Genomic DNA, 41,150 nt, shown 5'->3' on the forward strand with positions numbered 1-41,150 from the left:
TCCGACAGCAAATGGGCGCCTTCGGGCGGCACGAATTACGACAATTGGGCGCTCTCTGTCGCCGGCAAGCGCGTGCCCAATGTGCCTGATTGGCGCGCCACAATGGAGGCGACCTATCGGCCCGACGATCATTGGGCCTTCACCGTCGCCGCCCGCTATCAGGGCCAGATGTGGTCGACGCTCGCCAATAACGACATCGCCCATGGCGTCTATCAGAGCTTCGACCGCTTCTTCGTCGTCGACACGAAGATCCATTACAAATGGAACAAGCACATCAGCTTCGACTTCGGCGTCGACAACATCGGCAACTACAAATATTTCCTGTTCCACCCCTTCCCACAGCGCACCTACACGATGTCGGCGAAGTATGAGTTCGGGCGCGAAAAGGGCGAGCGCGGCATATTCTTCGAGGGCGACGAGCCGCCGCTGTTCGACGTGTCCTTCGTGAAGTAGGGGATGAAAAGCGAGGCGATCCGAAACGCTCGGATCGCCTCGTCACGCGGATCGAGCGCCTCTGCTCGAGACGATTCCCCATGCGGTGTCGTGACGCGTCACGAGAGATTCGGGTCGATGACAGTTCGCCCACAGGTCGCGGACATCAAATCACGACGCCTTGCGGAGCGGTGAAGGTCTCATCGACGACATTGCCCGTATTGCGCGTCTCCGCGGGCTCGAAGATGATGATTTCGGCCTCCTCGTCTGCGGCTGTGCGATGTTCGACGCCGCGCGGGACGACGATATATTCCCCCGGCCCCAACTCGACGATCTTATCCCTGAACTCGACCCGGAAGCGTCCCTTCCAGACGACGAACATCTCCTCGCAGTCTTCGTGAAGATGCCAAGGAAAGACGCCCTGAACCTTCGCGAGCTTGACCTCTTGTCCATTCGTGGACGCGATGACCTTCGGCCTCCAATGCTCCGAAAACGCCGAAAATTTAGCGGCGATGTCGCCTTGCTGCATGATGAGGGAACTCCTCGGGAAATCGGCGTTCGTTCTCGTATCGGCTCGTTTCGAACGCGGTCGCGGCGCCGTGCCGGCGTCCGCTTCGACAGGAAACGCTATTCCACGATGCGGCTCGGCGTGCGCATCGTCACCAGCTCTTCGGCGAGCGTCGGATGCAGCGCCATTGTGGCGTCGAAATCGGCCTTGCGCGCGCCGAGCCGCAGCGCGATGGCGAGAAGCTGCGCCATCTCTCCCGCCTCCGGCCCCAGAATATGCACGCCGACGACGAGATCGCTGGCCGCCTCGACCAAAATCTTCATGAAGACTTTTTCCGCGCGCTTCGACAAAGTCGCGCGCATCGGCCGGAAGCTCGTCTCGAAGATCTCGAGCCGGCCGTATTTCTCATGCGCCTCGGCCTCGCCGAGGCCCACGGTTCCGATCTCCGGCGTGGTGAACACGGCCGTCGGCACCAGCTCGTGACTGACGCGGACATCCTTGCCGCCGAACACCGTATCGGCGAAGGCATGGCCCTCGCGAATGGCGACGGGCGTCAGATTGATGCGATCCGTCACATCGCCGACGGCGTAGATGGACGGAACATTGGTGCGCGAATAATCGTCGACGATGATCGCGCCGCTCTCCTTCATCGCGACGCCCGCCGCCTCGAGCCCCAAGCCCTGCGTCAGTGGCGCGCGGCCGGTCGCCAGCAGCGCGGCGTCTATGTCGAGCCGCGCGCCATTCTGCAGCGTCGCGACGAGTCCGCTCGCGGTCTTCTCGAGCTCGGTCGGCAGAGCGCCGCGGTGAATCTCTATGCCCGCATTGACGAGGCCCTCGTCGAGCAGGCGGCGCAGATTCTCGTCGAAGCCGCGCAAGGGCAGATCGGCGCGCAGCGACAAATGGACCTTGGAGCCGAGCCGCGCGAAGACGCTGGCGAATTCCACGGCGATATAGCCGCCGCCGACGACGAGCAGGCTCTTCGGCAGTTCCGGCAGATCGAAAATCTCATTGGAGGAAATGGCGTGCTCGAGGCCCGGAATGTCCGGCCGCAACGTCGGCGCGCCGCCGGTGGCGACCAGAATATAACGCGTCGAGACGCGCTTGCCGCCGGCGAATGACACTTCATTCGGCCCGGCGATCACCCCGCGCTCGCGAATGACCTCCACGCCGGCCTTCTCGAGATTTTGCGCATAGAGGCCGGAAAGGCGGGTGATCTCCGCCTCCTTGGCGGCGACCAGCGCCTTCCAGTCGAACGCCACTTCGCCGACGCGCCAGCCGAAGCCGGCGGCGTCCTCGAAATCATCGTGGAAGCGGCTCGCCATCACATAGAGCTTTTTCGGCACGCAGCCGCGGATCACGCAGGTTCCGCCGATGCGGAACTCCTCGCATATGGCGACTTTCGCGCCATAGCCGGCGGCGATGCGCGCCGCGCGAACGCCGCCCGAGCCTGCGCCGATGACGACGAGATCATAATCATGCTCTGCCATTTCGAACCCCGGAATCTGCGACCCGAGGGCGAAAGGCCCGCACGGGTCCCGCCAGAGCTCGCCCGCTCCAGATTTCTCCGTTCATGGGGCGGCTAGAGCTCGTGGCCCTTCTTGCGCATCTCTTCGCGCACGCGCGTCATCATGTCGACGGAAATCTTCTGCGACCACGCCTGCATGGCGACGAACATGTCGCTCATCAGCACCGGCTGCATCCCGACATATTTGCGGCCCGAGGCGCTCTTGAAGAAAGCCGCGACATCCTCGAGCTCCTTGGGCGAGAAGCGCTGCGTGTAGAGCTGCGCGGCGCTGTCGATCATCTCCTCGACCTTTTTGTCGAATTCCGGCCGCACGGCGGCGAGCACGAGATTGAGGTCCGGCACCATTTCGGGCCGCGTGCGCGTCACCGAAAGGGCGATCTGCTCGAGATATTGCGGAATGATGAGCCGGAAAGACGAGGCTATGCCGGAATCGACGACGATGGTGCGCGCCAACGCCAGTTGCGCCGGCGTGGCCGCGACCGTCGGAGCGGAGGCGATGGGCGGCGAGACGGCCGCCGCAGGGACGGCGCCGGGCCGCTGCTCGGCGGCGATGGCGGCTGTCGCCAGAATGAGCGCGGCGAAACCGATCGTCAGGCGAAAAATCACTCGGGACGTCTCCTCGTGAAACCAATTCGGCGGCTGTGCGTCGCTCGGTTACACCGCGCCCAGCGTCGTGATGCCGTCGCGGCCGGCGACGACCACCGCCGTGGCGAGGCCGATGAACAAACCGTGCTCGACGACGCCGGGGATGGCGGAGAGGCGATCCGCCAGCGCGTCGGGATCGGAAATCGCGCCGAATGCGCAATCGAGGATCAAATGGCCGCCGTCGGTGACGAAAACATGGCCGTCCGGCTTCAGCCGCGGGCCGACGGTCCCGATCAGGCCGAGATCGCGCGCGACGCGCTCCACATGCAGCCGCGTCGCCTTCGCGCCGAAAGGATCGATCTCCACCGGCAGCGGAAAGGCGCCGAGCGTCTCGACCTTCTTCGATTCGTCGGCGATGACGATGAAGCGTTTCGACGCCGCAGCGACGATTTTTTCCCGCAGCAGCGCGCCGCCGCCGCCCTTTATGAGGCGCATTTTCGCGTCGAGCTCATCGGCGCCGTCGACGGTGAGGTCCAGCTCCGGCGCCTCATCCAGCGTCGCCAGCGGCACGCCCAGCGCGGCGGCCTGCGCGCGCGTGCGCTCGGAAGTGGGAACGCAGAGCACGTCGAGCCCCGCTTTCACCTTTGCTCCGAGCAGATCGACGAAATGCGCCGCCGTGGAGCCCGTGCCGAGCCCGAGCCGCATTCCCGGCGCGACGGCCTCGAGGGCCACGGCGGCCGCCTGTCGTTTCAGCTCATCGGCGGAAGGGGCGGGCATGGGCGGCGTCCTCTGTCGGTCGATTAGGAGAAAAGGCGGATAGTCGTTTCGCAGGCCGAAAGCAACGGCGGGGAAGGAGCGCGTCCCTCCGCCTGAAGGCTATCGCATTCGCGGCCGTCCTGGCCGGGCTTGTCCCGGCCATCCACGCCAATCGGCGGAGATATCTTTGGAAGCGCCCGCCATCTGCAAATACCGGCTTCTTGCGTCGGGCGTCTTCGCCGCTCCGTCAGAATGCGCTGGAGCGTCGACGCTGCGCAAAATTAGGCAGTAGACGCAATGCCTTGGCGTGGATGGCCGGGACAAGCCCGGCCAGGACGTGGTGGGTGAGCTGGTAGATATGCGAATCTGCAAGCCCCTTAAAGGGGAGGGGCGAGGCGCCTCACCCGCCGATTTCCTCCCGCTTGATCTCCAATTCCAGCCAGTTCTCCTCGGCGGCGGCGAGATCTTCCTCCACTTTCGCGAGGAGCTTGCCGGCTTCGGCGAATTTCGCCGGATCGCGCGCATAGAGGCCGGGATCGTCGAGAAACTTCTGCAGCTTCTCCCTCTTGCCGCGCAATTCCTCCATTTTCGCCGGCAGCGTCGTCAGCGCATGCTGCTCGGCGAAGGAGAGGCGCGGCTTGGCGGCGGATTTCGGCCGCGGCGCGCTCGCCGCTTTCGCCTTCTCCTCGCGCGGGGCGGCGGCGGCGCTTCGCGCCTGCACGCCCTCGCCGCGCTGCGTCACCATGTCGGAATAGCCGCCGGCATATTCGAGCCAGCGGCCATTGCCCTCCGACATCAGCACGGAAGTGGCGACGCGATCGAGAAAATCGCGATCATGGCTGACGACGATCAGCGTGCCGGGATAATCGGCCAGCATCTCCTCCAAGAGATCCAGCGTCTCGAGATCGAGGTCATTGGTCGGCTCGTCCAGCACCAGAAGATTGGAGGGCAGCGCCAGCGCGCGGGCCAGCAGCAGTCGCCCGCGCTCGCCGCCGGAGAGCCGGCCGATGGGCGTGCGCGCCTGCTCGGTTCCGAACAGGAAGTCCTTCATATAGCCGATGACATGCTTGCGCTGGCCGTTGATCTCGACGAAATCGGAGCCGCCGCCGGTCAGCGCGTCCTTCAATGTCGTCTGCGGATCGAGGCTGGCGCGGCTCTGATCCAGCGTCGCCATCTCGACCGCGGCGCCGAGGCGCACATGGCCGCCGTCCGGCGCCAGCGTCCCGGTCAGCAGCTTGATGAGAGTGGTCTTGCCGGCTCCATTGGCGCCGACGACGCCGAGCCGATCCCCGCGCAGCACGCGCGTCGAGAAATTATCGACGATCACGCGCTCGCCGAAGGATTTGGAAATTCCGCGCGCCTCGACGACCAGCGTGCCGGAGGCCTGCGCCTCGGCGACCTCGAGCTTGATATCGCCCGTCGGCCCGACATGCCGCCGCCGCCGTGCGCGCATCTCGTGAAGATCGGAGAGACGCTTCTGGTTGCGCTTGCGGCGGCCGGTGACGCCATGCTGCAGCCAATGCTCCTCCGCGACGATCTTGCGGTCGATCTTGTGCTGCTGCTTTTCCTCTTCCTCCAGCTCGCGGTCGCGCCAGGCCTCGAACTCCTTGAAGCCGCGCGACAAATATCGCGTCCGCCCGCGATCGAGCCAGAGTGTGGAGCGCGTCAGATCCTGCAAGAAGCTGCGATCATGGCTGATGATGACGATCGCCGAGCGCAGCCCGGCGAGCCGCTCCTCGAGCCAGAGAATCGCCGGCAGATCGAGATGGTTGGTCGGCTCGTCCAGCAGCAGCACGTCCGGCTCCGGCGCGAGGATGCGGGCGAGCGCGGCGCGGCGGCCCTCGCCGCCGGAGAGGCTGCGCGTATTTTCCTCGCCCGTGAGGCCGAGCTCGAGCAGCAGCGCCTTGGCGATATAGGGATCGTCGGTCGGGCCGAGGCCGGCGACCACATAATCCAGCGTGGTCTCGAATTTCGAGAGATCGGGCTCCTGCGGCAGATAGCGCAGGCTCGCGCCCGGCTGCAGGAAGCGGGCGCCGGAATCCGCCTCCACCTCGCCGGCGGCGATGCGCAGCAGGGTCGATTTGCCCGAGCCATTGCGGCCGACGAGACATAGCCGCTCGCCGGGCGAGACGGAAAGATCGGCCGATTCGAAAAGCGGCTTGCCGCCGAGCGTCAGCCCGACATTCTGGAGCGTCAAAAGGGGTGGCGGGGCCATGGGGTCCGATGTGTCCGCGCCGGCGGGACGAGGCCGGCCCCGCGTCTTTTATCGCACTCGCCCCATAACGCCAGCCCGGCTCAATGGCTCTCCGCCAATGTCGAGGCCGCGCGCAGGAAGCGCGAGGGGTCGACCGGCTCGCCGTCCACCCGCACTTCATAGTGCAGATGCGGCCCGGTGGAGCGGCCCGTCGAGCCCAGCCGCCCGACCGTCTCGCCCGGAGCGACCTCCTGGCCGACGGAAACGGTGATGGCCGAGAGATGCGCATAGCGCGTTGTGAGGCCGGAGCCATGGTCGATCTCGACCATCTGCCCATAGCCGCCGCTCGGCCCGGCGTTGACGACCACGCCGCCCGCCGTGGCGCGCACGGGCGAGCCGTAATCATCGCGCAGATCGACGCCCGTATGCAGCGCCGCCCGCCCGAAGAAAGGGTCGGTGCGATAGCCGAAGCCGGAGGTGGTCTCCGGCGCTCCGGCGAGCGGCTTGCGCAGCGGCACGCAGGGCAGCGCGCTGCGCAGCCCCTCGAGCGTGGTGGCGGCGGTCTCGGCGGCGCCGAGCTCGCGCTCGAAGAGATCGCTGCGCTCGGCCGGCACGAAGGGACCGCCGGCGAAGCTCTGGCCATCGGCCTTGGCGCGGCCCTTGGGAAGAAAGCGCTCGACCGGCAGGCCGGCGACATCGAAAGCGCGTCGCAGCTTCGCGGTCGCCGCCCGAATCGGCTCGACCAGCCGGCCGAGCCGCTGGGTCTGCTCGCGCTCGGCGCGATTGAGAGCGGCCTCCAAATGCGCGAGACGCGACTGCATCGGCAGGCCGGCGTCGGCGGCGAGGCCGGTCTGCGGCGCGAGCGCTGCCGAGGCGCCGCCGCGTTCGGCCGAAGAGTTGGTCGTAGACTTGGCCGGCGCGTCCTCCTCGCGTCGCAGCCGCAGCTCCAGACCCTCCGGCTGCGGCTTGTCGAAGCTGGCGAAAGGCTCCGGCCGCTCCTCGGGCGCCGGCGCATAGGCGCTGGCGCCGGACGGCAATCCCGCAGGCGCTACGACGCTCGCGCGGCGCGGCGCGGCGACGGGGACCCCGCCCTCCTTGGACGCGACGCCGTCGACGAGCCGCGCCACGAGAGCCGCCCGCGTCTCCAGCTTGGCCTGGCGGGCGACCAGGGTCTGCACCTTGCTCTCGACATCGCCCTGGGCGAGAAACTGCCGGCTCGTCGCCTGATCGAGCCGCAGCCGCATGGCGGCCAAGCGATCCTCATAGGCGTAGCGCATCTGAGTCTGGCGATCGACCAGCTCGGCGAGCATGTCGTCGCGAAAGGCGAGATAGGCGGCCGCGCAAGGCGCCAGCAACCCCGCGGCGACCGCCGCCGCGCCGGCGACGACCAGAATCGGGGCGGAGAGCTCCACCCGCCGCGAATGCGCGCCGAGCGAGAATTCGATGACGAAGGGACGCCGCTCTCGTCGCGGTCTCGGTTCATTGGCTTTGGGCGTCATGCGCATGTTCCAGAGGCCCGCCCTCACGCGAGAGCCGCGAGCGCGCGAGGGAGGCAGGCCGATCCGTTAGACCTCATTAAGGTTAACGATCGGCAAATCTGCGCCGCCGGCCTGGAGCGAGGCCGAACGAAGAGAAGCGTCCAATCGCTTCTACAGGGCTCCGAATTCAGGTTTCCAATTGGTTAACAGCCGCGTCATGCCCGCGCTTGTCGCGGGCATCCACGCCGCGACATCGCGGAGAACTGCGAACACAGGCAGAACAAATCCGCTTCGATGAAGCATTGCGGAACGTCTCGGCGTGGATGGCCGGGACGAGCCCGGCCATGACGGTGGAACGTCAACGGGTTGTTAACCCGGATTCGTTGCCTGCAATCGCTTCGCCGAGCCTTGATCGCCGAGGCGAACGCGTGCTATTGGGCGCTTCGCCGCGAGCGGGGCAAGTCCTCGCTTTCGCCTCCGGAGAGGTGGCTGAGTGGTTGAAAGCACCGCACTCGAAATGCGGCATACGGGCAACCGTATCGGGGGTTCAAATCCCTCCCTCTCCGCCAATCTCTGGCTTTAACTGCACTTTAACAGAGAGTTGCTTAGAATTCAGGGCATTGCCACCGTCCGCTTCTATACAGCGGTACTATATAATGGCGCCCAGAATGACCTCTCTTTGGCAAACCGAGTCGGGAACATTCTATTTCCGCAAGCGCGTGCCGAATCGGCTCCGCCCCTTCGTCAAATGCACCATCCTCTATCGCAGCCTTCGAACGAAGGATCCGACCGAGGCCAAGCGGCTCTTCGTCGCCAAGGCCGCGGAGATCGCCGAGGAGTGGGACGTCTATGAGCGTTACGTCGAGCGCAAGGCCGCGGTCGACGCCCAGCGAGTGGAGCTGACGCAGAAGCAGATCCAAGGATTGGCGGGCGAATTCTATCGCTGGTACGTCGCGCAGCACGATGGCGATCCCGGGACGCCCGACAAATGGGAACGGAAGATCAAACGCGACGAGTTCCTGAAAATTCCCAAAAGGCGTCCAGGCGCGCTGCTGGCGGACTATCTCAATGAGGTCCGCCGCTTCCTGGAAGCCCGCGACATCGTCATTCCCGACACCGGTCTGATCCCGCTCGCGCGGGCCGCGATCCGGGCGGGCGGGGTCGCCAACGAGATTCTTCTCGCCAACGCCAACAAGAAATACCCGCGCAAGCGCATCCTCGAGATCGAGGACGAATTCCCGAAATGGGAGGAGGTCGAGCCGACCCTGCCGCTCGCCAAGGAGCCGCTCACCGTCGAAAACGACTTCGACGCCTGCGCCGCGGCTTCCGGCTGGGGCGCAGGCACCGTTCCCAGCTATCGTCGCATGCTCGTCAAGCTCGGCGAGCACATGGGGGCGGCCGACCTTTCGGGCGTGACGGAGGCCGATCTCCAGTCGTGGAAGAAGGCACTGCTCGCCGAGGGAATCGGCGCCGGCACGATCAAGAACGGCTATCTGGCCGCCGTTCGGAGCTTCTACGGCTGGGCGGTCACCGAGGGCCGGCTGAAGAAGAACCCGGCGGAAAAGATCACGATCAGGGTTCCGAAGAAGAGCAGGACGCGCTCGCCGGCGTTCAGCGACGACGAGGCCGCGCTGATCCTCAGCGAGACGCTGCGCGAGCCCGATCCCCGCGTCGGGCGGGAGTTCGCGGACGCCCTGCGCTGGGTTCCGTGGCTCATGGCCTACAGCGGCGCCCGCGTGAACGAGATCACCCAGCTCCACCGGGAGGATTTCTACTGGCGGACGATCGGGGATGAGCGCGTGTTCGTCATGCGCCTGACGCCGAAAGGAGGGCGGCGGATCAAGACCGGCGAGGCCCGCGACGTCCCCATCCATCCTCATCTCGTCGAGCAGGGCTTCCACCGCTTCGTCGAAGGCAAGCGAGCCGGGCCGCTGTTCGTCGATCCGATGAAGCGCCGCAAGGGCGACGAGGCCCGCCCGCAGAACCACAAGGTCGCCGACAAGATGGCCGAGTGGGTTCGCGTGATCGGCGTCGATGACGAGGAAATCCAGCCGAACCACGCCTGGCGTCACACGTTCAACCGGCTCGCCCGGATCGTCGGAATGAATCCCGAGGTCCGCGACGCGATCGAGGGTCACGCGCCGCGCACGGAGGGCGAGAAATACGGCGGCGACATGCCGCTCGACCCGATGTGGGCGGCCATCAAGATGCTGCCGCGTTTCGCGGTCGCCCCGCCCGTCGGACCGAGACCCGTGACCGAAGCAGCCAAGCGCGCCAGCCAGAAGCGCATGGAAACCGCGAAGCGCGCGAAGACGACGAAGGCCCTCACGCGCCTCGCGCCGCGGCCGGCCGAGCGCGCGCCGGCGGAGGCGCAGACGGAAGATTCGTGACCTTGATCCTGGTCCTCTCGGACCTGCACCTCGAGAACCGGCCCTATTGGCGGCTGCCCGACAAGCTGCCGCCTTTCGATGTCGCGGTGTTCGCCGGCGACATCGCCGAGACGCCGCGCGTCGCCGTCGAAACCCTCGCGGCGGCGCCGGCACTTTCCGGGCGGCCCGTCGTCTACGTGCCAGGCAACCATGAGCTCTTCAGCGGCGACATCGACGCCGCGATTGCGGACGGGCGCGCCGCCGCCGAGGGGACGAATGTGCGGCTGCTCGATCGCGAGGTCGCTGTCGTCGCCGGCGCAAGATTCGTGGGCGCGATTCTTTGGACCGACTACGCGCTCGGCGGCGACCCGAAGCGCGCCATGGAGGTTGCCGCCGGCGGCATGTACGACCACCGGCTGATCCGCTCGGGCAACGGGGCCTTCTCTCCGGGCAACGCCCTCGCACGCCACCAGGGCGACCTCGCCTTCATCGAGGCGTCGCTCGCGGCACCCTTCGCGGGGCCGACCGTCGTCGTGACGCACCACGCCCCGCACCCGCGCTCCGTCCATGCGAAATACGCCCAGAGCGTCCTGAGCGCGGCGTTCGCCTCGGACCTCTCGGAAACGATCGAGCGGGGACGCCCAGCCTGCTGGGTCCACGGCCATTGCCATGCGTCGTCGGACTATCGCGTCGGCGCCACCCGCGTGGTCTGCAACCCCAAGGGCAACGGGCCGAGGACGCGGGGCGGCGCGGTCGACAATGGGGAGTTTCGCGAAGGATTTGTCGTCGAGGTGTGAGCGCCGCTCCAAGACGGTCAAAAATCGGTGATCACCAAGATCTGTACAATCATATGGGATGCCCACCGTCCCCGTGCTTCACGCTTCGCATCTTCGATACGCTGCGGCGACAGTCGATAGGCAACGCGACGCCGGTCGACCGTCGCCTGCTCTAATCCACTGCTTTCCGCCACGTAGAACCACATCCATGCAGACGCATCGTCGCGGTCGACGCCCTGTCCTCTTTCATATGCGATCCCCAAACGGTGCATCGCAAAGAGATGCTGCCTCTCCGCCGCTGCCATAAGATAGGCGACGGCTTTTTGGGGGTCACGCGTGATTTTGAACGTCGTGTCGCCCATCAGGATCAACGCCATGTCGAATTGCGCGTCGGGATCACCGTCTTCAGCAGAGGGCAGGAGCCAGCGGTCGTAGTGACTCCACCGAAATGTCTGGTAGCCCTGCTTCTCGGCTTGGCTCCACCACGTCGATGCCTCGATTACGTTTCTTTGGATGCCGACGCCTTTCGCGGACATGTCGCCGATTGCGGACTGTGACTGCACATCGCCTTGCTGCGCGGCTTTGAGAAACCATTCAGCGGATTTGGAATGGTCCTGCTCAACTCCTCGTCCGTAAAGATATCGGACGGCAAGCTCGCATTGATGATGAGCGCTTCCACGGACGGCGGCGGCGCGGATTTGTTCCACACTCAGATATCCGTCGCTGGATTGCAAATTTTCGAATTGCCGAATCATCAGTCACTCTCGATCTGAATTTCGTCGTATTCGGTCCCTTTTGCCCAATTCACAGCGGTCTTGACCAATGCATCCTCTTTCGCTTGGTCAAATCCGTAATCGGTCGGATGAAGAGGCATGTCCTCTGCGACGATTGCGAGGATATTTCGAACTTCACCGTTCGGCTTTTTCACGCGACGAAATCCGATCGTTGCCGAATAGGGGTGTGAAATATTGTAGTAATGCTTCATTCCCGCGCCCATCGTCGATGCCTCCTTTGCGAGTCGCGTTCCGCTTCCCTGAAAGGCCAAGGTGGGGATTGTCGTTTGAGTCGCAAGTGGCGAAGTTGACTTACATGCGATTCCTTGACCGTTGTCGCTTTCGGTAAGAACCTTATAGAGACTGTCGCGCGACAGACGCTCAGCATAGGAAATTTCCTTGGCTCGTTTGTTCTTCTCCTACTGTCACGCCGACGAGGCGCTCCGTGATCGCTTGGGAGTTCATCTGTCATTGTTGACGCGGCAGGGTGCGATCGAGACGTGGCACGACCGTCGCGTCACTGCGGGCGAGGAGTTCGCTGGCAGCATCGACGCGGAACTCAATCGGGCCGATATCATATTGCTTTTGGTTTCGCCCGACTTCCTTGCCTCCAACTATTGCTACGATGTCGAGATGAGTCGAGCGATGGAGCGCAATGAGGCTGGAGAGGCTCGTGTCATCCCGGTCATCCTGCGCCATTGTGACTGGCTTCACGCCCCCTTCGGCAGGCTCCTTGCCGCCCCGAGAGACGGTAAACCGATACAGTCGTGGCCGGACCTCGACGAGGCGTTTTTGGATGTCGTTCAGAAGATCCGGGACGCCCTGCCACGCACATCCGCTGTGAAGCCGACAATTACAGCTTCCGACAATGGCATGCCTGATCTGATTACCGCAATCTCCGCTGATATCACGATGTATAGAAAAGAAGACTACTTCAAGCGATCACGGGAACTTTGTTTGCCATTCAGATGTCCAATTCTGGATCGTTGCGGGAGGAGGAAACGCACATTTGAAATCGTTTCGAATTGTGATGGTTTGGGTTTCCCAATTCAGGACGATCACGGCCCCATGCTGCCGATGCAAGGAGAGGAAGCTTACTTGGTTGGTGGCGCCAACAATTTCTTTGTTAGCGGAACATGCCCAGAAGTTGCGTTGTTTGATGAGTCACGCTTTTTTTCTGGACTTAGTGGCTACCCAACGAGCCGCGGCTCATATGACAAATACGAGAAACCGAAATACAAGGTTATTCAAACCTCTCATTTTTCAGAGTGTGTCGAATTCAATAGTTATGCAAACCAAAAAGCCACACTAAAAAATGGCAATATATAAATATATTCAATAACTTACACCAGAATGCAGGGTTGGCTGAGTCAAGACTTGATGCTACTGGGTCTCGGCGGTTAACCGTGAGCGGACGTGAGGAGATTCTTGACGTTAATCGCTTTTGGCAAGATCGTGTTCAACGACACCCATATAGCCAACCCTTCACCCTAGGAAAATCGTTTGGCCCGCCTTTTCTTCTCCTACTCCCATGCCGACGAAACGCTTCGGAACCGCTTAGAAGCGCACCTGTCGATGCTCAAACGCGAAGGCGCCATCGAGCCATGGCACGACCGCTGCATCAAGGCCGGGGACGACTTCTCAGGCAGTATCGATGCCGAACTCGAACGGGCCGACGTAATCCTGCTCCTAGTCTCCGTCGATTTCCTCAACTCTGGCTACTGCTTCGACATCGAAATGAAGCGTGCGATGGAGCGTCATGAAGCCGAGGAGGCGCGCGTCATCCCCGTCATTCTGAGCCCATGCGATTGGCATCACGCTCCGTTCGGTAGCCTACTGGCGGCACCGACAGATGGAAAACCGATACGGTCGTGGGCGGATCTCGACGAGGGATTCCTCGATGTCGTGCGGATGATCCGCGCCGCGCTCCCGAAGACGCCGACCCTTCAGGCGTCGGCATCGGCGATCCGACCGTTGCCCGCGCAGCCCGTGCCCAGGTCGAGCAACCTTAGGGTCAAGCAGTCTTTCACTGAAGTCGACAAGGACGGCTTCCTCGATGAGGCTTTCGCCTTTATGTCGCGCTTCTTCGAGAATTCCCTGAAGGAGCTGCAAGATCGTAACCTCTCCATTCGAACGACCTTCAAGCGAATTGACGCCAACCGCTTCACGGGTGTGATCTACCGGGAGGGGAAGGCGGAGGCGCGCTGCAAGATCGTACTCGGCGGCATGTTCGGGCACGGGATCTCGTTCTCCTACAACGATCAAGCCTTGGACAACTCGTCGAACGAGAACTTGACTATTGAGGCTGACGACCAAGGTCTCTACCTCAAAGCGCTCGGCATGGCCCGCATGGCCGGCGGCGGGGACTGCGATCGCCACCTCACCTTCGAGGGCGCCGCAGAATACTACTGGGCCCTGTTAATTGAGCCTCTGCAAAGGCGGCGGTGAAGGCTGGAGGGCGCCGAGGCGATGCGACCGCAGAGGAGTCTGTTCAAACCCCTGAAGCCTGAAAAGCTGCTTCATCCCTCTTTCAGACACGTCGCGTCGTCATCTGCCGACAAGTCCGCTCGACGTCTCTTGAACGACGCTTATTCGCGCTTCCCCGACCGCGACGGAAATTTTATCGAACAATTTCAAACGACCGGGTTCGACAGCCGCACGTTCGAACTGTATGTGAGCGAGCTTCTCCATTCGGAGAAATTCAAGATTATCGGGGATGAGCCGCATCCGGATTTCACTGTCGAGAAAAACGGTGTTCGGCTTTCCATCGAATGCACCACGGCGAATCGGACTTCCACCGGGGACGGGGTTATTCGTCCATATAAACCCTTCAGCGAAGTCGAACTCGACGAAGAAGGAGTCAAATCAAAACACAAGAGCGAGATTCCCATCCGCATTGGCGGTGCCCTGCGAAACAAGATGCAGCATCGGATCGGACGAAGAAGCAAGGATCCAAAAGCCTATTGGGACCTGCCTCACGTAAGGGAAACCCCCTTTGTCCTCGCCATACAAACTTTCCATGAATCGGGTTCGCTTATGTTCTCCAGTTCGGCAACTGCCGAATATCTCTACCGAACACACCACAAGCCGTCTTGGGATGCCGCCGGAAACCTCGTAGTGACGTCGGAGACAATTGCACGCCATGGGATTGGGGAAAAAGTCATCCCATCAGGCTTCTTCGACCTTCCCGATTCAGAGAATGTTTCCGCTGTGCTCTGGACGAATGCCGGCACCATTCCAAAATTCTTGCGAATGGCAATCACGGGACTCTATCCCGATCCAGACATAAGTATCGTGCGCTACGGTACTTTCTACGATTTCGATCCTAACGCTCACGTCCCTCGGCCATTTTCATACATCGTCGGCGGCCCCCATACTCCTGAGGAGACTTGGGCGCAGCAGACAGTGCTGTTCCACAATCCGCGAGCGAATCATCCTTTGCCCCGGAAACTTTTCGAAACGGTGACAGAGGGTAACCTCGAAGATGGAAAGTGTGTAGACACATTCAAGGCCGACTTCTGCCCCTATATGTCTGTGAATGAAATTTTGACTGGCCCGGGACATCGCCAAGCGGCCCTGTCTTTGGCAGAGCAAATATTCCTTCACTTGGAAGCGACTTACGGACCCTTGCGCGATAGCAAACCAGCCGATTTGTATTAGGTGGCATCAAGGTCGTTGCTCAAGGCCCGTGGACCAGTGTGCTTAGGGCAGCGGCCTCCGAACACTACTGGTCTTCCTCACCCAGACAGAAGCCACGACCTCCTCGGCGGAATCGCGCGGGCCTTGGGCGGCAGGCCGTCCGAGATCGAGGCGGAGATCGAAGCCAATATCGAGGTCGTCTCAACGCTGCTCGATGTCGCCCAGCGCGGCGAGGAACGCGCCTTCGCGACAGCCGTCGTCCTGCCGGTCGACGCCTACGGCGACGAATACCGCTGGTTCGACGATCTGGGGTGGCGAGCGATCACTCTCGAGACCAATGCCTTCCTATCGGTCGCGGACGACGCCGGCTTCAAGGAGACCGCCATCGCCGGCTACGACCGCTTCCATACGATCGCCGCGGCGGCGGTTGCCTATCACCTCTGACCTCCCGCCCCGCGCAAGCCCCCTGCCGCATCCTCGCGCCCATCAACCGTGACATTTCCTCACGGAATGGGCCTCACATGGACGCCATTACGACCAGACACCGTGATCAAGACGTCACGGTCCAAAAATCCGATCCCTTCGTCCGCGCCGGCCTCGTCCTGTACGGGGCGCGCTGGAAGGCGCCGATGGCGCGCGCCCTCGGGGTGACTAGGGAAACGGTGTCGCGTTGGGTCTCAGCCGACGACGTTCCGACCTGGGCGACGAAGATCGCTCGGCTCATGATCGCCGACCGAGGCGCCGTCCTCAGCCTCTGCGACCGCACCGGCAACATGGTGCGCCCATGGGCCGACGCCGGTGCCGAATGCTTCTGCGTCGACCTCCAGCATCCCGAGGGCGAGCACGCGCGCGACGGGATCACATGGATCGGGGCAGACGGTCCGGGCGTGGATGCCGCCGCCGCGCCGCTATGCGATCGTGTTCGCCGCGCCGCCCTGCACGCATCTCGCGGTCAGCGGGGCGCGGTGGTTCAAGGAGAAGGGCATGGGCGGCCTCACCGAGGCGATCGAGATCGTCGAGGCCTGCCGGCGCATCTGCGAATGGAGCGGCGCGCCGTGGATGATCGAGAACCCCGTCAGCACCCTCGGCAGCTATTGGCGGCGCCCGGACTTCTCGTTCCATCCGAACGAATTCGGCGGCTACGACGGCGGCGAGGCCGACGATTATCCGAAAAGGACGTGCATATGGACGGGCGGCGGCTTCCGCTTCCCGCAAAAGAGGCCGATCCCCGTCGGACGTCCGAAGTTCATCAACCACATGCCCGAGACCCCAGACCGGGGAAATCTTCGCAGCGTCACGCCGCCCGGATTCGCACGGGCGGTTTTCGAGGCGAATGTGGGGAAGCTGCATCTGTGCCGGCGGTGACGCTATAGCCGGATTTGCATTGTTTCACGGTCGATTATGCCCAGATCATTCCGATGCGCACATTGACGTCGTTCAGGGCGGTATCCGCATGAACGTCGGTTGCTTTGGGGCCGGTCCTGCCGCAGTGCCCCCTTCTTGCTTTAGGCTAACGAATGTTGCATAGTATGCAACATGAGCCAACCGTTGCAAACATTATCGCAGGCCAAACTGATGTCGGATCTCCGAAGCCATATGAAGGATTCGAGCATTTCCCTTCGAGCGGCGGCCAAGGATTTGGGCTGGAATGCCTCAACGCTAAATAGACAATTGAGTGGGAGAATAGGTCTCAGGCCCGCGAAAGAGGAAAGAATCCGTGCTTACGTCTACGGAGCCTCGTCGAGACGAAGGCGGGATGAGGTCGTGGCGGCGGTCAAGAAAATGAGCGATCAGAAGCTTGAGTTAGTGATGCAGTTTATGCAACTTATGCAACGTGTGGATGGGTCGGATGTTGACAAGATGGTCAATACCGACAACGGTCCCGGTAAGAGCTAAGGACAAGCCGATGGCAACGGTTCAGCAGATCATCGCACTGGTTCGTAGCTACGCCCGTGGAGACGATGAACGGTTCATGGACTTGGCGGATAAAGCTGCCGACGAGGCGGTGCGGCGCGGACAAGCGAAGGCCGCATCTGAGTTGAAAGCTCTGCTTGTGGAGGCGCGCGGACGACAAGGAGTAATTCAGAAATCCAGAGATCCGATACCCCTGCATCGCCCGCGAGGAGATCTTATCGGGATCATGTCCTTGGCGATGCCGGATACGCGTCTGTCTCGCATGGTTCTCAGTGAGGTTCTGCTCAATCGATTGACGAAAGTCGTGAAGGAGCAGCGCCAGAGAGGCAAATTGATCGAGCGATCGCTAGAGCCGCGTCGAAAATTCCTACTGACGGGTCCGCCCGGAACAGGCAAGACCATGAGCGCAGCAGCGATCGCGGGTGAGCTCGGGCTGCCTCTTTTCACGGTGTTGCTGGACGGTTTAATCACCAAGTTCATGGGAGAGACTGCGGCAAAGCTGAGATTGGTGTTCGAGGCCATGACCGAACGCCGAGGCGTTTATTTCTTCGACGAGGTTGACGCTTTGGCTACCAGTCGAGGCGCCGACAACGACGTCGGTGAAGCGCGAAGAATATTGAACTCATTCCTTCAGTTTCTGGACGAGGACAAGAGCACGAGTTTGATCTTCGCTGCGACCAACCATCCAGAGCTTCTGGACAAGGCCTTTTTTAGGAGATTTCAGGCAACGATCGAATATGCCCTCCCAGAAGACGAGCTTGTTCGTCCCATCATCGAGAACGCGATCTACGCGTTCGATCTCGTCGAGATCGACTGGGAATTGGTTTTGGAACACTCCCGAGGTCTGAGTCATGCCGACCTTGTCGCCGCGAGCAACGATGCCGCCAGAGATGCTGTGCTCGACCACGACGGCAAGATCAATACGCAGATATTGATCGGCTCGCTCAAGGAAAATCGTCGACACCCCCGTTGACAAAAATCGGCGATATGCGAATTCAGATTCATGGCAAAGACGATCTATCCTCACCTTCTTCTTGATCTCAAGGCTTACAGCATCCCCTTCACGCCAATTGGTGGAGGACCAAAGCCACCCAAGCCGCCAACAGTGCCCATGCGCGCCCGTCATGCGGCACGTCTGCGTGACTCGATCGAACGAGCCCTCGATGCCCAAGGTGAAAATCTGAAGAATCTCGGGGTGAAATCCCCTGAACGTCATGGGCTTCAGTTGACGGCAAAGTCGCGCAGTAAGATTGGATTGAGAATCGATCCAATCCAGAAATCTGGCGGCCCCATCGAGCTTTTGTCGCTGCGAGACGAAGGGCAACGCCAGCGTGGTATTGTTTATTTGCCAGAAGAAAAGCTGGACACCGTTTTTAAAAGACTCGAACGTTACGGCTCTTATGCGAAGGGCAAGCCCAACAATGGTAGTCGGCCACCCGATGGATTCTGGTTCTTTGAAAGTGCGGCCGATCTGACGGCTACGTCTGTCGAGGATCTTTGGTTCGGGGATCCCGAGACGCGCCCTCGAGCGGGCGAGGAAGCCGAATGGGAAATCTGGATCCGCCCAGATTCCACACAGATCATAAGGAGCTTCGCACGAAATCTTCAGTTACGATGTAGTTTCGGTCAGATCGATTTTCCCGGCGTGTCGATCATGAGGATTCATTCGACTTCAGACAGCATTGAAAGGCTGGCGCTCGTTACGGGCGCTATTTTGGAGCTTCGACCTTGTTCAAGCCTCGTCTTGGAAGTGCTGAATCTTAATAATTCCACCGCATTCAAGCTTTCGAATAAGGTAAAAGAAGGAATCGAACCTCCAGCCGACGATGCACCGCGCATCTGCATTCTCGATTCTGGAGTTCACGACGCCCATCCCTTGTTGGCTCCAGCTCTGCCTCCCGAACGATGCCGCACTCTGAACGACGCTTGGGGCGCCGATGGATGGTGTAGTCACGGCACAAACGTCGCGGGAATAGCTCTCTATCCGAACTTGAAGGCAGTGTTGGCTGGAGGAACTGTCGGACGGTTGCCTGTCGCCTTGGAGTCGGTGACAGTCTTGAGACCGAGGAGCGGGCCCAAGTATTCAACCGAGGCCGCTGGAGTGGTCGCGTCCGCCGTGGCGATGGTGGAGGCCGCTGAGGAAGCGAAGAGAAGGGTGTTCTGTTTAGCGGCTGCCGATTACGATTGCAGCGCCGACGGCGCCCCAACGAGTTTTTCAGCATCCGTTGACCAACTCGCTTGGGGACAGAATGCAAGTCCACGCCTGTTTTGCGTGGCCGCAGGGAACGTGCTGGACGACCCGCTCAAGGCCTCTGGGTACCCAACGCGTAACGAACAATCAGGAATTCCGTCTCCAGGACAAGCTCTGAACGCGCTTACGATAGGAGGTTGCACTTTCGTTTCGGAGCATCCCCACGGTGGCGGATTGCTTGTCAAGCACGGTGACCTTGCTCCCACCGCGCGCACTAGTCTCTCCTGGTCCCAAAAGCGTTCTTCCATCAAGCCAGATGTCGTCTACGAAGCAGGAAACTGTGGAATCACTCCGGGTAGCGATGATGTTGAGTCGCTGCCAGAGCTTGGTGTCCTGACGACACATAAGGGGAGTGGTCTTTTTGGAACTCTCATGGAGACTAGCGCGGCAACGGCCGCCGTTTCGGGAATGGCAGGGCGCTTGATGGCGGCCAATCCGAACCTTTGGCCCGAGACGATACGCGGACTCATAGTCCATTCCACGGATTGGACGGATTCCATGCTTGCGCGAGTCGCGCATCTGGAAAACCAAGAACGGATCGAAACCCTATTAGCGATGTTCGGATGGGGTGTTCCCGACGAAAAGAACGCCAATCGGAGTGCTTCCGATCATCTGACAATGATCATACAAGACGAAATGGTGCCCCTTACGGTGCGCAGCGGAGAAATTCGTACAAATAATCTTTCATACTATGAGCTTCCTTGGCCTGTCGCCGCCTTGGCTGATCTCGGGAAAGTCGACGTAGAGCTGAGGGTAACTCTTTCATATTTCATCGAACCTGACGTGAGGGCTGGATCGATGCAAAACCTTCGAAAATATCCATCGCATCGGTTCGGCTTCGATCTGAAAGGTCCAGATGATACCCATATCGACGCGGTAAGGCGGTCAAATCGTGCTTTTTCGTCCGCCGGCCAGCCGCCCGTCCCGACCCGGACCGAGCGCGGCTGGCAGCTAGGATCGAAGCTTCGACAGCGCGGCTCAATACATCATGACCGATGGTGCGGGCAGGCTCGAGAACTCGCAAGACAGGGTGGAATTCGCGTATTTCCTAAAGGGGGCTGGTGGGCAGACCAGCAAAACTTAAATTACGCAGATGTGTCGGCGCGCTTCAGTCTCATTATTAGTATTCAGACGCCGGAAAACACGGTTGACATCTATAGTCAAACTCGCTCCGCCGCCATAAAGTTGGCGCGAACCCGCAATGAATCCTTGACGGCGTTGGAGAGGATCGAGACGACCTCGCCGGTGGTCAGCAAATCGCGGCGCTAAACCATTTTCAGCCGTCGCCTCATCACTCAAGCGGAGCAGTTACGAGACCTTGACCAAAATCGTTCACGTCAAATGCGCTCCCGAACATATCTCGACGAACATTACTCAGAAGGTGAGATCGAACGACATCGGCTGTAGGATTCAAACCTTGTTTACGCAGTTTCTCCCACCATAGGGCAGCAACTCCAGCAACGTGGGGACAAGCCATGCTCGTTCCGCTGTGGGTCTCGTATCCACCGCCGGAAAGTGCCGATGTAATTCGTACTCCAGGTGCGCATAGCGTTGCGTCAGAGTTCGAGAAATCCGCGACAGAGTAGGAGGATCCGTCCTGCCCAATTGCCGCAACCGAAACGACACCGTCTGCCGCCGCCGGCAGACTCGCGCCGACTTTGTATTCTGCATTTATGGCGCGCCGACTCTCGTTTCCTGCCGCAGCCACTATCAAAGGAGAAGTCCCGAATGCACCCCTCGATCGAAACATGTTCAAGATCGAATCGAACATCCGAAGGTTGTTGCGATATATGTTGAGGACTTTCGAAACCGCAATGTCGTCGGGCCATCCGTCACTACGGTATCCATCAACCATCCCAGGAAAATCGAAACCCAGCGACATGGAGATGATATGAGCTTTTGATTCCATAGCCCATGTAAGCGCATTGAATAGCTGCTCGGAACTGTCGCCACCGTTGTTTCCGATTACCTTTCCGACAAAAGCTTTGCTGACGCCTCGCGCGACTCCGATCCTATCGGGGCAATCGCGTCCGAAAATTACACCGGCACAATGAGTTCCGTGACCATCATTGTCACCGTTCCCCTCGCCGGTGAAGTCTCTCTCGTTGATGTCGACGCCCGCGAAGGCTTTATGCTTCGAGTCGATGCCCGTATCTAGCACCGCCATGATGACGCCATCGCCTGTGAACGGACTTGTATCTGCCTTGACTGCGGCGACCCCCCAATTCCCCTGTCCGTTCTTCTCGCCCTGGGTAGAAGTGGGCCCAATAAGACGAATAGGCATGCTACGCGCCATAGCCATGGTCTTCTGGTCTCTTGAGACCTCCACCGCAGATTTATCGTCCAAATCCAAAACACGCGTTTCAATCGTTTCGTTGTCAGCCGACGCAGGGCGAAGCGAATTCCGATTCGTTTCCTTTTTCCGCTCCAAGATAAAATACTTTGCCATGCGAACGGCCCTTTTCGATAGAGAATTTCGTGCGCCAACTTTGAACTTCCTGCCGAATCAGGAAGCCTAATGTGAGTGGAATCGGCTTATAAAACCTCATGCTGCACACTGCACTAAGCCATCACTTTTACCGTCGCAGGAGCGTTCTGTTTTCGCAAGCGGATTCCATACGAGTTCTGCGGGGCCCGAGTTTCCTTACACGACGCCTCGGAACCTGATCGTCGTCCACATTTCGCAACACCTCAAAAATTTTCCTAAACCCGACTCGACTCCGTTCACGGACTGTTCTAGTTTCCCCGCCATGAGCACGAACCCCACGATACGCGTCGAACGCGAAGCCGAAGAACGGCTGCCGAAAGGCGGCCGCTCGGCTCCGTTCGTCCTCCGCGGAGCCCGCCGACATTAGGCGCGCTGGAGGACGCCCCGCGTGTGAGTGTCTTCCCATGAGTTCGTTCTTCCCCCTCTCCGTCCTGATCGCCGGCGCCTGTCGCGCCGCATTCGAACGCCGGCCCGGCGCGACGCGCGCCTGAGCGCGCTCCCCGTCCGCCGGGCCTTCCCCTTCGAACAGCGATTCCACCGCGCCGGCGCCCCGCCCGCGCGAACGACGGAGCCTTTTCCAATGTCCAAGACCTCCACCATCTTCTTCGACGCCGACATCGACATGCTGGCCGCGCGGACGCGCTCGTTGGCCGACGATCTCGCGCGCCTTCACGCCGACGGCGGCCCCACCGACGCCGATCTCGCCGACGCGCCGCTGCTCGACAATTGGGTCGTCGCGGCGCGCATGCTCCCCGCGCTGGCCGGCTCGGTTTTCGGCCATCCCGTGATGGGCGACCGCCCGCGGATCATCACCTCGGACCTGTTCGCGCTCGACGCCGACGCCGGCTGGGCGCGCACGGCGGGCCGCTTCTATCGCCTCGGTCGTCCCGGCGGCGCGGCGCGCGGGAGGGACCAATGAGCAAGCTCTCGGACCTCCAACGAAACGACGACGACGACCTCTTCGACCGTCCCGACGACGATGCGCCCGCGCCCGGCAGCGTCGCCGACGCGCTCGCGGGGGCGTGCCTCGGGGCGGCCCTGCCGGCGGATCTGCGCCGGCGCATCCGTCGCGGCGCCACGGTGGCCATCATCGTCCAAGCGCCCGGCGCCGACTGGTGCGGCCCGCTGGCGCGCGCCGTCCGCAAGGATCCGCAAAAGATCGTCTGCGTGTCGCGGGACGGCTCCGCCCGCCGCGACCACGATCCCGCGCACGGCAACGACGGCGTCGCGGCGGATCTCGCGGGCGGGCGTTCCGTCATCGGCGTCTCGCAGGATCCGCCGCAGTTCCTGCCGTCGACGCTGGTCGCCGTCGCCGACGCGCATGTCCACGTCCGCGCTCCCAACGCCAAAGTGCTGCGGTCGCTGCTGCGGAAGCATGCGAATGGACGCATTCCCGACGCGCTCCCCGACGTCTCGACGCTCGGCTTCCATGAGATCGTGGCCTGCTTCCGCCCGGGCGCGGCGGCGCGCGACGTCGTCGCCAATCTGGTGCGGATCGTCGACGCCGGGAAGACGGCGACCGTCGGCGCGATCCGCGACGCCGACGACGCGCCGCCGCTCGACTGCCTGCCCGCCGATCTGCGCCGGCTGGCGCGGGACATCGCCTCGGGCGTCGCCGACTATCGCGCCGGTCGAATCCGCTGGCGCGACGTGCGGACGCCGGGCGTGCTGCTCGCCGGCCCGCCCGGCGCGGGAAAGACGACCTTCGCCGCCGCCCTCGCGAAGGCGCTCGACGTCCCCCTGATCGTCGATTCCTGCGGACGCATGTTCGCCCGCAGCGGCGACGTCGGCCACCTCGGCACCATCGCCAGAGCGATGCAGGACGTCTGCGACGCGGCGCGGGCCGCCGCCGCCACCAAAGGCGCCAGCATCCTTTGCCTCGACGAGTTCGAGGCGGCCTGTCCCGACCGGGCGTCGATGGACCGGCGCGGCCGCGACTTCTGGACGCCGATCGTCACCCTGGTGCTGACCCTGCTCGAGGATCACGCCGGCGTGATCGTCGTCGCCGCCTCGAATTTCGCCGACGCGGTCGACGCCGCCGCCGTCAGGCCGGGCCGGCTGACGCGCGTCGATGTTGCTCCGCCCGGAGCGGACACGCTCGCGCGTATCCTGCGTTGGCGGCTCGGCGACGCGCTTTCGGGCGTCGCCGACGCCGATCTCGTCGCGACGGTCCGTCTCGCCGGGCCCGGCGCGACGCCGGCGCAGGCGGCGCATTGGGCGCGCGACGTCCTCCACGCCGCCCGCGACGCGCGCCGCGACGCCGGGCTCGACGACCTGCTGCGCGTCGTGGCGCCGCCCGATCATCGCTCGCCCGCCGACCGGCGCGTCGCCGCCGTCCATGAGGCCGGGCATTGCGTCGCCTATCTCGACGCCGGGCTGACCATCGCCTCGACGTCGATCGTCGCGCGCGGCGACTCCGGCGGGGAGACCCGCGCCGCCGGGCGTCCCTCGATGTTCCCGACGCGCGCCGATCTCGACGCCGGCGTCGTGATCCTGCTCGCGGGACGTTCCGCCGAGGAGATCGTCCTCGGCGGCGCGTCCACGGGCGCCGTGGTGGATCTCGCGATGGCGACCCGCGCGCTGGCCGACGGCCTCGGCGCCCACGGGCTGGGCGACACGCTGCTGCACCGCTCCGACCCGGCGGCGACGCTGACCTTCGACCACGCGCTGCGCGCCGCCGTGGAGGCCGATCTCGCCAGGCTCCACGCCCGCGCGAAAGACCTGATCCGCCGGCGCCGCGACGACGTCGAGCGCATCGCCGACGCGCTGCTGACGCGACGGTTCCTGACCGGGGACGACGTCGCCGTCCTGCTGGCGGCGCCGCCGGTCCGCAGCGGCGGCCCGAAGGACGTAGCGACGGACGCCGGGCCCGGCCCCAAGGTTCGCGGACCCAAAGTTCGCGGTCCGAAGATTCGCGGGAGGAATTCATGAGGGACGCCGATCTTTTCGACGACGTCGTCGCGCGCCTTTGGCGGGTGCGCGAGCGGCTCGGCTCCCGCGTCTTCCGGGCGGCGGCCGAGGGCGCGCTCAACGGAATGGCCGCCGCCATCCTCGAGGAGGCGGAACGGCGCGCCGGCCTGCGCGCGCCGGATGGAATCGTCGTGAGACTTCCGCTCGGCGTCGCGCGCCGGCGCCGGGAACACCGCGAAACGTAACGATCCCCGAACCCTCTCCGCCCGTCCCCCTGGAGCCGGTTCGCGAACGCAATCGGGGGAGAACGCCCATCGGAGTGTCCAAGAATGAATACGCCGAATCCCGTCCCCGCAGGCCGCCGCCGCGCCGGCGCGGCTCCGTCGAACGCCCGCGCGTCGGAGCGCCCGCCCATGGATCAACATCATGATTCCATGGAGAAAAATCCGCTTGCCTCCGCCGGCGGCCCCGCCATCATCCCGGGGCGAACAAGACGGAAACGATCGATGTCAAGCCGAGACCCCCTCGACAGGACGCCGCCGCGGGTGGCGGAGCGGCCCCGCCCGGACATGTGGAACGACGACGAGACGCTGACGCTCGAGGAGGCCGCCACCCTGTTCTGGCCGCGCGGGCCGCTGTCGACCAAGTCGCTGCGGACCGCGGCCCGGCGAGGCCAACTGGCGGTCGTCGTCATCGCCCGGAAGATCCTGACCACGCCCGGCGCGGTCAGGGCGATGACGCGGCCCGTCGCCGCGACCCCCGCGCGCGCCGCCGCCGATCCCGAGCCCGCCGGCGGCGCCCCGCCCGCCGCCCGCCCGAAGAGGCGCGCGGACGCCATCGCCGACGCCCAGCAGACGCTGCTCGAGCGCCTGTCGGGCGCGCGGCGGCGCGCCTGAACCGCCGGCCCCGTTCCGCGGGGCCGGCCCCCCGGGCGATCCCGCCCGCATCACAGGAGAGACGAGGACATGGACCTTTCGAACATCCCCCGAACGGAGCAGGCGCAGCCGATCGTCTTCGATCGCGACCTGCCGCCGGAGACACTGTGCGCGATCGCGGGCGTGCGCCCCTACACGCCGGACGACATCCCCTTCGTCGGCCACCGGCGCAAGGCCCGGGAGCGGCCGTGCCTGCGCCTGCGAGAGTCCGAGACGCCCGGCGTCCCCGGCCGCTGGTACATCGAGGACCGGCTCGACGCCCGGGCGCAGCGCGCCCTCGGACGGTCCGAGCGCGTCCGCGAGTCGACCGGCTGCGGGCTGCTCGACCGCGCCGGCGCCGCCGCGCGGTTCCTCGCCTATGTCGAGGACAAGCGCCAGCGGATCCTTGCCTGCGTGCGCCCGCAGGACATCCCGCTCGTCGCCGTGTTCGACGCCTACCGCGAGCACCTCGAGTTCGGGGCGCACAATCTGACCCCCGCGACGACGCGCGGCTACCTGATGTGGCTCATACCGGTCGTCCGCCTCTGCGGCGCGCTCATGCTCGGCGACGTGACGCCGAAGATGTGCAAGCGGTACGAGAAGCAGCGGAGCCAGGAGATCGACCGGCGCTACGGCACGCCGATCGGGCTGACCGAGATCGGGACGCTGCGCCAGGCGGTCAACCACTTCCAAGACGGGACGCCGCTCAACTACAACGTCCGCTACTATATCCCGCAGCGCGACACGCCGCCGTTCCAGTGGCTCACCCGCGACGAGATGGCGCGCTACCTGTGGGCGTGCCGGGGACGCATCGCCGTCGCGATCACCGACGCCGACGGGAACGTCGTCGGCCACCGCTGGCGCGTCGCGCGCGACGACGACCCGTCGCTGACCGGCCCCGAGGGCGACCGGCGCGTGCTGCGCGACCGCGAGGAGATCGCCAAGCGACGGATGGAGATCCGGCGCGTGCTGCTCGGGATCTATTCGGCGTCGCGGCATCGCGTGCTGATCGAGATCGAGTACGACCGCGCCTGCGCGCGGGCCCATCTCTCGTTCATCGAGAACAGGCTGCACCGCAAGGCGCGCGGCGCGCGCGACACCAGCAAGCGGCGCCCGACGATCCCCGCGGTGCCGAAGCTCTCGCGGTTCGTGCTCAACTGGGGCCGCGCGGACGCCGCGCCGCGTCCCGGCCGGCGCCGTCCGACCACCATCCTCCACCGGGCCGACGGCGAGCCCTACAAGAACGGCATCGGGCGAAAGCTCCTCGGCCGCATCGCCGCCGACGCCTGCCTCGACAAGCCGGTCAACAGCCACGTCTTCCGGCACACGACGGCGATGTGGCTGAAGATCGAGGGCGTCGCGATCATGGTCGCGTCGAACTTCCTCGGCATCGACATCGAGACGCTGACGCGGCACTACGGGACCTGGGACGAGCTCTCCATGCTCCAGGCCATCGACGCGCTCACCGGGGGCCGACGGCAGAAGGAGGGGCTGAGGAAGAGACGGGATGCGTGGGAGGCGTGGGCGGCGTAGCGGCGGCGCGCCGACGAAATCGAGACGACGGAAAGGGGCCCGAGCTTCGCCCGGCGCCCCTTTCCGTTCGCCCGGTCGTAGCAGCCGGCGTCGTCGACGAAGCCCGAGGTTTCCCGCACCTGCCGCCTCGAAGGCGACGCGTCCGGCCAGTCGGCGGGGCGCCGCGCGTTCCGCCCGGTCGGGTCAGCTCACCGCTCGCAGCGAAACCGCTCCTCCATGCATGAAGCACGTCTTCGTGAAGAGCGTCAGGTCGATCGGATTCGGGAGCCTTACGTCGGACAGGCCGGGAATATCCCTGTTCGCGAGCTCGAAGGAGCGATCGATCTGCGAGATCGTCACCACGATCGACGGCGTGTCGCGCGCCAGCCTTCGCAGATCCTCGATCTGAACCGCAAGCTCGGGATTGCTGCGCCGCTGGTCCAATATCTGAAGATAGTCGATCACAACGACGCTGTCGGCGTTCGCGTCCCGCACCCGTTCCGCGACGTAGTTCGCGCAGATGTCGTCCGACGTATCGACGACGAGAGAATCGCCGATCGCCTTCGCATCGGCCCCGAGCGCGCGAAGCCGATCGAGCACCGCCGCTTCATTCACTTCCAAGCTGAAAAAGAAGCCGCGTCGCCCGGCTTTCGCCGCCTCGACGGCGAGCTCGACGCCGAGCAGCGTCTTGCCATGCCCGGGGCGGGCGCCGAGCAGCACCAGATCGCCGGGGACGAGCTCTTCGAGCATCCGCTTCGCCGGTCGACGGTCGGCGCTCGATTCGGACAGGTGGCTCCAGCTTCGGTAGCCCTCCCGCCGAGCGACCTCGTCGAGAGCCCGGTGCAGCGGGACGCTTTTTTCACGGGCCAGCAGCTTCGCCCGTCGCTTCAGCCGAAAAATCGGCGCAGACGTTTTCATCAGAGGAACCTCCTCCTTCGAGCGACGTCTGCAATCCCTCCTCATGCATCCGCCCGAACGGAGTGGGTTCGATGAACTCGATCGCCCCGCATGAGGAATGCTTCCCCGAATCGGAGGGAGGAGGCGCGGGCCATGCCTTGACGGCATGTTAAAAGGCCGCGCAGGCGGACGCAAGCAGCGCATCGCCCATCCGCCGGCGTCATGCGCGGTCCGCCGAGGCGTCCATCCGGCGAAGGTTCTCCGCTCCGGGCGACGCGAGCTCGTCGGACAAGGGGAGTCGCAGGGCTTCGCGACCACCGCGGGCCGGAGGAACGGACATCGATCGGGCTTCGATCCCGCGCCCTTCGGGTCGCTCGCGGCACGGGCGTTCGGCTCCCGACAGCAGGACATCGGGGCGAGTCAAACGCAAGGCTTCCAGTTTGACGAATGCCATTCGATGTAATCGCTCGGGTCAATCCTCGGAAAAAGGACGGTCTCATTCCAAACGGAGCCTCGCCCACGGATGTCGAACATCGCACGTTTCGGAAGGAAATCCTTCCTGTCGGTCGTCGTCACGATCGTCGCATTCGCGATCCCCGCGCCATCAATCGCCCAACAGCACGAACCAGGGGAAGCCTATCCTCAGCACCAGCGCGCCGAGCAAGGCCAGAGTCCATCCGGCAATGTGGTAGGCGTGTCGCGGGAGTCCCCGCCGGTCGTCGCCTCTGACGTAGCATCCTCCTCCGACAAACATCAGGACAAGCGCGAGGAGAAAGCTCGCAAGTGGCTCGAGGAGGCTCTGTCCGGCATCAAGATCACCGACGTGGCCATGGTCATCTTCAACGGGTGCCTGGCGATTTACACGTGGTGTCTCTGGCGGGCCACGCTGCTCCTCGCGAAGACCGGCGAAGACCAGCTCGGCGTCGCCCGCGACGCGGCGATGGCCGCGCAAAAGTCCGCCTCCGCGGCGATCGGGCTCGAGACACCGAAGATTTTCCTGAACTCCATGTCCCTCGAGCGGGCGACGACACTCGAAGAATGCCTCGAGCGCCCGCAGATCGCCATCGCGGTGAAGAACCACGGGCGGACCCCCGCCTTCCTGATCGAGAGCTGCGTCGACGTCAACGCCGGCGCGTTGCCGTCCGAGCCGGTCTATCGCAACGTCATTCCGTTGCCCGTCGGGGCGGTCCTCGAGGCGCACGACGAGCGTCCGCTGGACGCCGCCGCGCTCATGGGGTCGCGCATCCCCAAACAGGCGCGGACGGCGATCGCCGAAGGAAAAACATTTCTCTGGGTCTACGGATACATCTCCTACCGCGACTTTCTGGGGGGAACCCACGTCGCGAGATTTTGCAAGCGCTTCAGGCCCCAGACCCCAGGGTCCAAGGAGGGCTGGGACGATGGCGACGCACCAAAGGCCTACACCAAGGGATATTAGGCGCAGGGCGTCCCGAAAGGCTCCCCGGCGGACCGGTCGATCGTTCCCGTCCCGTACAGCCATCTCCATCCAGCCTTTCGTGCCGTTCCGCCTTCCGGCGACGAGTCCCGCGCCCCGTATCCCAGCGCCGATCGCCGCACGCTCGCGGCGCGGCGTGGACTCGGGGACTTTCAACCGCCACGCAATTCCGGTCCCCGAATGTCGAAATTCAATCATCGCGCGCTCCGCATCGCCCGTTTCCTCGCCTGCCTCCTCGCCTCCACCACCGTCGTCGGCGCCGCCTCAGCGAAGGAGGCCCATGCCAAGCCAGCCATCAACGACGCAAAACACGAGGAAGCCGGCCGCGCAGGCAAGGACGCCCCGCAGCCACCTGTGGTCGTACAGTTGAAGGCCCCCGACAAAACCCGCGAGGAGATAGAACAGGAGGCCGCCGAGCATCAGAAAAAGCTGGACGAGGACCGGCTGATGGTCGAATTCACGGGCCAGCTCGCCCGCTACACCTACGGTCTCTTCGTCGCCACGGCCGCCCTCGTGGCCGCCACCATCGCGTTGGTCGTGCTCGGCGTGAAGCAGGGCCGCGACACGAAGGAATCGCTGAAGCTCGCCAAGGAAGCCGCCGACGCGGCCCTGCTCAACGCCAAGGCCGCCGTGATGGTCGCCCTGCCGTTCCTCGAGGTCGTCGAGCATCCGACCAAGCCCGGCTACGCGCGGCGCGCCGGCGCGGCCGGCGACCCTTACCCCGCGAGCGGCCATGTCGTCCTGAGGATCACCAACTTCGGGCAGACGCCGGCCGACCTGCGCGAGATACGCCACGGGCTCCACGTCGGAGACCCCTTCCCGGCCACGCCTCATTACGCGGCCCGGATGCCGGCTCCTGCCAATTCCGTCGTCAAAAAGGACGAGAGCAACGGGGTCATCGGTCTCGACTTCGCCCCGTCGGATTCGGAATCCGACGCGCTGCGGAGCGGCGCGAGCGCCTGGGTCTTCGGCGAAATCGGCTACGCCGACTTCATGGGCGGGATGCGCCACAAGCGATTCTGCCTGAAGTGGAACCGCCCCCAGGGCGGGTTCGACAACGACCCCAACGCCCCGCAGGACTACATACGCGGCGCATAGCGCGCCCGCCCCGCAACCCGCCGCCATCCGCATCTCCTCCCCGCCGCGCCCGGCCGCGGCGCCGTTCCGTTCCCGTCCGCGCCCGCCGGCGCCCGTCCGCCGGGGCGGAGCCGCGGCGCGGCGGCGGCGGATGGGCGCCGGCAATCCATTGGAATCGCCGGGGATTCCCGTGGCGGAAGCGGTGGGGTTCGAACCGCTAAGAACGCCGCTATATGACGCCGTCCCCCGCTCTGAGGTTCGGACCTGGCTTCGGCGTCGATGAGGTTCCCTGTGTGTTCCTATCCATGTCCCTCGGACGCGCCTTCTCTCGAGGGACTGGAGGGGGACTTCCAGCGCCTTGACCGTCTCCGGTAGGCCGATCGGCACCAAATTTCCGACACAGTTCGGCGTGGCAACGTGATGGGAATTCTTGATTTTCGGGGGCCTATCTCAGCTCGGGACTGCGACATTCCGCCGCACTCTGCAATTTGAATGATAATGTCGACTTATCAAATACCTATGTTGTTCTTCCAGCGGTTTCCTGGTGTGCTGGTCTCGCAACGAGTCCGCCCCTCGAGAGACACAAGATTCTCCATCACGATTCATGCGCGACGATCTGTTCCCCGCCGTGGTCGGCATGGGTTCGCCGACGCCCGATGATACGGCGTCCCTTCGAAGATTCGGCAAAACGATTCTCGACGCCGTGCGTGTCGACGCGCCAGCGCAGGACCGTCATGGAACTTCAACGCAATTCCATGGCCGCGCGCCACAGTTGATCGATCGACATGCCACGACGGACATGCCGATCGAACGGTCACGATTTCCAGCTATCCGGTCATCGACCGCCGACAGAAACGGATCCCTGATGCGGAGATTTCCAACGAGCCGCCACGACCGTCGCCACCCTCGCGGCTGTCGTCATTTCCAGCGCCGAGCCAAGTCCGTCAGACCGGGCTGCGGCGTCGGATTTTGCTTCTGAACTCTCGCGGGCATTCGAAGAGGCCTTCGCGGACCGATGCGATCTGAGCACCGTCGATTGCGTCTCCCACACCCTGCTGAGGCGCGTGGAACTCGACCAGCTCGCACGAACACGCGTGAGGGAGGCCGCCTGCTTTCCTGGACCGGGCGGCGCCACCCTCGCGGACGCTGCGGCGGCGCCGAGAAAAATCGACAATGAAAACGCCAGAACCGTCGACGAGATCGTCGCAAGGTCGGGATGGCCGTCCCTCTCGAAATTCACCCTCGGTGTGGAAAGCGCCGCATGGCTGCTCGTGCAGCATGCCGACCACGATCCGGCTTTCCAGAAGCGAGGCGTCTTCGATGGACTCGCGCCTTTTCTCATTCGTAAATGGTTGCAGTCGAAAGCAGTTCGGCCAATACTCGATAGGGGATCGATCCAGATTCATGTCCTTTCAGCAGGACGCCTTGATGATCCTCGAAAGCGGCGGACAGCGCCTCGAGGTACGCCTCTAACGTCACGTTTTCCCATCGGTCTGGCTCTTGTTTGAGTTCGCGCAGCATTTCGCGCAGATACGCAGACATCTCCGTGGCGTTGTTCGGGCCATTCTCCGAATTCATTGGCATCCCTTTTCACCCCTGATACGAATGGAAGTCCCATCGTTTTTTGTGGTCATTTTGCGCAGAATTTCACTGTCCGTTGGATCGTAAGGAACCATCTTATATTTTATTTTTAATCCTGCTTGTCTAAATGCATATAGGCGACGATTGTCAAGTGTGAATAAATTTCCATTGCGCTCGAATACATTAATCGCCGGAATCAAGTCAGGTTTAATTGCTCCAGATTTTAATCCGTCGATCAGCATTTGAACGGTTTTACCGTCACTGAACGATCCCTTGATAGAGTCCTGCGAAAAGCGCACGGTATTCGGGTCGATCCACCCGACCGCGCGACATTTGCCGTCTCTGGGATCGCTATCAAAGGGCGAGTTAGATCTGGTCTTGGCTCCTTCCTTGTTGGCGCTCTTGGCAGTTTCGAGTTCTCGAGCCGCCATAAGCACGTCGTCGCGAATGATCGGCGCTCGCTCCGCAAAGGAGGGATACTCGCGAATTGCCTTCTCGATTCCCCGCTCAAACGCCGGTATGCCGATCAGTTTGTGGCGGTTCAGTAGCTCTGCTAAATGCGCGGTAGTATTCTTGTAAGCCGGCGTATTAGCAGCTACAAATACAGCGATGGTGGCTCCTGCGATTTCGTGCGCCTCGACTCCAGCAAATACGGCGGCGACAAATCCGGCCTTTTTGAATATCCCAGCCCGAGCTGAATTCGTCATTGTTGGAATCGATAGGGACAGCGCCAAGCACATGATGGAAATAAATTTCTTTAACATCTACATATGCCCTCCGCTTGTAGACACATAACGATTATCATTTTATTTTAGAATAAATGGAAATTTCAATTTTTATTGAATTGCCTTATATTGAAGATATCTGTTCAAAGATGGCATGTCTCCAAACAGGGTTTTGATGTGCGATGGAAATTCAAGAAGGTGAATTCTAACGCGGTGCGAGGCGTAGGTGATCTACATCAATCCCGACTCGTTTCTGGGCCAGCCGCGAATCTGGAGCCCCGAGCGCAGCAAGGCCGCTTGGGAGCAGTGCTATCTGCAATTGTCGGCGGCGGTCACCGAAAAGGCGATCGAGAGACTCTACGTCGTTTTTGGTTTGCAGGGAGCCGGCAAAACCCACTGGATCAGGACATTGTCGAAAACCATTATTCGTGAGCCGGCAGCCGTGTTCGATGCGGCTCTGCCCGCCGCTCGGCATCGAGCACGCGCGATCGAAATTGCAGGCAGCGGAAACATTCCCGTTTTCGCGATCTGGATGGACACGCCACTGAGCGTCGCTCTGGCGAGGAACGCGAGTCGTCCGGAAGACGAGCGCGTTCCTCGCGAGGCGATCGAATCCGTGGCCGAACTGCTCGAGGCGCCGACGTTTCAGGAGGGCTTCTCGGAAATCTATAGCATCGATTCGCGAGGCGATATCCTGTCCCACGCTCGGGACTCGCTAACGTAGCGTCGGCGGAGAGGAGAGGCCACCGGCAGCGTCAGCCGATCAGGGAACGAAGATCATGCCATCCATAGGCCACCTCGACGAGAGTAGCCTCCGGCCTCGCATCCTCCTGCTCGGCTACAACGGCGCCGCCCAGATGCTCGTAGAACCCGCGGGCTGGAGCATTCTCTCGAAGCACCCAAAGGCTGACCGCACGATTTCCTCGCTCTCTCAGCAGCGAAGCCATCGCGCCCATAATGGCTCGACCGACGCCGGCGCCTTGGCATGACCGAAGAATATAGATTGCGCTGATTTCCGCGTCGAAACCTCGCTCCATCAGCATTTGGTCGCGTTGCCGTCCACAGGATCCGAAGCCGACCATCCGCCCGTCGTTCTCGGCAATCCAAACAGCGGATCCGGCGGCGGCGTCGGAATCGGCGAGGATCTTTGACCACATGGCGGCTCGACCTTCGACGGTCAACTTGCTCAGCATTTCTCTCGGAAGGATGCGGTCGTACGATTCCCGCCAACACGCCACATGAATCGCGCCGAGCCGGTCCGCATCGTCGCTCGTGGCCAAGCGCAATGACGAGATAGCCATTCTTGCTCCGATGAAGAATTCGAGCCACAAGGGCGGACTGTACGGTCTCTTGCGACGCGCGCCGCTTATTGCGCCACGGGCAACGAGGCGCGGCAGCCGACCCACTCGGCTCCCTGCGCCATGCCCACGTCGAGGCCGTGCCTGTCGCTTCCATGTAATGCTACGCACATCGAGGAATTGCAACGGCCCGTTCGAGAGTTTAGGAGGTGGCCATGCGCCTATACTTGTCGTTCTTCGATCTCGGTAACATATCCGACGAGCTTGTCGCTCTTGCATGTGATTCTCGACAGTCAGGGATGCTTCGATGGCAACCAAAGGCAAACAGACGCTGACGGAAAGCGAGATTCATGACCTCTTCGTGACCGCAGTGGCGCATATCAACGACCCCGACCCAGAAGACTCATGCGTCCTAACGCCGGCATGGGATGCGATAGCGACCTTGCAGCGGAACGGCGATGAGGCCGTACTCGATATCTGCAAAGCCTTCTGCAAAAGCGACGACTCAGATGAACGGGCTGTCGGAGCCGCGGTCCTCGGTCAATTGGGGTCTTCCTTGGAGTTGCTCCGCGACGAGCGTTTCCGCCTGCTGAAGGAAATGCTCGACCGGGAACTCTCGGGTGGCGCCGATCCCGAGATGCTCGCCTCGATCTGCTTCGCGTTCGGGCACTTGAACGATCCGCAGGCCGTCCCTGCGGTCGTCCCGCTCGCCCGCCATCCCCTGTCGTCGGTGCGCTATGCCGTCGTCCAAGCACTGTCGGCGCAAGAAGACCCCGTCGCGATAGCAGGGTTGATCGAACTGTCAAACGACGAGGACAGGGACATACGGGATTGGGCCACCTTTGGTCTCGGACAGCTAATCGAAGCGGACAACGCCGACATCAGGGAAGCGCTTCGATCAAGGCTAGCGGACGCCGACCCCGACACGCGTTTAGAGGCAATCTCGGGACTTGCGCGCCGCAAGGATGCAGGCGTGATCCCCCATATCGTTGACGCTCTCGACGCGGGCGAAGTTGGCGCTCCGATCTTTGAGGCCGTGGTCGATCTCGCCAACCCGATCTTTTGCAGGCATTTGGCAGGAACCAAGCTTTCAGGCCAAATACTTCCAGAAGTGGTCGCAAAATCCGAATATCTTCGAACAAAGTGGCAGCAGGCCGCGGCGGCGTGTGAATGTGACGAGACCTGACGTGGAGAGGTTCACAAGGCTCGAGTTCCAAGCCGTTGATTCTTTGAATCCTGCGACGAAGTGCGCGCGACGTTGCGGCGTGTGCTCGCCGGGTTCGGCCAGAAAATCGACTGCCTCCAATCGAGCCGCGACATCCTGATCAGCCATCTCGAACGTCTTGGATAAAGTCGGCGCCTACCTTCCTGCCCGCGCCGTCAAGGCGTTCCACGCCGCGAGGGAGTCCATGTAATCCCGCCAATGTCCGATCTTTCGGTTCTCGATCCTGATGATCGAGCAAAACCGGTTGTCGTATTGCACGCCGGTCGCGAGGATCGTACGGCCCAATCCTTCTTGTCCAGATCCTTCGTTCCCGCGCTCAGTCCCGGAACGACCGTCAGTCCGTGCGTCGTTCCGTCGCCTCTGGATGTCAGCGAGGTCCGCCGGATGCTCCACCGCCGGAGCCGTCATCTCGATACCGCATCGGGTCGATGTTTTGGGCGGGCGTGGAGTCGCTTGCCGACAAGTCAACACCGAAATGATCGGCTGCTTCCGCAATCATTACATCCACCGTCTCCATAGCGGCGTCCACTTTGCGCCAATCCGGTTCAGGCGGCAGCCTCCCGCCTGTTTTTGGGTACCTGTAAGTCGTTGCAAAAATCGTGAGAAAGGTGATTCTCTTAAGTTGCTCTGTCGACGGATGTCCCGAGGGGAGCTTGTCCACCAATATGTCCAGCCGATGACTATCCTGACGCTGGATGTCGACGCCCTCGGAAGTGAGGAGCGCACGCAGCAGTTTTTCGGCGGCTTGTTCGGCAAGGTAGGCCGCATTGCGACTACCCGTCTTTCTCAATGTTCTCGCATCCCTGCTGTCGTTGGCAGCCAAGCGCAAGGCATTGGCGATGAGAAGGTCAAGACGAGGAGAGTCGGATGGCATGGTCGATGATCTCCCGCGCGTGCGAATTCGCCACGTTCAAATCCGCGATGAATTCGCTTTCATAGCAGGCTTGTACGTCGGCATAAACACCAGAATTCACTTGCGTTTCCCATCCGAGCATCGGATCCAGGAGGGACTTGTCGGCGTCGTCCGGCAGGATGACGAGAATATCCCAGTCGCTGTTTTCATCGACGTTCCCTTTCGCGCGACTGCCGAATAGAAGAATGTCGACGGGATGGTATACGCCTTCGATGCGCTGCAAAAGCGTTTGCAATTCCGGAAAGGTCGCGCGCCGTTCGATCAACGAATCCAAAAGACTTCCCATGTCATCTCCTTCCGAGGTTCCGTATTCGAACGGAGTTTCGGCGTCCCCTGCCGCCCATGCGAAAATCCGATTCGATGATTCGCACATCGGCGGCGCCTTTTTGCTCGCCTCGCGCCGATCAGTAACGAGTCGACCTTGTCGGCGGCCATATACTTTGACTCCCGTCCTGACGATTTCCGCAAACATGCTCGTTGGATCATCCAGCTCGTCGATGAAATCGTCAATCCTGATGGGAATCACGTCGCAACCGACGCCGAGTCCGCAAATGGGAGCGTAGGCGCGGTCGTAATCGCGACCGTCCTCGCCGTCCTCCACCTTGGTTACTACAAGGAGATCGAAGTCGCTGTCGGGACGGTGCGTTCCAGAAGCGCGGGAGCCGAACAGCCAAATTGACAACGGATCGAGCGCCTCCGCGAGTCGTGACACGACCTCACGCAGCTCTTCCTCCTCCGTCGCAAACGGCCCTGTGTTCGGATGAACCTGATTCATTCATCAACACCCATAATTACACCACTTCGCGCGCCAGCATTTCCACGACGTAGCGCTGAACATCCCCGAGGGGGACCAGCGTGAAAGCGCCGTGCGCCCGCGCCTCCGCGAGGCGATCCGGCAGATGACGGATGTCGTCGCGATCGAAGATCATGTGGATCCCGCAGGCGGGCGAAGCCAGCACATACCGGTCCACCGGCTCCCGATCACGGGCCATCCGCTTCCACATCTCGGGCTTCGAGACGACGGAGTTCGCGTCCTCGAAGCTCACCCCGGCGTCGATCAGCAGCTTGGCCGTCCGCATCAGGCACAGATCAATGAAGCCGAACCGCCGCCACTTTTGACGCGGCGCGGGATCGTCGTGCGCGTCGCCGCCGGGCCGATGGAAACCCGGCAACATGCCGACGCGGCCCAGCAGCCCCCGCTTCAGATAGGAGCGGAAGCCCTCATAGCCGACGCCGACGATCTCCGCCGCTTGCGCGGACGAGACCTGCGGCAGCTTCAGATGCAGAAAATCACCCACGACATCACCATAATTCGGTTCCATTGGGACCGAATATACCGAGCCACGATCGGTGTCAATAGGACCGGTTTTTTGTAACCACGGCTCCCCCCGATTGGACCGCTCCAAGATAGTCCGTCGAAGCATTCCCTTCGACGCGAGAGGGTTTCCGATTTTCGACAATGTCGCCGTTGTCGATCTGACGGTCCCCGACCGAGCCGCATTCTTCGCCGTGGGACCACAAGAGCAAATGGCCATGGCCACCAAGACCCTTCGTGGGATGATAAATAGCGATCCTGTATACAAGGCGAGACTTGGATTTTCGCTGTTCCAACTGAGAGACATTGAAATCGGTGTACACAAGATCAAAGGATACGCTTGGCATCATCATCAGCAGCCGGGTAGGATGCAACTTGTGCCAGAAAATCTTCATAAAGTCTCGCATGTGGGCGGATCCAGCATGAACCGATGCATGCAGACTAATCGGAAGGATGGATGACATGAAAACGGAAGAGCTCACTCTTCGATATGGAAAGCGGATCGATCCGGTGTTGATCGCTGACTTCGAACGGGAGTTCGGTGTCGTCATCCCGGCTTCCTACAAGGATCTGGCTGCACGAAGAGACGGTGTCATCTGTGATGATTGCGTTATCGTGCCAGATATGCTTGAAACTTACAATAGTCTTACTCAATATGTTGGTGAAAAAGTAGCAATAGGTGGCTTCATTTGCTTCAATAATCACGAAATCAAAGATGATGATATGTTTTTCCATGCCAGAAAGACCATGGAATACATGCCACTGGTATTCTGGTTCAGCGACACTGGCAGCGCATGGAGGTTCTGTTTCGACTATCGGGAATCCAGAAAAAATCCTCGCATCGTCCTCCTGATAGAGGAATGGACACATCGAGTGCTCGTGCCCATCGCCGACAGCTTCGACGAATTCCTCGGCAAGCTGCATCCAGCGGAATACGAATTTTCGAAAGAAGATATGGAGGAGAAATCGTTCGCCGTCCTCCTGGACTACATGCGGTCGCGCGAGACGTCTCCGGTTGAGATCGACGAGTATCTCGACGAGGTGTATGCAGGCAACGCGGAGAAGATCGCGGCGGCCAAGGAGCGTCTCGCCGCCTCCGCGGCAAACGCGGCAATACTGCGGAAGTGAGGGTTGCCGCCGCCGTGACGATCGACGGCATGTTCATGGACGCAGGCGCGGAGCTTGTCTCCGACATCAAAGGGCCGTCAACAGACGTGATCCGTAAGGGCCCAGCCCCAGCCCGAGAAGCGTCGATCAGTCCTCGAACAGCCTCATTGTGGCCGGGCGGAGCTTGGCCATGCCACTGTCCCGGCGTATGCGCCGGTCGAACGGTCACGATTTCCAGCTATCAGTCCGCCTCGGCATGCATGAATCTCGCCGTCAGCGTGCGAAAATGCTCCGCTCAATTTGTAGGTCGCCCCAACGACCAGAATTCGGCTTGACAGCCTCTGTGTCCATTCACGGTCCTCCCGAAGCGCCTCCTCCCGCTCCGTCGCCTCCGTCGTTTTCGTCCGCGAAATCCGCAGGAATCGCCAAGCGCAGACGGATACCGAACAAATCGCCCTCTTCCGGACGAACGAAAGCATTGGTCTTTCTAAGCACGGCGAGGGCCGTCTCGAAATCGCTCCAATCGATCGACGAGGTGTATCTCTGCGCGAAATCGAGCGTCCTGATCAGCGTCGTCGGATTGTCGCCGAGATTCAATGACTTGAGCCCCGCCAAGTAGTTCGACCGATAGATCGTCGGCACAATTATTCTGGTTTCTCTCGCCGACTCGAGCTCGGCATTCATCATGATTCGAGCGGTTCGTCCGTTTCCGTCAGCGAACGGATGCACCTCGGAAACCAAGAACATCATGAAGATCGCCTTATCCAACGGCGCATCGAGCCGTCGGTAGATGTCGAACCCTCCCCTGAGCGTTCCAACGACATCTTCGGGACTCACGAACGACGTGACGCCGGCGCGGTTGGGCAACTTTTTGAATTCTCCTGGAAGCTTCTCGGGCCTAGCCTCCATTATTCCCGCATGTCTGGCTTTCAGAAGCTCGATGAACTCTTCAAATCTGGTTGGCACACGGGCCATCTCCGCCCGGTCCGAGACCACCCGGAAAGTTCCGACAATGTCGTGCGCGTCCGCAGGGCGCATCGATGGAATGCGGTTTTCGAAGACGATGTCGCGGGCCTCGTCCACTTCGAACTCGGTTCCTTCGATGAAGTTCGAAAAGTAGGCCTCGAAGAACGCCAGATTGACGAGCGCCTTGTCTCCCAAGGAGGAAAAGCGAGGCGGCGCAGGCGCCAACCGTCGAAGCTCGTCATGCAGCAATTCGAACCGGGCGATTCTCGCAGAGTCGAACGGTTCTCCCGCTCGCCGGGCCCTGGCCGACGCTGCCGTCAGGCGCGCGTCGCGCGTTCCGAGCAATGCGCCAATGATGGAGTCCAGATCGGCGCCTTCGGCTTCGAGTTCCAAGGCGGGCGCCAATTTCCTTATCTGATCGCGCAACTTGTTGATGGCGTCCTCACCGGATTCCCGTAGGAAGCGTTCCAGAAGATCTTCGATCTCCTCACGCTTCAAAGTGCGCGCAACGCCGGAACGGGCGCGCGATGTTCGCATGTTCTCCAAGTATGCGCGCGGCGGAGAACTGCACAAAAGGTTGGGACGCATCGGGAAGTCGCCTTCCAACCGGCCGGCGCCCTTTCTCGGGCGCAACTTGATCCCTGGAATATCGACGTCCCGCCCCCCATCGACGATCAAAAAAATCGATCCGTCACCTGCTGGCTTGTGCTCCAGCGCCGTGCGGTCGGCAATGATCGCCTCCGGAAAATAGCCCGCGACGATGTGCCATAGGTTCCGACGGACGATCGTTTCCGGCGCGTCCTTCAAGTTCGACGTATAGAGACGGCTAGCCAACTTGCGCAGGCGACCGGCGGCCAAGGCCCTATGCACCGCTTTCGTCGTCGCGGCTGTCGAGATGACCACTTCTGGGAACTCAGGCATTTTTCCGTTCTTAACGACTGCCCGACGAGAATCGCGGTATTTTATATGACTTAATGAAAGGCGTAAGAGATTTTTATGCAGATAATGTCCGTATTCGCGCCAAGCTGACTTTCTTCGGGGGTTAGGCGGTGCGCCACTTGGATCGAGGAGATTCGTCGTGCGGAGCAAAGATTCCGGTACCGGCGCCGACCTACGCGGGTCGTGCCCCCACCGGTGGTGTAGCAGCTCGGGAGCAAGCCGCTTGCGACGCGCGCTTTTCATAGCGCCGTAGCGAGCGAGCGGCTTGCGGCGGCCACCGGCGATTCTCCGGTTAGGGTCGGTTTGCGAATCTCAACGCAACCGAGGAACCCACCGATGACCGACGAGATGATGAGCCTGCGGGCGCTTCTGGAAAAGTCCCCCGACGCCGATTTCCTGCGCGAGATGATCGGTTTCGCCGCCAAGCGGCTGATGGAGCTGGAGATCGGCGCCAAGACCGGCGCCGCGCTCGGCGAGCGGTCGCCCGATCGGCTGGCCCAGCGCAACGGCTATCGCGATCGCGACTGGGAGACCCGGGCCGGAACGGTGGAGCTGCGCATCCCCAAGCTCCGCAAGGGAACCTATTTTCCCTGCTTCCTCGAGCCGCGGCGCGTGGCCGAGAAGGCG

Annotated in this window: 40 protein-coding genes, 1 tRNA gene and 1 pseudogene (1 of these 42 only partly in view); 24 read left to right on the forward strand and 18 right to left on the reverse strand. The window is 62.3% G+C overall.

From position 1 onward, the window contains the following. Nucleotides 1-453 carry the 3' end of a TonB-dependent receptor gene (locus FMZ75_RS04145; RefSeq protein ID WP_166141419.1) on the forward strand. 2,052 nt of this gene lie to the left of the window's left edge, so 453 of the gene's 2,505 nt are visible here — the last part of the coding sequence; its start codon lies beyond the left edge, outside the window; its stop codon occupies nucleotides 451-453. A 145-nt stretch (nucleotides 454-598) separates the two neighbouring features. Here the strand turns inward: FMZ75_RS04145 and FMZ75_RS04150 are convergent, their stop codons facing one another. The 6 genes from FMZ75_RS04150 to FMZ75_RS04175 all read right to left on the reverse strand — a co-directional run bounded on the left by FMZ75_RS04150 (nucleotide 599) and on the right by FMZ75_RS04175 (nucleotide 7,499). Beyond that, complete coding sequence (locus tag FMZ75_RS04150) at nucleotides 599-961, reverse strand: cupin domain-containing protein (protein ID WP_108915332.1); 363 nt, start codon at nucleotides 959-961, stop codon at nucleotides 599-601. A gap of 98 nt (nucleotides 962-1,059) precedes the next feature. Further along, nucleotides 1,060-2,427 (reverse strand): glutathione-disulfide reductase, encoded by a 1,368-nt coding sequence (gene gor / locus FMZ75_RS04155; protein WP_166141420.1) that lies wholly within the window; start codon nucleotides 2,425-2,427, stop codon nucleotides 1,060-1,062. A 92-nt stretch (nucleotides 2,428-2,519) separates the two neighbouring features. Continuing rightward, on the reverse strand, nucleotides 2,520-3,071 hold the full coding sequence (locus FMZ75_RS04160) for a DUF2059 domain-containing protein (RefSeq protein WP_142862724.1): 552 nt from the start codon (nucleotides 3,069-3,071) through the stop codon (nucleotides 2,520-2,522). 48 nt (nucleotides 3,072-3,119) lie between these two features. Next, complete coding sequence (gene rpiA / locus FMZ75_RS04165) at nucleotides 3,120-3,827, reverse strand: ribose-5-phosphate isomerase RpiA (RefSeq protein ID WP_255461782.1); 708 nt, start codon at nucleotides 3,825-3,827, stop codon at nucleotides 3,120-3,122. A gap of 379 nt (nucleotides 3,828-4,206) precedes the next feature. Beyond that, entirely contained in the window at nucleotides 4,207-6,021 is a 1,815-nt protein-coding gene (locus tag FMZ75_RS04170) for an ABC-F family ATP-binding cassette domain-containing protein (RefSeq protein ID WP_166141421.1), read from the reverse strand. Nucleotides 6,022-6,101: 80 nt separating this feature from the next. Beyond that, the gene (locus FMZ75_RS04175) at nucleotides 6,102-7,499 is read right to left on the reverse strand and encodes a M23 family metallopeptidase (protein ID WP_166141422.1); all 1,398 of its coding nucleotides are present in this window, start codon (nucleotides 7,497-7,499) and stop codon (nucleotides 6,102-6,104) included. A 458-nt stretch (nucleotides 7,500-7,957) separates the two neighbouring features. On the opposite strand from FMZ75_RS04175, the gene FMZ75_RS04180 reads away from it, so the two are divergent. The 4 genes and pseudogenes from FMZ75_RS04180 (at nucleotide 7,958) to FMZ75_RS04190 (ending at nucleotide 10,644) form a co-directional block, all read left to right on the forward strand. Continuing rightward, nucleotides 7,958-8,047: transfer RNA gene (locus FMZ75_RS04180), tRNA-Ser, on the forward strand. Between the two features lie 99 nt (nucleotides 8,048-8,146). Beyond that, a pseudogene (locus FMZ75_RS22110) lies at nucleotides 8,147-8,314 on the forward strand (DUF6538 domain-containing protein); the annotation flags it as partial. Nucleotides 8,315-8,401: 87 nt separating this feature from the next. Then, nucleotides 8,402-9,868 carry a site-specific integrase gene (locus tag FMZ75_RS04185; protein WP_166141423.1) on the forward strand — a complete coding sequence of 489 codons (1,467 nt, stop codon included), beginning with the start codon at nucleotides 8,402-8,404 and terminating at the stop codon, nucleotides 9,866-9,868. Further along, nucleotides 9,865-10,644: a metallophosphoesterase gene (locus tag FMZ75_RS04190; protein WP_370464664.1), complete on the forward strand. Its 780-nt coding sequence runs from the start codon at nucleotides 9,865-9,867 to the stop codon at nucleotides 10,642-10,644. Before FMZ75_RS04185 ends, FMZ75_RS04190 begins: the two co-directional genes overlap by 4 nt. Before the next feature lie 17 nt (nucleotides 10,645-10,661). Here FMZ75_RS04190 and FMZ75_RS04195 read toward each other — a convergent pair whose 3' ends face one another. Together FMZ75_RS04195 and FMZ75_RS04200 are read right to left on the reverse strand one after the other, a co-directional pair. Further along, nucleotides 10,662-11,378 (reverse strand): tetratricopeptide repeat protein, encoded by a 717-nt coding sequence (locus tag FMZ75_RS04195; protein ID WP_166141424.1) that lies wholly within the window; start codon nucleotides 11,376-11,378, stop codon nucleotides 10,662-10,664. Next, on the reverse strand, nucleotides 11,378-11,608 hold the full coding sequence (locus FMZ75_RS04200) for a hypothetical protein (protein WP_166141425.1): 231 nt from the start codon (nucleotides 11,606-11,608) through the stop codon (nucleotides 11,378-11,380). Before FMZ75_RS04200 ends, FMZ75_RS04195 begins: the two co-directional genes overlap by 1 nt. 187 nt (nucleotides 11,609-11,795) lie before the next feature. Here FMZ75_RS04200 and FMZ75_RS04205 point away from each other — a divergent pair, with 187 nt between their 5' ends. The 7 genes from FMZ75_RS04205 (at nucleotide 11,796) to FMZ75_RS04240 (ending at nucleotide 20,469) form a co-directional block, all read left to right on the forward strand. Further along, nucleotides 11,796-12,725 carry a toll/interleukin-1 receptor domain-containing protein gene (locus tag FMZ75_RS04205; RefSeq protein ID WP_166141426.1) on the forward strand — a complete coding sequence of 310 codons (930 nt, stop codon included), beginning with the start codon at nucleotides 11,796-11,798 and terminating at the stop codon, nucleotides 12,723-12,725. Nucleotides 12,726-12,899: 174 nt separating this feature from the next. After that, on the forward strand, nucleotides 12,900-13,844 hold the full coding sequence (locus FMZ75_RS04210) for a toll/interleukin-1 receptor domain-containing protein (RefSeq protein ID WP_166141427.1): 945 nt from the start codon (nucleotides 12,900-12,902) through the stop codon (nucleotides 13,842-13,844). Nucleotides 13,845-13,973: 129 nt separating this feature from the next. Then, nucleotides 13,974-15,056, forward strand: a complete 1,083-nt coding sequence (locus FMZ75_RS04215) for a hypothetical protein (protein ID WP_207783272.1) — start codon at nucleotides 13,974-13,976, stop codon at nucleotides 15,054-15,056. 123 nt (nucleotides 15,057-15,179) lie between these two features. Continuing rightward, nucleotides 15,180-15,479 carry a hypothetical protein gene (locus tag FMZ75_RS04220; protein WP_166141428.1) on the forward strand — a complete coding sequence of 100 codons (300 nt, stop codon included), beginning with the start codon at nucleotides 15,180-15,182 and terminating at the stop codon, nucleotides 15,477-15,479. Nucleotides 15,480-15,926: 447 nt separating this feature from the next. Beyond that, on the forward strand, nucleotides 15,927-16,400 hold the full coding sequence (locus FMZ75_RS04225; protein ID WP_166141429.1) for a hypothetical protein: 474 nt from the start codon (nucleotides 15,927-15,929) through the stop codon (nucleotides 16,398-16,400). A 541-nt stretch (nucleotides 16,401-16,941) separates the two neighbouring features. Further along, nucleotides 16,942-17,922 carry an AAA family ATPase gene (locus FMZ75_RS04235; RefSeq protein WP_161912084.1) on the forward strand — a complete coding sequence of 327 codons (981 nt, stop codon included), beginning with the start codon at nucleotides 16,942-16,944 and terminating at the stop codon, nucleotides 17,920-17,922. Nucleotides 17,923-17,952: 30 nt separating this feature from the next. Then, a complete protein-coding gene (locus FMZ75_RS04240) occupies nucleotides 17,953-20,469 on the forward strand; it encodes a S8 family peptidase (RefSeq protein WP_166141431.1) in 2,517 nt (838 codons plus the stop codon). 22 nt (nucleotides 20,470-20,491) lie between these two features. On the opposite strand, the gene FMZ75_RS04245 is transcribed toward FMZ75_RS04240, so the two are convergent. After that, nucleotides 20,492-21,649, reverse strand: a complete 1,158-nt coding sequence (locus FMZ75_RS04245) for a S8 family serine peptidase (RefSeq protein ID WP_161912086.1) — start codon at nucleotides 21,647-21,649, stop codon at nucleotides 20,492-20,494. A 619-nt stretch (nucleotides 21,650-22,268) separates the two neighbouring features. Here FMZ75_RS04245 and FMZ75_RS04250 point away from each other — a divergent pair. From FMZ75_RS04250 to FMZ75_RS04270, 5 genes are all read left to right on the forward strand, one after another. After that, nucleotides 22,269-22,607, forward strand: a complete 339-nt coding sequence (locus FMZ75_RS04250) for a DUF6634 family protein (protein WP_166141432.1) — start codon at nucleotides 22,269-22,271, stop codon at nucleotides 22,605-22,607. Then, the gene (locus FMZ75_RS04255) at nucleotides 22,604-24,619 is read left to right on the forward strand and encodes an AAA family ATPase (RefSeq protein WP_166141433.1); all 2,016 of its coding nucleotides are present in this window, start codon (nucleotides 22,604-22,606) and stop codon (nucleotides 24,617-24,619) included. Before FMZ75_RS04250 ends, FMZ75_RS04255 begins: the two co-directional genes overlap by 4 nt. Continuing rightward, a complete protein-coding gene (locus FMZ75_RS04260) occupies nucleotides 24,616-24,843 on the forward strand; it encodes a hypothetical protein (RefSeq protein ID WP_166141434.1) in 228 nt (75 codons plus the stop codon). The genes FMZ75_RS04255 and FMZ75_RS04260 overlap by 4 nt, the downstream gene beginning before the upstream one ends. A gap of 324 nt (nucleotides 24,844-25,167) precedes the next feature. Next, the gene (locus FMZ75_RS04265; protein WP_207783273.1) at nucleotides 25,168-25,494 is read left to right on the forward strand and encodes a hypothetical protein; all 327 of its coding nucleotides are present in this window, start codon (nucleotides 25,168-25,170) and stop codon (nucleotides 25,492-25,494) included. Between the two features lie 69 nt (nucleotides 25,495-25,563). Beyond that, on the forward strand, nucleotides 25,564-27,045 hold the full coding sequence (locus tag FMZ75_RS04270) for a site-specific integrase (protein ID WP_166141436.1): 1,482 nt from the start codon (nucleotides 25,564-25,566) through the stop codon (nucleotides 27,043-27,045). Nucleotides 27,046-27,228: 183 nt separating this feature from the next. On the opposite strand, the gene FMZ75_RS04275 is transcribed toward FMZ75_RS04270, so the two are convergent. After that, on the reverse strand, nucleotides 27,229-27,942 hold the full coding sequence (locus tag FMZ75_RS04275; protein ID WP_166141437.1) for a DNA helicase: 714 nt from the start codon (nucleotides 27,940-27,942) through the stop codon (nucleotides 27,229-27,231). 502 nt (nucleotides 27,943-28,444) lie between these two features. Here FMZ75_RS04275 and FMZ75_RS04280 point away from each other — a divergent pair. Next, nucleotides 28,445-29,359 carry a hypothetical protein gene (locus tag FMZ75_RS04280; RefSeq protein ID WP_166141438.1) on the forward strand — a complete coding sequence of 305 codons (915 nt, stop codon included), beginning with the start codon at nucleotides 28,445-28,447 and terminating at the stop codon, nucleotides 29,357-29,359. 198 nt (nucleotides 29,360-29,557) lie between these two features. Then, nucleotides 29,558-30,475 carry a hypothetical protein gene (locus FMZ75_RS04285; RefSeq protein WP_166141439.1) on the forward strand — a complete coding sequence of 306 codons (918 nt, stop codon included), beginning with the start codon at nucleotides 29,558-29,560 and terminating at the stop codon, nucleotides 30,473-30,475. Between the two features lie 574 nt (nucleotides 30,476-31,049). On the opposite strand, the gene FMZ75_RS04290 is transcribed toward FMZ75_RS04285, so the two are convergent. The 3 genes from FMZ75_RS04290 to FMZ75_RS04300 form a co-directional block, all read right to left on the reverse strand. Continuing rightward, nucleotides 31,050-31,190: a hypothetical protein gene (locus FMZ75_RS04290; protein WP_166141440.1), complete on the reverse strand. Its 141-nt coding sequence runs from the start codon at nucleotides 31,188-31,190 to the stop codon at nucleotides 31,050-31,052. Between the two features lie 602 nt (nucleotides 31,191-31,792). Next, the gene (locus FMZ75_RS04295; RefSeq protein WP_166141441.1) at nucleotides 31,793-32,032 is read right to left on the reverse strand and encodes a hypothetical protein; all 240 of its coding nucleotides are present in this window, start codon (nucleotides 32,030-32,032) and stop codon (nucleotides 31,793-31,795) included. Continuing rightward, nucleotides 32,029-32,799, reverse strand: a complete 771-nt coding sequence (locus FMZ75_RS04300) for a hypothetical protein (RefSeq protein WP_166141442.1) — start codon at nucleotides 32,797-32,799, stop codon at nucleotides 32,029-32,031. The genes FMZ75_RS04295 and FMZ75_RS04300 overlap by 4 nt, the downstream gene beginning before the upstream one ends. A 187-nt stretch (nucleotides 32,800-32,986) precedes the next feature. Between FMZ75_RS04300 and FMZ75_RS04305 the strand changes: the two genes are divergently transcribed. Next, complete coding sequence (locus tag FMZ75_RS04305; protein WP_166141443.1) at nucleotides 32,987-33,484, forward strand: ATP-binding protein; 498 nt, start codon at nucleotides 32,987-32,989, stop codon at nucleotides 33,482-33,484. Nucleotides 33,485-33,515: 31 nt separating this feature from the next. On the opposite strand, the gene FMZ75_RS04310 is transcribed toward FMZ75_RS04305, so the two are convergent. Next, the gene (locus tag FMZ75_RS04310) at nucleotides 33,516-34,061 is read right to left on the reverse strand and encodes a GNAT family N-acetyltransferase (protein ID WP_166141444.1); all 546 of its coding nucleotides are present in this window, start codon (nucleotides 34,059-34,061) and stop codon (nucleotides 33,516-33,518) included. 304 nt (nucleotides 34,062-34,365) lie between these two features. Between FMZ75_RS04310 and FMZ75_RS04315 the strand changes: the two genes are divergently transcribed. Then, on the forward strand, nucleotides 34,366-35,244 hold the full coding sequence (locus tag FMZ75_RS04315; protein WP_166141445.1) for a HEAT repeat domain-containing protein: 879 nt from the start codon (nucleotides 34,366-34,368) through the stop codon (nucleotides 35,242-35,244). A 406-nt stretch (nucleotides 35,245-35,650) separates the two neighbouring features. Here the strand turns inward: FMZ75_RS04315 and FMZ75_RS04320 are convergent, their stop codons facing one another. The 3 genes from FMZ75_RS04320 to FMZ75_RS04330 are packed head-to-tail and all read right to left on the reverse strand — an operon-like array spanning nucleotide 35,651 to nucleotide 37,494. After that, on the reverse strand, nucleotides 35,651-36,157 hold the full coding sequence (locus tag FMZ75_RS04320; RefSeq protein ID WP_166141446.1) for a HEPN domain-containing protein: 507 nt from the start codon (nucleotides 36,155-36,157) through the stop codon (nucleotides 35,651-35,653). After that, nucleotides 36,132-36,971, reverse strand: a complete 840-nt coding sequence (locus FMZ75_RS04325; protein WP_166141447.1) for a nucleotidyltransferase domain-containing protein — start codon at nucleotides 36,969-36,971, stop codon at nucleotides 36,132-36,134. Before FMZ75_RS04325 ends, FMZ75_RS04320 begins: the two co-directional genes overlap by 26 nt. A gap of 16 nt (nucleotides 36,972-36,987) precedes the next feature. Beyond that, nucleotides 36,988-37,494, reverse strand: coding sequence for a hypothetical protein (locus FMZ75_RS04330; protein WP_166141448.1), 507 nt, complete (start codon nucleotides 37,492-37,494; stop codon nucleotides 36,988-36,990). Between the two features lie 52 nt (nucleotides 37,495-37,546). Here FMZ75_RS04330 and FMZ75_RS22115 point away from each other — a divergent pair, with 52 nt between their 5' ends. After that, entirely contained in the window at nucleotides 37,547-37,972 is a 426-nt protein-coding gene (locus FMZ75_RS22115; RefSeq protein ID WP_370464665.1) for an HNH endonuclease, read from the forward strand. 1 nt (nucleotide 37,973) lies between these two features. Beyond that, nucleotides 37,974-38,639 (forward strand): SMI1/KNR4 family protein, encoded by a 666-nt coding sequence (locus tag FMZ75_RS04340; RefSeq protein ID WP_166141450.1) that lies wholly within the window; start codon nucleotides 37,974-37,976, stop codon nucleotides 38,637-38,639. A 330-nt stretch (nucleotides 38,640-38,969) separates the two neighbouring features. Here the strand turns inward: FMZ75_RS04340 and FMZ75_RS04345 are convergent, their stop codons facing one another. After that, the gene (locus tag FMZ75_RS04345; RefSeq protein ID WP_166141451.1) at nucleotides 38,970-40,505 is read right to left on the reverse strand and encodes a Fic family protein; all 1,536 of its coding nucleotides are present in this window, start codon (nucleotides 40,503-40,505) and stop codon (nucleotides 38,970-38,972) included. Nucleotides 40,506-40,859: 354 nt separating this feature from the next. Between FMZ75_RS04345 and FMZ75_RS04350 the strand changes: the two genes are divergently transcribed. Continuing rightward, the coding region (locus FMZ75_RS04350) for a transposase (protein ID WP_207783274.1) at nucleotides 40,860-41,150 on the forward strand (291 nt) is incomplete at its 3' end.

Origin of the sequence: Methylosinus sp. RM1, from assembly GCF_011378635.1 — a bacterium.
GTDB classification, from domain to species: Bacteria; Pseudomonadota; Alphaproteobacteria; order Rhizobiales; family Beijerinckiaceae; genus Methylosinus; species Methylosinus sporium.

What these genes read in the sequence shown, in the direction of transcription:
- FMZ75_RS04225 (WP_166141429.1), top strand. Translation starts at nt 15,927, where the DNA reads ATGCCGCCGCCGCGCCGCTATGCGATCGTGTTCGCCGCGCCGCCCTGC.
- FMZ75_RS04290 (WP_166141440.1), bottom strand. Translation starts at nt 31,190, where the DNA reads ATGACGGTCCTGCGCTGGCGCGTCGACACGCACGGCGTCGAGAATCGT.
- FMZ75_RS04300 (WP_166141442.1), bottom strand. Translation starts at nt 32,799, where the DNA reads ATGTTAAAGAAATTTATTTCCATCATGTGCTTGGCGCTGTCCCTATCG.
- gor (WP_166141420.1), bottom strand. Translation starts at nt 2,427, where the DNA reads ATGGCAGAGCATGATTATGATCTCGTCGTCATCGGCGCAGGCTCGGGC.
- FMZ75_RS04235 (WP_161912084.1), top strand. Translation starts at nt 16,942, where the DNA reads ATGGCAACGGTTCAGCAGATCATCGCACTGGTTCGTAGCTACGCCCGT.
- FMZ75_RS04295 (WP_166141441.1), bottom strand. Translation starts at nt 32,032, where the DNA reads ATGAATTCGGAGAATGGCCCGAACAACGCCACGGAGATGTCTGCGTAT.
- FMZ75_RS04275 (WP_166141437.1), bottom strand. Translation starts at nt 27,942, where the DNA reads ATGAAAACGTCTGCGCCGATTTTTCGGCTGAAGCGACGGGCGAAGCTG.
- FMZ75_RS04285 (WP_166141439.1), top strand. Translation starts at nt 29,558, where the DNA reads ATGTCGAAATTCAATCATCGCGCGCTCCGCATCGCCCGTTTCCTCGCC.
- FMZ75_RS04320 (WP_166141446.1), bottom strand. Translation starts at nt 36,157, where the DNA reads ATGCCATCCGACTCTCCTCGTCTTGACCTTCTCATCGCCAATGCCTTG.
- FMZ75_RS04260 (WP_166141434.1), top strand. Translation starts at nt 24,616, where the DNA reads ATGAGGGACGCCGATCTTTTCGACGACGTCGTCGCGCGCCTTTGGCGG.
- FMZ75_RS04200 (WP_166141425.1), bottom strand. Translation starts at nt 11,608, where the DNA reads ATGAAGCATTACTACAATATTTCACACCCCTATTCGGCAACGATCGGA.
- FMZ75_RS04270 (WP_166141436.1), top strand. Translation starts at nt 25,564, where the DNA reads ATGGACCTTTCGAACATCCCCCGAACGGAGCAGGCGCAGCCGATCGTC.
- FMZ75_RS04170 (WP_166141421.1), bottom strand. Translation starts at nt 6,021, where the DNA reads ATGGCCCCGCCACCCCTTTTGACGCTCCAGAATGTCGGGCTGACGCTC.
- FMZ75_RS04195 (WP_166141424.1), bottom strand. Translation starts at nt 11,378, where the DNA reads ATGATTCGGCAATTCGAAAATTTGCAATCCAGCGACGGATATCTGAGT.
- FMZ75_RS04315 (WP_166141445.1), top strand. Translation starts at nt 34,366, where the DNA reads ATGGCAACCAAAGGCAAACAGACGCTGACGGAAAGCGAGATTCATGAC.
- FMZ75_RS04245 (WP_161912086.1), bottom strand. Translation starts at nt 21,649, where the DNA reads ATGGCAAAGTATTTTATCTTGGAGCGGAAAAAGGAAACGAATCGGAAT.
- FMZ75_RS04175 (WP_166141422.1), bottom strand. Translation starts at nt 7,499, where the DNA reads ATGACGCCCAAAGCCAATGAACCGAGACCGCGACGAGAGCGGCGTCCC.
- FMZ75_RS04345 (WP_166141451.1), bottom strand. Translation starts at nt 40,505, where the DNA reads ATGCCTGAGTTCCCAGAAGTGGTCATCTCGACAGCCGCGACGACGAAA.
- rpiA (WP_255461782.1), bottom strand. Translation starts at nt 3,827, where the DNA reads ATGCCCGCCCCTTCCGCCGATGAGCTGAAACGACAGGCGGCCGCCGTG.
- FMZ75_RS04250 (WP_166141432.1), top strand. Translation starts at nt 22,269, where the DNA reads ATGTCCAAGACCTCCACCATCTTCTTCGACGCCGACATCGACATGCTG.
- FMZ75_RS04310 (WP_166141444.1), bottom strand. Translation starts at nt 34,061, where the DNA reads ATGGCTATCTCGTCATTGCGCTTGGCCACGAGCGACGATGCGGACCGG.
- FMZ75_RS04265 (WP_207783273.1), top strand. Translation starts at nt 25,168, where the DNA reads ATGTGGAACGACGACGAGACGCTGACGCTCGAGGAGGCCGCCACCCTG.
- FMZ75_RS04325 (WP_166141447.1), bottom strand. Translation starts at nt 36,971, where the DNA reads ATGAATCAGGTTCATCCGAACACAGGGCCGTTTGCGACGGAGGAGGAA.
- FMZ75_RS04150 (WP_108915332.1), bottom strand. Translation starts at nt 961, where the DNA reads ATGCAGCAAGGCGACATCGCCGCTAAATTTTCGGCGTTTTCGGAGCAT.
- FMZ75_RS04340 (WP_166141450.1), top strand. Translation starts at nt 37,974, where the DNA reads ATGAAAACGGAAGAGCTCACTCTTCGATATGGAAAGCGGATCGATCCG.
- FMZ75_RS04255 (WP_166141433.1), top strand. Translation starts at nt 22,604, where the DNA reads ATGAGCAAGCTCTCGGACCTCCAACGAAACGACGACGACGACCTCTTC.
- FMZ75_RS04280 (WP_166141438.1), top strand. Translation starts at nt 28,445, where the DNA reads ATGTCGAACATCGCACGTTTCGGAAGGAAATCCTTCCTGTCGGTCGTC.
- FMZ75_RS04240 (WP_166141431.1), top strand. Translation starts at nt 17,953, where the DNA reads ATGGCAAAGACGATCTATCCTCACCTTCTTCTTGATCTCAAGGCTTAC.